The 45144-nt window shown below is 64.8% G+C and carries 44 protein-coding genes (1 of these 44 only partly in view); 27 read left to right on the plus strand and 17 right to left on the minus strand.

The window, feature by feature from the left end:
• Positions 1 to 231, plus strand: partial view of a hypothetical protein gene (locus ABXS05_RS23830; RefSeq protein WP_367625599.1) — the 3' end only. 408 nt of this gene lie to the left of the window's left edge; the window shows 231 of its 639 coding nt (coding positions 409–639); its start codon lies beyond the left edge, outside the window; the stop codon is at positions 229 to 231.
• Between the two features lie 6 nt (positions 232 to 237).
• Here the strand turns inward: ABXS05_RS23830 and ABXS05_RS23835 are convergent, their stop codons facing one another.
• Together ABXS05_RS23835 and ABXS05_RS23840 are read right to left on the minus strand one after the other, a co-directional pair.
• The gene (locus tag ABXS05_RS23835) at positions 238 to 1065 is read right to left on the minus strand and encodes an LOG family protein (protein WP_376717766.1); all 828 of its coding nucleotides are present in this window, start codon (positions 1063 to 1065) and stop codon (positions 238 to 240) included.
• Positions 1066 to 1246: 181 nt separating this feature from the next.
• Positions 1247 to 1588, minus strand: a complete 342-nt coding sequence (locus ABXS05_RS23840) for a metalloregulator ArsR/SmtB family transcription factor (protein WP_367625600.1) — start codon at positions 1586 to 1588, stop codon at positions 1247 to 1249.
• Between the two features lie 345 nt (positions 1589 to 1933).
• Between ABXS05_RS23840 and pheS the strand changes: the two genes are divergently transcribed.
• Positions 1934 to 3016 carry a phenylalanine--tRNA ligase subunit alpha gene (gene pheS / locus ABXS05_RS23845; RefSeq protein WP_311943882.1) on the plus strand — a complete coding sequence of 361 codons (1083 nt, stop codon included), beginning with the start codon at positions 1934 to 1936 and terminating at the stop codon, positions 3014 to 3016.
• A gap of 307 nt (positions 3017 to 3323) precedes the next feature.
• Here the strand turns inward: pheS and ABXS05_RS23850 are convergent, their stop codons facing one another.
• Positions 3324 to 4769 carry an amidase gene (locus tag ABXS05_RS23850; RefSeq protein WP_367625601.1) on the minus strand — a complete coding sequence of 482 codons (1446 nt, stop codon included), beginning with the start codon at positions 4767 to 4769 and terminating at the stop codon, positions 3324 to 3326.
• 292 nt (positions 4770 to 5061) lie between these two features.
• A complete protein-coding gene (locus ABXS05_RS23855; protein ID WP_367625602.1) occupies positions 5062 to 6537 on the minus strand; it encodes an MFS transporter in 1476 nt (491 codons plus the stop codon).
• 477 nt (positions 6538 to 7014) lie between these two features.
• On the opposite strand from ABXS05_RS23855, the gene ABXS05_RS23860 reads away from it, so the two are divergent.
• The 5 genes from ABXS05_RS23860 to ABXS05_RS23880 all read left to right on the plus strand — a co-directional run bounded on the left by ABXS05_RS23860 (position 7015) and on the right by ABXS05_RS23880 (position 10896).
• Positions 7015 to 7707: a glutathione S-transferase family protein gene (locus tag ABXS05_RS23860; protein WP_068297410.1), complete on the plus strand. Its 693-nt coding sequence runs from the start codon at positions 7015 to 7017 to the stop codon at positions 7705 to 7707.
• Between the two features lie 99 nt (positions 7708 to 7806).
• On the plus strand, positions 7807 to 8943 hold the full coding sequence (queG, locus tag ABXS05_RS23865; protein WP_367625603.1) for a tRNA epoxyqueuosine(34) reductase QueG: 1137 nt from the start codon (positions 7807 to 7809) through the stop codon (positions 8941 to 8943).
• Positions 8944 to 9038: 95 nt separating this feature from the next.
• The gene (locus ABXS05_RS23870; RefSeq protein ID WP_311943889.1) at positions 9039 to 9656 is read left to right on the plus strand and encodes a class I SAM-dependent methyltransferase; all 618 of its coding nucleotides are present in this window, start codon (positions 9039 to 9041) and stop codon (positions 9654 to 9656) included.
• A gap of 1 nt (position 9657) precedes the next feature.
• Complete coding sequence (gene pyrF, locus ABXS05_RS23875; RefSeq protein ID WP_367625604.1) at positions 9658 to 10353, plus strand: orotidine-5'-phosphate decarboxylase; 696 nt, start codon at positions 9658 to 9660, stop codon at positions 10351 to 10353.
• A 78-nt stretch (positions 10354 to 10431) separates the two neighbouring features.
• Positions 10432 to 10896, plus strand: a complete 465-nt coding sequence (locus tag ABXS05_RS23880) for a DUF805 domain-containing protein (RefSeq protein ID WP_311943892.1) — start codon at positions 10432 to 10434, stop codon at positions 10894 to 10896.
• Positions 10897 to 11157: 261 nt separating this feature from the next.
• On the opposite strand, the gene efp is transcribed toward ABXS05_RS23880, so the two are convergent.
• The gene (gene efp, locus ABXS05_RS23885) at positions 11158 to 11724 is read right to left on the minus strand and encodes an elongation factor P (RefSeq protein ID WP_367625605.1); all 567 of its coding nucleotides are present in this window, start codon (positions 11722 to 11724) and stop codon (positions 11158 to 11160) included.
• 460 nt (positions 11725 to 12184) lie between these two features.
• Between efp and ABXS05_RS23890 the strand changes: the two genes are divergently transcribed.
• Positions 12185 to 12910, plus strand: a complete 726-nt coding sequence (locus tag ABXS05_RS23890; protein ID WP_367625606.1) for a DUF1223 domain-containing protein — start codon at positions 12185 to 12187, stop codon at positions 12908 to 12910.
• 90 nt (positions 12911 to 13000) lie between these two features.
• A complete protein-coding gene (locus ABXS05_RS23895; RefSeq protein WP_367625607.1) occupies positions 13001 to 13258 on the plus strand; it encodes a hypothetical protein in 258 nt (85 codons plus the stop codon).
• Between the two features lie 232 nt (positions 13259 to 13490).
• Here ABXS05_RS23895 and ABXS05_RS23900 read toward each other — a convergent pair whose 3' ends face one another.
• Positions 13491 to 15191: a saccharopine dehydrogenase family protein gene (locus ABXS05_RS23900; RefSeq protein WP_367625608.1), complete on the minus strand. Its 1701-nt coding sequence runs from the start codon at positions 15189 to 15191 to the stop codon at positions 13491 to 13493.
• 265 nt (positions 15192 to 15456) lie between these two features.
• On the opposite strand from ABXS05_RS23900, the gene trpS reads away from it, so the two are divergent.
• From trpS to recF, 5 genes are all read left to right on the plus strand, one after another.
• Positions 15457 to 16497, plus strand: coding sequence for a tryptophan--tRNA ligase (trpS, locus tag ABXS05_RS23905; protein ID WP_311943901.1), 1041 nt, complete (start codon positions 15457 to 15459; stop codon positions 16495 to 16497).
• A 192-nt stretch (positions 16498 to 16689) separates the two neighbouring features.
• The gene (locus ABXS05_RS23910; protein WP_311943902.1) at positions 16690 to 17310 is read left to right on the plus strand and encodes a glutathione S-transferase family protein; all 621 of its coding nucleotides are present in this window, start codon (positions 16690 to 16692) and stop codon (positions 17308 to 17310) included.
• Between the two features lie 76 nt (positions 17311 to 17386).
• Entirely contained in the window at positions 17387 to 17584 is a 198-nt protein-coding gene (locus ABXS05_RS23915; protein ID WP_367625609.1) for a hypothetical protein, read from the plus strand.
• 196 nt (positions 17585 to 17780) lie between these two features.
• Positions 17781 to 18899 carry a DNA polymerase III subunit beta gene (gene dnaN, locus ABXS05_RS23920; protein WP_311943906.1) on the plus strand — a complete coding sequence of 373 codons (1119 nt, stop codon included), beginning with the start codon at positions 17781 to 17783 and terminating at the stop codon, positions 18897 to 18899.
• 110 nt (positions 18900 to 19009) lie between these two features.
• Positions 19010 to 20134: a DNA replication/repair protein RecF gene (gene recF / locus ABXS05_RS23925; protein WP_367625610.1), complete on the plus strand. Its 1125-nt coding sequence runs from the start codon at positions 19010 to 19012 to the stop codon at positions 20132 to 20134.
• A 265-nt stretch (positions 20135 to 20399) separates the two neighbouring features.
• On the opposite strand, the gene ABXS05_RS23930 is transcribed toward recF, so the two are convergent.
• The gene (locus ABXS05_RS23930) at positions 20400 to 21614 is read right to left on the minus strand and encodes an ROK family transcriptional regulator (protein ID WP_311943909.1); all 1215 of its coding nucleotides are present in this window, start codon (positions 21612 to 21614) and stop codon (positions 20400 to 20402) included.
• 284 nt (positions 21615 to 21898) lie between these two features.
• On the opposite strand from ABXS05_RS23930, the gene ABXS05_RS23935 reads away from it, so the two are divergent.
• The 5 genes from ABXS05_RS23935 to ABXS05_RS23955 all read left to right on the plus strand — a co-directional run bounded on the left by ABXS05_RS23935 (position 21899) and on the right by ABXS05_RS23955 (position 27085).
• Entirely contained in the window at positions 21899 to 23143 is a 1245-nt protein-coding gene (locus ABXS05_RS23935) for an extracellular solute-binding protein (RefSeq protein WP_437178694.1), read from the plus strand.
• Positions 23144 to 23438: 295 nt separating this feature from the next.
• Entirely contained in the window at positions 23439 to 24320 is an 882-nt protein-coding gene (locus tag ABXS05_RS23940; protein WP_376717769.1) for a carbohydrate ABC transporter permease, read from the plus strand.
• Positions 24320 to 25171 carry a carbohydrate ABC transporter permease gene (locus ABXS05_RS23945; protein ID WP_376717770.1) on the plus strand — a complete coding sequence of 284 codons (852 nt, stop codon included), beginning with the start codon at positions 24320 to 24322 and terminating at the stop codon, positions 25169 to 25171. Before ABXS05_RS23940 ends, ABXS05_RS23945 begins: the two co-directional genes overlap by 1 nt.
• A 4-nt stretch (positions 25172 to 25175) precedes the next feature.
• Positions 25176 to 26192 (plus strand): SIS domain-containing protein, encoded by a 1017-nt coding sequence (locus tag ABXS05_RS23950; RefSeq protein ID WP_367625611.1) that lies wholly within the window; start codon positions 25176 to 25178, stop codon positions 26190 to 26192.
• Positions 26189 to 27085, plus strand: a complete 897-nt coding sequence (locus tag ABXS05_RS23955) for a carbohydrate kinase family protein (protein WP_367625612.1) — start codon at positions 26189 to 26191, stop codon at positions 27083 to 27085. The genes ABXS05_RS23950 and ABXS05_RS23955 overlap by 4 nt, the downstream gene beginning before the upstream one ends.
• A 185-nt stretch (positions 27086 to 27270) precedes the next feature.
• Here the strand turns inward: ABXS05_RS23955 and ABXS05_RS23960 are convergent, their stop codons facing one another.
• The 3 genes from ABXS05_RS23960 to ABXS05_RS23970 form a co-directional block, all read right to left on the minus strand.
• Positions 27271 to 28659: an aspartate aminotransferase family protein gene (locus ABXS05_RS23960; RefSeq protein WP_367625613.1), complete on the minus strand. Its 1389-nt coding sequence runs from the start codon at positions 28657 to 28659 to the stop codon at positions 27271 to 27273.
• A 386-nt stretch (positions 28660 to 29045) separates the two neighbouring features.
• Positions 29046 to 29525 (minus strand): OsmC family protein, encoded by a 480-nt coding sequence (locus tag ABXS05_RS23965; protein WP_367625614.1) that lies wholly within the window; start codon positions 29523 to 29525, stop codon positions 29046 to 29048.
• Positions 29526 to 29602: 77 nt separating this feature from the next.
• Positions 29603 to 30502 (minus strand): LysR substrate-binding domain-containing protein, encoded by a 900-nt coding sequence (locus ABXS05_RS23970; protein WP_367625615.1) that lies wholly within the window; start codon positions 30500 to 30502, stop codon positions 29603 to 29605.
• A gap of 102 nt (positions 30503 to 30604) precedes the next feature.
• Here ABXS05_RS23970 and ABXS05_RS23975 point away from each other — a divergent pair, with 102 nt between their 5' ends.
• The gene (locus ABXS05_RS23975) at positions 30605 to 31321 is read left to right on the plus strand and encodes a glutathione S-transferase family protein (protein ID WP_367625616.1); all 717 of its coding nucleotides are present in this window, start codon (positions 30605 to 30607) and stop codon (positions 31319 to 31321) included.
• Positions 31322 to 31432: 111 nt separating this feature from the next.
• Here ABXS05_RS23975 and cobD read toward each other — a convergent pair whose 3' ends face one another.
• Positions 31433 to 32446 carry a threonine-phosphate decarboxylase CobD gene (cobD, locus tag ABXS05_RS23980; protein ID WP_367625617.1) on the minus strand — a complete coding sequence of 338 codons (1014 nt, stop codon included), beginning with the start codon at positions 32444 to 32446 and terminating at the stop codon, positions 31433 to 31435.
• Positions 32447 to 32525: 79 nt separating this feature from the next.
• Between cobD and ABXS05_RS23985 the strand changes: the two genes are divergently transcribed.
• From ABXS05_RS23985 to ABXS05_RS24015, 7 genes are all read left to right on the plus strand, one after another.
• Entirely contained in the window at positions 32526 to 33749 is a 1224-nt protein-coding gene (locus ABXS05_RS23985; RefSeq protein ID WP_367625618.1) for an acyl-CoA dehydrogenase, read from the plus strand.
• A 283-nt stretch (positions 33750 to 34032) separates the two neighbouring features.
• Positions 34033 to 35364, plus strand: a complete 1332-nt coding sequence (locus ABXS05_RS23990) for an 8-oxoguanine deaminase (RefSeq protein ID WP_367625619.1) — start codon at positions 34033 to 34035, stop codon at positions 35362 to 35364.
• Between the two features lie 95 nt (positions 35365 to 35459).
• A complete protein-coding gene (locus tag ABXS05_RS23995) occupies positions 35460 to 36077 on the plus strand; it encodes an REP-associated tyrosine transposase (RefSeq protein WP_367625620.1) in 618 nt (205 codons plus the stop codon).
• A 136-nt stretch (positions 36078 to 36213) separates the two neighbouring features.
• Positions 36214 to 37023 carry a M15 family metallopeptidase gene (locus ABXS05_RS24000; RefSeq protein ID WP_367625621.1) on the plus strand — a complete coding sequence of 270 codons (810 nt, stop codon included), beginning with the start codon at positions 36214 to 36216 and terminating at the stop codon, positions 37021 to 37023.
• Positions 37017 to 37817 carry an alpha/beta fold hydrolase gene (locus ABXS05_RS24005; RefSeq protein ID WP_311944286.1) on the plus strand — a complete coding sequence of 267 codons (801 nt, stop codon included), beginning with the start codon at positions 37017 to 37019 and terminating at the stop codon, positions 37815 to 37817. The genes ABXS05_RS24000 and ABXS05_RS24005 overlap by 7 nt, the downstream gene beginning before the upstream one ends.
• Before the next feature lie 249 nt (positions 37818 to 38066).
• Positions 38067 to 39689 carry a Mur ligase family protein gene (locus ABXS05_RS24010; RefSeq protein WP_367625622.1) on the plus strand — a complete coding sequence of 541 codons (1623 nt, stop codon included), beginning with the start codon at positions 38067 to 38069 and terminating at the stop codon, positions 39687 to 39689.
• The gene (locus tag ABXS05_RS24015) at positions 39686 to 40357 is read left to right on the plus strand and encodes a class I SAM-dependent methyltransferase (protein ID WP_367625623.1); all 672 of its coding nucleotides are present in this window, start codon (positions 39686 to 39688) and stop codon (positions 40355 to 40357) included. The genes ABXS05_RS24010 and ABXS05_RS24015 overlap by 4 nt, the downstream gene beginning before the upstream one ends.
• A 15-nt stretch (positions 40358 to 40372) precedes the next feature.
• Here the strand turns inward: ABXS05_RS24015 and ABXS05_RS24020 are convergent, their stop codons facing one another.
• From ABXS05_RS24020 to ABXS05_RS24045, 6 genes are all read right to left on the minus strand, one after another.
• Positions 40373 to 40672, minus strand: coding sequence for a type II toxin-antitoxin system RelE/ParE family toxin (locus ABXS05_RS24020; protein ID WP_367625624.1), 300 nt, complete (start codon positions 40670 to 40672; stop codon positions 40373 to 40375).
• Positions 40669 to 40956, minus strand: a complete 288-nt coding sequence (locus ABXS05_RS24025) for a type II toxin-antitoxin system ParD family antitoxin (protein WP_311944281.1) — start codon at positions 40954 to 40956, stop codon at positions 40669 to 40671. The genes ABXS05_RS24020 and ABXS05_RS24025 overlap by 4 nt, the downstream gene beginning before the upstream one ends.
• Positions 40957 to 41043: 87 nt before the next feature.
• Positions 41044 to 41907 (minus strand): hypothetical protein, encoded by an 864-nt coding sequence (locus ABXS05_RS24030; RefSeq protein WP_367625625.1) that lies wholly within the window; start codon positions 41905 to 41907, stop codon positions 41044 to 41046.
• A gap of 137 nt (positions 41908 to 42044) precedes the next feature.
• Positions 42045 to 43043 (minus strand): Lnb N-terminal periplasmic domain-containing protein, encoded by a 999-nt coding sequence (locus ABXS05_RS24035; RefSeq protein WP_367625626.1) that lies wholly within the window; start codon positions 43041 to 43043, stop codon positions 42045 to 42047.
• A gap of 10 nt (positions 43044 to 43053) precedes the next feature.
• Positions 43054 to 43908 carry a TrmH family RNA methyltransferase gene (locus ABXS05_RS24040; protein WP_311944278.1) on the minus strand — a complete coding sequence of 285 codons (855 nt, stop codon included), beginning with the start codon at positions 43906 to 43908 and terminating at the stop codon, positions 43054 to 43056.
• A 184-nt stretch (positions 43909 to 44092) separates the two neighbouring features.
• Positions 44093 to 45007, minus strand: coding sequence for a class I SAM-dependent methyltransferase (locus ABXS05_RS24045; RefSeq protein WP_367625627.1), 915 nt, complete (start codon positions 45005 to 45007; stop codon positions 44093 to 44095).
• Between the last annotated feature and the right edge of the window lie 137 nt (positions 45008 to 45144).

The following is a 45144-nucleotide window of genomic DNA, read 5'->3' on the forward strand; positions in this document are numbered from 1 at the left end:
TCGCTCGACAAGGTGATCGGCCGGCTCGTCGACGACACGGGGAAAAGCCGTCGCCTCGACGAGGCCGGCTGGGTGCCGGGACGCGGCTGCGACCAGCAGAAAGTCTTCCTGTTCGAGCGCGCCGATGACGTCACCAAGGCCTATGTGGCCGAGATGGGCAACATCGAAGGCCAAAGGCCGGCGTTCAAGCCGAAGGAGCTGAACTGGTGCGACAAGGCGCAGACGCCTTGAGAGCCGCTATTCCGATGGTGCCGTCAAACCCTTGCGCTCCAGGATCGACCAGCACTCCTCCGCCGTCTCGGCGAAGTCGAACAGGGTCAGGTCCTCGGCCTTGATGAAACCTTCCTCGGCCAGGGCCTCGAAATTGATGATTCTGGTCCAATAGGCCTTGTCCATCAGCACGATCGGGCAGAAGGACATCTTGCCGGTCTGGCGTAGGGTGATGATCTCGAACAATTCGTCGAGCGTGCCGAAACCGCCCGGAAACACCACCAGCGCTGCCGAATGCATGGCGAGGTGCATCTTGCGCATGGCGAAGTAGTGGAAGCGGAAGGTAAGGGACGGCGTGGTGTAGGGATTGGGATATTGCTCATGCGGCAGGGTGATGTTGAAGCCGATGGTGGGCGCGCCGGCTTCGGCGGCGCCACGATTGGCCGCCTCCATGATGCCCGGGCCGCCGCCGGTGGCGATCACGTTGAAGCGCCCACCGCCATCCTCGTTGAGGGCGCCGCCGCGACGCGAGGCGATGTAGCCGAAATCGCGGGCTTCCTTGTACCAGCGGCCGCGATTGCCCGGGGCGTTCTCGCTGACGCGGGCCGATCCGAACACCACGATGGTGGAGCGGATATGGGCCGCCTTCATCCCCTCCTGCGCCTTGGCATATTCGAGCTGGAAGCGCACGCCGCGGGTGGAGTCACCCAGCATGAAGTCGGGATCGAGCGCGGCCAGGCGGTAGGCGGGCGCTTCGGTCCGCTGCAGTTCATCGACCTTCGCGCGCGTCTCGGGGGCCAGGGCCTCGACGGTGGACAGCATGTTGGTGGGCGCGGAATTGTCGGGAGACGGCATGGAAACCTTGCATCAAACATATGACAGTCCGACTCTATTGAGCCGTTGTGCCCGACACTGCAAGACCCCAGGGGTTGCAGGGGAAGTTCTCGGGTGCACGGGCATCTTGCCCGTTCTTGGAGACACGGGGTTTGCCGGCGAAGAAGAACGGGCAAGATGCCCGTGCACCCGGCGACAGGCCCTAGAGCCCGCGCCCTGACAGCATGTTGCGGCGGATGCGTTCGAGCGCGGAGTCGGCACCGTCGGGCTTGGCGGCCGGTTCGAAGGCGGACAGGAATTCCAGAAGCGTGTTGGCGAGCGCGTCGCGCTTGAGGCCGTAGTGCACATTCTGGCCGCGCCGCTCGCGTCGGACCAGCCCGGCATTCTCCAGGATGGAAAGATGCTTGGACACTGAGGGCGCCGACATGGAGTCGGCGAGCGTTTCGACCACCTGTCCGGCGGTCATGTCCGCCCTCGACAGGTCGGCCAAAATTTGCCGCCGCGGAGGCGAGGAAAGCGCTTCGAAGACCTTGTCGATTGTCATTGTTCGTTCGCCGTTTCCATCACTTTGACCTCAAGCCTTTGATAACACGTATTTTTAAATATTTGCAATATTGATTAATTAGCTAATTAACGAATAAGTGAATGACTCATATCGGCGAAGAGAGGGGGTGAAAATGCGCATGGGAAGCGCATCGCAGCCGGTTGCCGGACTCGAAGGGCGCCATTTTGCATGGGCTATCGGCCTGCTTTTATTCCCACTTTTCCCGGTGATGCGAACGCAAAACCGTTATTTGGCGCGTCAAATCGGTTTTGCCCAACCTGTCGAATGCGGTTCCCTTTTCCGCCCGAAATAGGCTAGAAGGCACCTCGATTTGAGGAAGTGACGATGAACGACCTGACCAGCCTGGAAACGACCCTGTTGTCCGAGATTGCCGCTGCCGCCGACGAGGCGGCCCTGGAGGCGGTGCGTGTCTCGGCGCTCGGCAAGAAGGGCTCGATCTCCGAGCGCCTGGCCACCCTTGGCAAGATGGCGCCGGAAGAGCGCCGGGAAGCCGGTGCCGCCATCAATGTGGTGAAGGATCGCGTCACAGCGGCGCTGGCCGAGCGCAGGACCGTGCTGAAGGCGGCGGCGCTGGAGGCGCGCCTGGTAGCCGAGGCCCTCGACGTCACGCTGCCGGTGCGCGAGACCGGCACGGAACTCGGCCGCATCCATCCGATCAGCCAGGTGATCGACGAGATCACCGCCATCTTCGCCGATATGGGTTTCGCCATCGCCGAAGGTCCGGATATCGAAACGGACGAATACAATTTCACTTTGCTCAACTTCCCGCCCGGCCATCCGGCCCGCGAGATGCACGACACCTTCTTCCTGGCGCCCGACGAAAAGGGCGAGCGCAAGGTGCTGCGTACCCATACCAGCCCGGTGCAGATCCGCACCATGCTGAGCCAGAAGCCGCCGATCCGCATCGTCGTGCCCGGGCGCACCTATCGCCATGACAGCGACCAGACCCATACCCCGATGTTCCATCAGGTCGAGGGGCTGGTCATCGACAAGGTGAGCCATGTCGGCCACATGAAGTGGGTGCTGGAGGAATTCTGCCGCGCCTTCTTCGAGGTGCCGTCGGTGAAGATGCGCTTCCGCCCCTCCTTCTTTCCCTTCACCGAGCCGTCGATGGAAGTCGACATCCAGTGCTCGCGCAAGGGTGGCGAGATCCGCTTCGGCGAGGGCGAGGACTGGCTGGAGATCCTGGGCTGCGGCATGGTGCATCCCAACGTGCTGCGCAATTGCGGCCTCGATCCCGACGAATATCAGGGCTTTGCCTGGGGCATGGGCATCGACCGCATCGCCATGCTGAAATATGGCATGCCGGATCTGCGCCCCTTCTTCGACGCCGATGTGCGCTGGCTCTCCCATTTCGGCTTCCGCCCCTTCGACCTGCCGAGCCTGGCCGGCGGCCTGACGGCCTGAGATCGCTGGGCGTCTCAACCAGACGTGAAAAGCCTTCCCTGGTGGTGCCGGGGAGGGCTTTTTCATGATGTGGCCAGCCCTAGTGCTGCCCCTCACCCGTACCCTCTCCCCGTAAGAACGGGGAGAGGGGTCCGCAAGCGTTGCGGCTTATCTTCACGATTCTGAGTCTCGCCCAACGGCTGGGCGAGACGGACCGGCTCGGACTTCGAGCTCCGCGCCGATGCCCCCCTCGCCCCGTTCTTACGGGGAGAGGGTAAGGGTGAGGGGCAGCGCGACGCTTCAGATCACGATTGTCAGACCGCAATTGTCAGATCGCACACACCTGCGGCTTGCGCCCGATCCAGGGGGCGGCTTCCTCCGCCTGCGCGGCGAGCTGCAGGATCGTCGCCTCGTCGCCATGGCGGCCGACGAACTGGATGCCGACGGGCTTGTTGCCCTCGGCCATGCCCAGCGGCACCGACATCGCCGGCAGGCCGGAGATGTTGAAGGCGAACATGAAGGCGGCGTCCGACCAGCGTGCCAGATAGCGCTCGCGATTGCCGTCCTCCATCGACCAGTAGCCGACGGGGCGCGGCGGCTGGGTCAAAGTGGGCGTGATGAAGACGTCGAAGGGGGCCAGTTCCCTGGCGATGCGCTGGGCCGCCTTGCGCACGGCGCCGATGCTGGCCGAATACTGAGTCGCCGACAGGGTCTTGGCATATTGCAGCATCGACCAGTTGAAGGGCTGGAGATCGGCCTCTTCCGGCGGGCGCCCGGCGAATTGGGCGTGCTGGGTGAATTCGGTCGAGGTCTCCACCGCGATAATGTCGTTGTAGCGCCACCAGGCCTCCTCGAGATCGACCTCGAAGCGATATTCCTCCGTGCCGTGGCCGAGGCTCTCCAGCAGCCTGACGGCGTCCTCGACGGCCGCCTTCACCTCGGGGGCATAGGGCTCGCCGAAGGGGGCGGTGAGCGTATAGCCGATCTTCAACCCCTTGGGACGCTTGGCGAGCAGCGATAGCCAGCTCTCGTCAGGGCGCGGCGCCGTATAGGGATCGCCCGGCAGGTTGCCGGCGACGACGTCGAGAAAGGCGGCGGTGTCGCGCACGCTGCGGCTGTTGCACAGGAAGTAGATGCAGCCGAACCACAGATCCGCATCGAAGGGCCCGTAGCTGACCCGGCCGCGCGAAGGCTTCAGGCCGACCACGCCGCAACAGGAGGCCGGTACGCGGATCGAACCGCCGCCATCGGAGGCATCGGCGATCGGCACGATGCGGGCGGCGACGGCCGCCGCCGAGCCGCCGCTCGAGCCACCGGCGGTAACGGCCGGATTCCAGGGATTGACGGTCGGGCCGTAGAGGCGCGGCTCGGTCGAAATGCACCAGCCATATTCGGGCGTGTTGCTGCGCCCGATCGGTGCCAGGCCGGAGGCGCGCATGCGGCCGCCGATTTCGGAATCGGCAGGGCAGACATAGTTCTGGAGATAAGCGAGCCCCGAAGTCAGCGGCGTGCCCTGCCATTGCGTGCCGAGATTCTTGAGCAGGAACGGCACGCCCGCGAACGGGCCGGAGCCCGGTGCCTCCGCGACCTGCCGCGCGACGTCGAAGGTCGGGATGACAACGCTGTTCAGCTTGGGATCGAGACGGCCGACGAGTTCGATCGCCGTCTCGACCAGTTCCGAAGCCTTGACCTGCTTGGCCCGCACCAGCTCTCCGAGCGCCAAGGCATCGGACTGAGCATAGAGCTTGACGAGATCCTCCGTGACGGCAGCCATTTCCTCACCCATTTCTTCGATCGGCCTGCGATGGCCGCCAGTCTGGAAGGAAATGAAGTGGAATTGGATGCCCCTCCTTCCACGATCTCTTGCCTTGCCCGCTGCGCCTTTGCGGTTCCGGGGCCTGCGTCAAATCGCGAAACGCCGCAGTACTACAGCCGCATTTCCCGGATTGGGAGTGTCAGCCTCCGGCTGACATCTTGAAAGCCAAGCCCTTGCGGCTCGGTAAGATGTCGGCCGGAGGCTGACACTCCGCATATCCTGCACTCCGTCGTGCAAACCAACCGTGATGCTAGCGCAGCGCCTGTGGCCCTAGGGCGCCTTCGACGGTGACGGCGACCTTGGTCAGCGGTGCTGCGATGTCTTCCAGGCCCTTGCCTTCGGCATCGACGCCATAGAACAGGGCCACCACGCCGCCGAAGATCATCACTCCCGAGCCGACGACATAACCCCAGAACAGCGGATCGCGCTCGGTGCCCTCGCCGACCAGATAGCCGAAGATCAGCGGCCCCATCGAACCGACGATCTGGGCGACGGCGAAGAAATAGGAGATCGCCTGGCCGCGCACTTCCAGGGGGAAGATCTCGCTGACGGTGAGATAGGCCGAGGAAGCCCCCGCCGAGGCAAAGAAGAAGGAGACGCACCAGAACAGCGTATGGGTGTTCGCCGTCAGGCTGCCCTGCTTGAACAGATAGGCCGAGACCAGTAGCACCGCCCCCGCCAGCACATAGGTGCCGAAGATCATCTTGCGCCGGCCGACGGTGTCGAACAGCGGCCCGAGCAGCAGAGGCCCGATCAGATTGCCGATGGCGAAGGGGAAGAAATAGAGCGCCGTCTGCGACTCGTTGAGATGATAGAAATTCTTCAGCACCAAGGCGTAGGTGAAGAAAATCGCGTTGTAGAGGAAGGACTGCGTCACCATCATGGTGATGCCGAGGAAGGTGCGCGAGGGATATTCGCGGAAGAACACGTCGATCAGCTTGGCGAAAGGCACCGATTCCTCGGGCTTGATATACATCGCCTTGCTCTCGTCGACCGGCGGCAGCGTCACGCCCTGGGCGCGCACGCTGGCCTCGATGCCCTCGACGATGGTCTCGGCTTCCTTGTCCTGGCCATGGGTGACCATCCAGCGCGGGCTTTCGGGGATGTGCCGGCGCAGGAAGATGATGACGAGACCGAGCACTGGCCCGATGAAGAAGGCGATGCGCCAGCCGACATTCTCGGCAAACAAGGTGTGGTCGAGCAGAAAGAAGCTGCCGACGGCGCCCAGCATGGCGCCGGCCCAATAGGTGCCGTTGACGGCGATGTCGACCCGGCCGCGATATTTGGCCGGGATGAGCTCGTCGATGGCCGAATTGATCGCGGTATATTCTCCGCCGATGCCGAGACCCGCCACGAAGCGCCAGAGATAGAGGAACCAGGGCGTCCAGGCCAAGCCCGCCACGCCGGAGCCGACCAGATAGATCGCCAGGGTGATGATGAACAGTTTCTTGCGGCCCCAGCGGTCGGTCAGCCGCCCGAAAAACAAGGCGCCGACCACCTGGCCGATCAGGTAGATCGTGCCGGCGAAGCCGACTTCGGCGCTGGTCATGCCCAGGCTCTTCTGGAAACCGGAGGCTGAAACGAGCTGGATCTCGATGCCGTCGAGGATCCAGCTGATGCCCAGGCCCACCACGACCATCCAGTGGAAACGAGCCCAGGGCAGTCGGTCCATGCGAGCCGGAATGAGGCTGCGGATGGCTTTGCCGTCGGTCATGTCTACCGGCATGATCATGCTCCTTGCAGCGTGATGTTCGTCCCACACTATTGTTTGTTAATTTTTTGTAACAATTCGACCCTGAATGGCCTCGTGTCAATGCTTCCAATGATACCTCTGAGCAATGACATAACAGACGGATAGGTTGATGACTGCGGAATGGGCCGCTCGCAGATTGCGAGATCTGCCGCCTTCCATCGTCGCCGTATTCCTGGTCTCCAATTTATTTCGCCATATGGTGCAATGACGAATGCGCCCGATGGAAGTTGGTTTGAAAGGCGGTCTCGCGTCAGGCCGAGGGTCACGAAGTGCCGGGCCCTCGCGGCGTCAATTTTTCGTTAACCTCCGCCGCCCATTTTCCGCCGCCAACCGCAGAGCCTGTGTTCTATTCGCGCAAGGCGGTTGCCGGGCGGTTGTACGGGGGGGTATACCGGTTATCCGCTTCGCCCCATCCGGGCCTCCATCCGCGGTTTCCAGATTCACGGTTCAATGGCCAAGCTTTTTCATCATCCTGTCGACCCGCAATCGCGCTTCATCCGCCTCGTGCTCAGCGAAATGGACGTGGCGACCGATCTGGTCGAGGAAAAGCCCTGGGAGCGGCGCGAGGCCTTCCTGCACATGAATCCGGCCGGCGTGCTTCCCGTGATGATCGACGCCACCGGCCTGATCGTGCCCGGCGCCTCGCCGATCTGCGAATATCTCGACGAAGCCTATGGCGATGCCCTCGGCGAGCAGCGCCTGCTGCCGCGCGACGCCAGGGCGCGCGTGGAGACCCGCCGCCTGATCGAATGGTTCAGCATCAAATTCTATGCCGAGGTCAGTGAATATCTGATCACGGAGAAGATCCTGAAGCGTTTCCTGCCGATCGGCGAGGGCGGTTCCTCGCCGGATACGGCCGCGATCCGTGCGGCCAAATCGAATGTGCGCTATCATCTGCGCTATGTCGGATATCTGGTGCGGCGGCGGAACTGGCTGGCGGGAGACAGGCTCTCCTACGCCGATTTCGTGGCCGCGGCGCATCTGTCGATCGTCGACTATCTCGGCGACGTGCCCTGGGACGAGGACCAGGCCGCCAAGGAATGGTATGCGCGCCTCAAGTCGCGTCCCTCTTTCCGCCCGCTCCTGGCCGAGACGCTGCGGGGCACGCCGCCTTCGGCAACCTATGCGGATCTCGATTTCTAGTTTCCGGGACCGCCGGCATCCTTGCCGGCCTCTGCTTCTGCGGCGAGTGCGACGTTTCCAGGAGCCGGCTGGAAGCCGGCGGTCCCGGGCAGGTTCGCCGTGACGCCTCTCAAGACACAACTCCTCCAGCGCGCCGAAGCGGAAGGCTTCGATGTCGTCCGCGTGACCACGCCCGACGCCATCCCTGAAGCGCCTGCGCGCCTGCGCCGCTTCCTGGAGGAGGGCTTCCATGGCGAGATGGGCTGGATGCAGGAGCGCGCCGACCAGCGCGGCACCCCAGCCACGCTCTGGCCGGAGGTGCGCAGCATCATCATGCTCGGCGTCAATTACGGCCCCGACCGGGATCCGATGGCAGGGCTTGCCGATCGGTCCGGCGGCCTGATCTCGGTCTATGCCCAGGGCGACGACTATCACGACGTCATCAAGAAGCGGCTGAAAAGCCTGGGGCGCTGGTGGGGCGAGGTGACGGGCGCGCCGCTCAAGGTCTTCATCGATACCGCACCGGTGATGGAAAAGCCCCTGGCAGCGGCGGCGGGCCTGGGCTGGCAGGGCAAGCACACCAATCTGGTCAGCCGGGATTTCGGTTCCTGGTTGTTTCTGGGCTCGATCTTCAGCGCCACCGAGATCGAGGCCGATGCGCCGGAGCGGGACCGTTGCGGTTCCTGCCGGGCCTGCCTCGATGCCTGTCCGACCGCCGCCTTTCCTGCGCCCTACCGGCTCGATGCCCGGCGCTGCATCTCCTATCTCACCATCGAGAACAAGGGCCCCATCCCGGCCGAGTTCAGGGAGGCGATCGGCAACCGGATCTATGGCTGCGACGATTGCCTGGCGGCCTGCCCGTGGAACAAGTTCGCGGTGACGGCCCGCGAACACAAGCTCAAGGCGCGCGAGGACTTGCGAGCCCCGCGCCTGGCGGACCTGGCGCGCCTGGACGATCCGGCCTTTCGGGCGCTGTTCGCCAAGAACCCGGTGAAGCGCATCGGGCGGGACCGCTTCATCCGCAACGTGCTCATCGCCATCGGCAATTCCGGCGATCCGGGCCTGATCGAGGTGGTCGAGGGGCTCCTCGGCGATGAAGCGGCCCTGGTGCGCGCCATGGCGGTCTGGGCGCTCGCCAGACTCGCCCCGGCCCGCCTGGCAGCCCAGGCCTGGCGACGGGACGACGAAACCGATGCCGATGTGAAGGCCGAATGGTGGGCGGCGGGTCATGCGGCGCCGATGCATCAAGGCGCCTAATATTGACGGTGATATTAAGAACGGACGCAGGGACCGCTTGACGGCGGCGGCGTTCGCCAATAGCGATGCGAACGGGGCAAGCAAGGAGCAGGCCGATGGTCCACAAGGGCGGCGCGCGACGGGACAATTGCAAGCCATCCAGACGTTTCGGTGAGGCCGCCCAGTTTTTCCGCAGCTGGACCGAAAAGCCCCTGCAGATGGGGTCGATCACCCCCTCCAGCCCCTTCCTGTCCAAGGCGATGGCCAATTGCGTCGATCCCGCCTCGGAAGGCCCGGTGGTGGAAATCGGGCCCGGCACAGGTCCGATCACCCAGGCCTTGGTGGAGCGCGGCGTCGCCGAGGACCGCCTGGTCCTGGTCGAATACAGCCCGCAATTTTGCGATCTCCTGTCGCAGCGTTTTCCCAAGGCAACGGTGGTGCAGGGCGATGCCTATGCTCTCGCCAAGACACTGGAGGGTCGGCTTGCCGACAAGGCGGCCGCCGTGGTCTGTGGCCTGCCGCTGCTGACCAAGCCCGAGCGGCAGCGCCTCGACCTCCTGGCCCAGGCCTTCACGCTGATGCAGCCCGACGCCGCTTTCATCCAGTTCACCTATTCGCTGGCCTCGCCGATTCCCACCAAGAACGCCTTCTTCACCTGGCAGGCGTCGCCGAGGATCTGGCGCAACGTGCCGCCCGCCCGCGTCTGGACCTATCGCCAACTCCTGAGGAACTGATTTGAATACGAAAGACCGCCTGATCTGTGGCCTGGATGTCGACAGCGTCGCCAAGGCCGAAGCCCTGGTAACCGAGCTCGGCGACAGCGTGACCTTCTACAAGATCGGCTATCAGCTCGTCTTCAATGGCGGTCTGCCCTTCGCCCAGGACCTGGCGCGTTCGGGAAAGAAGATCTTCCTCGACATGAAGCTGCACGACATCGGCAACACCGTGACCAAGGCGGTCGAGGCCATTGCCGGAATGGGCATGACTTTCCTCACCATCCACGCCTTTCCGCAGACCATGCGGGCTGCCGTGGAAGGTGCCCGCGGCTCGGACCTGAAGATCCTCGCCGTCACTGTCCTGACCTCCTATGACGATGCCGACCTGGCCGAAGCCGGCTATGGCAAGGGTGTCGGTGAACTCGTAGCCCAGCGGGTGACCCAGGCCATGGCGATCGGCGTGCCCGGCCTGGTGATGTCGCCGGAAGAGGTTGCCTCGACCCGCAACCGGGTCGGCGACAGCATGCTGCTGGTGACCCCGGGCGTACGCCCCGCCGGCAGCGACAGCGGCGACCAGAAGCGGGTGATGACGCCCGGCGACGCCATCCGCGCCGGGGCCGACCATCTGGTGGTGGCCCGGCCCATCGTGGCGGCCCCCGATCCCAAGGCGGCGGCCGAGGCGATCCAGGCGGAGATCGCGGCGGCGGTGACTTGAGGCGAACCGAGGTCGATTTCGCTCCGACGCCTGGTCTGTGATAGCAACGACAGAGTCCGCGACAGCCAGAGCCCCGTCATGCCGCAGATCCTGCTCCAGCTCTTTCGTGAAAAAGGTCGCTTGCGCCGTCTGCCTTATTGGCTGGGCGTCGGCTTGGTGGTGGGTTGTTTCGCGCTGGGCATTCTTATCTTCGAAACGATGCAAGTGGGAGCGGGGCTCCGGCGCTCTGGCCTCATGCTCTTTTTCGCCGCTCTGCTGGCTTGGCTCGGCGGCCGACGGCTCTCCGACATCGGTGCCTCGCCATGGGTCGCCAGAGTCGTGATTTTCGTCTCGGGGGCGACGCCCTCCCTGATGTTCTATCTGGTCATGAACGATAGGGTGCCCCTCAACGGCGCCATCCTCGTGACAGGTGCAGTGATTATGTTCGCCTCAGCCTGCCTCATCATCCTCGGTTTCATCCCCGGCAAACGCGGCGCCAATCGCTACGGGCCGGCGCCTGACGAAAGGATGGCGCTGACGCAAGCCGTCGAGACGTTCGAATAGGGGCCGAGCCATTCGTCCGCGACAAGTCATTGAAACTTGACATGTCATTCCCGGCGCCGCCACCGGCGGCGGGAAGGGAATCCAGGGCCAAGGTCTGCGTCGTTCAGCCCCTGGTCCCCTTCTCTCGCTTTGCTCGCTGGGGATGACGGGCGCATTGCCAGATCGGTCAAAGCTCACTGTGGCTGGTATCACGCATGAAAAAGGCGCAGGCCTCGCGGGCTGCGCCTTCTTGCATCTCGCTGAGAAGCCGGCGTTCCCGGATCAGTCCTTGGCGCGTTCGACGTAGGAACCGTCTTCCGTCATGATCACCACGCGGGTGCCGGCGCTGATGTGCGGCGGCACGGTGGTGCGCACGCCGTTGGAGAGTGTGGCGGGCTTGTAGGAGGAGGAAGCGGTCTGACCCTTGGTCACCGGCTCGGTCTCCGTCACTTCCAGCACGACGCGGGCGGGCAGTTCGATCGCCACGGGCACGCCGTTATAGAGGCTGATCTGGCATTCCATGTTCTCGGCCAGATAGACCGACTGGTCGCCGATCACGTCGGCGGGCACCGAGACCTGTTCATAGCTGTCCATGTTCATGAAGGCGTAGCCATGCGTGTCTTCATAGAGATAGGTGTGTGACTTGGTCTCGATGAAGGCGCGCTCCACCTGCTCGGTGGTGCGGTAGCGCTGCACGGTCTTCACGCCGTCCGACAGGCGGCGCATGTCGATCTGCGTGGTGGGCGTGCCCTTGCCCGGGAAGAAACTTTCCGCCTTGAGCACGACATAGAGCTGATTGTCGATCTCGACGACGTTGCCTTTGCGGATCTGGCTGGCGATGACCTTCACGATGATGTCCTGAAACTTTTCAAGTGAGCTAAAGCGTTTTGCGATGCGGTGGAATGTCCCAAATCGCAAGGACGCGTCGAACCAAGGCGCTAGAGGAAAGGTGCGTTTTCACCAAAACGCGCTTTGCTCTAGGAACGATTGTGGGCGCCTCTTACACCGCCCCGCCGCTGAACGAAAGCGTGAAGCGCCGGGAATCGGTGAAACAGCAGCGAATTCCTGCCTCATCGCGCTCTTTCTCGGAATTTCTCGATTGCACGCGACGTCATCACGAGGCCGTGAGCGTGTAACGAACGACGATCCTTCGACGAATATTCCAAGAGTGTTTTGCGATTTGGCAGAGTCACCTCGAATCGCAAAGACGCGTCGAACCAAAGAGCTAGAGCAAATAAGCGTTCAGTCATGAACGCGCTTTGCTCTAGGAAGCGGCCCTCGCTCGGGTCGAATACTGATGAGGCCATTGATGAGGAGATCGACCAGGAGGCCGCGCACCGGCTTGTGGCGGCTGGCTCCGCTGGGATTGGGGTTGGTCCTGCTGCCGCTCGGTAGTGTTGCGCCGGCCGAGGCGGGGCGGCTCACCGTGGTGGAGCTCTTCACCAGCCAGGGCTGCTCGTCCTGCCCGCCGGCCAATGCCAATCTGGCCGCGATCAGCCGGCGCCCCGGCGTGCTGGCCCTGAGCTTCGGTGTCACCTATTGGGACCGGCTTGGCTGGAAGGACGTCTTCGCGCGCCCTGACTACACGCAGCGCCAGGTCGCCTATGAGAAGCCTCTCGGACAGAGCGGTCCCTTCACGCCGCAGATGGTGGTGAATGGCCGGGCGTCCCTGATCGGCAACGAGCTTGCCGAGCTGGATGCGGCGATCGCGGGCGCGGCTGTGTTGCGAGCAGGTCCGAGCCTGGCCGTCTCGGGCGGCCATGTCGTCATCGGCAGCCAGGCCTCGCCTCCGGCCAGCCTCGACATCTGGCTGGTGCGCTATGACCCGAGGCAGGTCGAGGTGCCGGTACGCGCCGGCGAGAATGCTGGCCGCACCCTGGCTCACAAGAATGTCGTGCACGATCTGGTCCGGCTCGGACTTTGGAAGGGCGAGGCACTCGATCTGCCGATCGCGCGGGCGCCCGCCGGCCAGCACACGGCGATCCTGCTGCAGGCGCCGGATGGCGGCGCCATCCAGGCTGCTGCAACCGACTGAGGAACCTCGAACCGTCACAGCTCTTCGACCCGCCGGACGGCTCGTCCGGCTTCCCCTGCGCCGAGGCGCAATCACAGAAAGGAACGGATCATGGATCGTATTGCCAAACTCGCCTCCGCGGGCTTGCTGGGCCTGGGGCTTGCTTTCGCCACCGCCCCCTTGGCGCAGGCCCAGGATGCGATGCCGCAGACGAACACGATGCAATCGCAAACGATGAAACCGAATGCGATGCAGGGCGAGGCCATGAAGGGTGATGCCATGAAGGGCGACACCATGAAGAAGCCGATGAAGAAAATGGCCAAAAAGAAGATGATGAAGAAGCACCACAAGGCCATGAAGGCGATGTGATCCCAGCGCCACCCTCTTCACCCTCCCCTGGAGGGGGAGGGTCGAAGCGAAGCTTCGGGGTGGGGTGGCGTCTGTGCAAAGAATCTAGCGTCTTTATCGTCAGGCACTGCGTAGTTTCTCCCCACCCCGGGCTTTCAGGCCGACCCTCCCCCTCCAGGGGAGGGTGAAGAAGCTGCCGGGTAAGTATGACCATCGATCGATTGTTCGATCGGAAACCGCGCTTTGCCTCCCCTCAGCTCTGGGGCTCCGCCACCAGCCAGCCCTTGTAGCGCACGATCAGGCCGAACAGGGGATGGGCGATCTCGACATGGAAGTTGAAGCGCCCGTCCTCGGCGCTCTCGAAACTGTCGCCGGAGGGGGCGAGGAAACGCGGCAGTCTCAGGCCGAGGAAGCGCCAGTTGCGTACGACGAGCTTGAGCCTGCCGTCTTCGGCGAGGAGGGCCAGCCCGAAGCTGAAAGGTCCGAAGCGCTCGTCGACCAAGCCGGCATTGCGGCCGCGGCCGGCGGTCTGGACCGAACGGAAGCGGCGCCCGGCAAAGTCCCGCGTCCAGACTTCCCGCTTGTTCTGGATTTCGAACGATACGCGCACCGGAATATCCGCACCGGCCTGGGGGAAGCCGACGAGAGCGCCCACCAGCCGCGACAACAACCCCTTGCCGCGCTCGACGCTGGCACGGCCGGTGACCGCATGGCTGGTTTCGTGCCGATGCAACGCCTGGATGGCCGGTGGCAGGCTCGCATAGGCCGAGCCCAGAATGCCCGGGTAAAGCGGCAGGCTCGCCTCGGCCGTGACCTCACGCGTGCCATGGGCGAAGGGCCGGCCGTCAAAGACGTGATCATAGTCGGCCAAGGCGAGCGCTCCCGTTGCGGGACGGGCGCCCGGTTCCGGCCTGATGCCTTCGAGGCGCTGGCGGATCAGGGCTTCGATCGCCATCGCCGGAATATAGGGTCCATCGTCGCCCTCAGCGTTCAGATGCCAGCTGCGGACCAGCCTTTCCCCGCGATGCCCTGCGCCCTCGACCTCGACGATCATGCCACCGCGATGGGCGCCCCAGCGCAGGATGCGGTTCACCCTGTGAAACAGGCCGGCGAGGGGCGCGAGGGAGGGCAGCATTTTCCAGCGCACCAGCAGGCTCAGCCCGATCAGGCAGCGATGCAGGATCTCCGGGCGCGGCCCGGCGCCGACCCAGACCGAGCGCACGCTTGGCCACAGGTCGGAGAGCAGCAGGAGGTCGGGTACCTCCACCAGGGAGAACAGCGTGTTCGGCAGCGGCAACTTTCCAGGCGGGGCGATGGTGAAGCGGCGGGTTTCGGTGAGGGGATGCACCAGCAGGGTCTGGCCCTGCCGCCGGGCCGGCACGGCCTGGCCGGCATAGCCCGCGATGGCCTTGAGCACATTCTCGCCGACGACCGCATGCGGCGAGGGGGCGATACCGGCGCGGATGATGTCGATGCACGAGAAGGCACCGGCGAGATGCCTGACGATTGCTGCGGTCAGGACAGGAAAGCTGCTTACGCCCGACAGGATGGCGACGCCGCGCTGCCGGGCCGCCGCATCGAGGCTGGCGATGCCGCGCACGAAGGCGGCCCCGTCCGAGAAATCGAAATAGTCGGCCCCATGGGCGATCGTGGCCTCGACCAGGCGATAGGGCTGTTTGCCGTAGCCCTGGAAGGGGCCGCTGGCATCGACGACGATGTCGGGCTTCAGGGCCTGCAATTGCGGCTCGAGCGGCCGGTCGCGATCGAACTCAGCCGGAAACAGGCGGGCCCGCACCGGACGGCTGGCGCAGAAGAATTCCGCCTTGGCGAGAGAGCGGCCCGCGATGATGAGGGTGAGGCGGGGTTCGTCGGCCAGCAATTCCGCCAGCCGCCCGCCAAAGATGCCGTAGCCGCCGACGATCAGCACGCGCAGGGAGGATGGGGATGCGGTCACGGGCTACTCCAGCCCCGCATGCGTACAGGGAGCGGCTGGAACCGGCAAGATGGAGCCTCGCACCGGTGCCGGAGCGGATGGCCGCACTTGCGTCTTGCGCCGTCGCCCGCCATAAGCGCTAGCCTGAGCACGATTTTCCGGCGAGACCCGCGGGCGGGCTTTGCCGGAAAATCGTGCACATTTTCGATATCTTTCAGCTTGTTCTTGATCGCGCCCGTGGCTCGATCAAGAACAAGCTGCTCGGACAATATGGAATCCTCTCGCCATGACGAAGTTCGTGGAGCGCGTCTTTTCGGGCGTTCAGCCGACCGGCAACCTGCATCTGGGCAATTATCTCGGCGCGATCCAGCGCTTCGTCGAGATGCAGAAGAGCCATCAATGCATCTATTGCGTGGTGGATCAGCACGCCATCACGCTGTGGCAGGATCCCAAGAGCCTGGCGAGTGCCATCCGCGAGGTCACCGCCGCCTTCCTGGCCGCGGGCATCGACCCGAAGGCCCATATCGTCTTCAACCAGAGCCAGGTGGCCGAGCATGCCGAGCTCGCCTGGGTGTTCAACTGCGTGGCGCGCATGGGCTGGCTCAACCGCATGACCCAGTTCAAGGAGAAGGCCGGCAAGGACAAGGAGGCGGCCTCGGTGGGCCTGTTCGCCTATCCCACGCTGATGGCCGCCGACATCCTGGTCTATCGCGCCACCCATGTGCCGGTCGGCGAGGACCAGAAGCAGCATCTGGAACTCGCCCGCGACATCGCGGCGAAGTTCAACAATGATTTCGGCGATTCCATTGCTGCCAACGGTTTCAATGGCGGCTTCTTCCCGCTGCCCGAACCCCTGATCCAGGGCGCGGCCACCCGCGTGATGAGCCTGCGCGACGGTTCCAAGAAGATGTCGAAATCGGATCCCTCCGACCTGTCGCGCATCAACATGACCGACGATGCCGATACGATCGCCGCCAAGATCCGCAAGGCCCGCACCGATCCCGAGCCGCTGCCTGGTGAGGAGGAGGGGCTGAAGGGACGCCCCGAGGCCGACAACCTGGTCTCGATCTTCGCGGCCCTGTCGGGGCGGACGGTGGCGGAGGTTCTCGCCGAGTTCGGCGGCGGCCAGTTCTCCACCTTCAAGACGGCGCTCGCCGATCTCACCGTCGCCAAGATCTCGCCGATCACCGCCGAGATGAAGCGCCTGATGGCCGATCCCGGCCATATCGACGCAGTGCTGGCCGAGGGCTCGGACCGGGCCCGGGCGATCGCCGCCCCGATCATGGCCTCGGTGAAGGATATCGTCGGCTTCATCCGGGCGAAGTGAGGCGGCGTCAGGGAAGGACCGAACCTCGTTCGGAAATAACTCAGGCGCTTGCTTTGTCATGCCCGGGCTTGACCCGGGCATCCAGGGGGCCCGTCTTTGATGTAGGGCGGGAAGAGCTGGATTGCCGGGTCAGCCCGGCAATGACAAAGGTCGGGCGGGGTGAACCTCAATGTGCTGTGGGAAGGAACCGACATGCTGAAGATCTGGGGCCGCACCAATTCCTCCAATGTGAAGAAGGTGCTGTGGTGCGTCGAGGAACTCGGGCTCACCTATGAGCGCATCGATGCGGGCGGTGCTTTCGGGGTGGTCAACGACCCTGCCTACCGCGCTCTCAATCCCAACGGGTTGGTGCCTTGTATCGAGGATGACGGCTTCGTGCTGTGGGAATCCAATGCCATCGTGCGGTATCTGGCCGAAGGCGATGCCGAGCGCCGGCTGGTGCCGGCAACGCGCCAGGCCAAGGCTTCGGCCGAACGCTGGATGGACTGGACGACCTCCACCATCGCCGGTCCCTTCCGTGATGTGTTCTGGAACGTCGTGCGTCGTACCGCCCAGGACCGGGTGGAGACCGAGCTCTCCCGGGGCCTCGACAGCTGCAGCAGGCTGCTGGCCATCGCCGACAAGGCGCTGGCCGGCCAGCCCTATCTGTCGGGCGACAAATTCGGCATCGGCGACATACCGCTCGGCTGCCTCGCCTATGGCTGGTTCAATATGCCGATCGAGCGGCCGGACCTGCCCCATCTGGCCGCCTGGTACGAGCGCCTGACCGAGCGCCCGGCCTATCGCAAGGCTGTGATGATCCCGCTGACCTGACGAGCGGGAACCTCCGGGCCGACATCCGCGTTACCGAGCCGACCATGGTTGTCATGGTCGCTCGGGGAATGTGTGCATGCTGTCTGGTGTGATCTCGCTGCTGATCGGTATCGTCGTCATCGGTCTCGTCTGCTGGCTGTTGATGTATGTGATCGACCGCCTGCCCATGGACGGACGCTTCAAGCAGATCCTGCGTATTCTGATCATCCTCATCGCGGTGCTCGCCATCCTGCAACGCGTCGTGGTGCTGATGGAGCCCGTGCCGACATTGTAAGGAACGGCTCCGCCTTGAAGGCGGCTTGCCTGCGCGACGCATCGTGACAGGCACACATCCGACATGTTCGGGAAAACCCTGAAAAAGCTGCGGGATGGCTTGCCTTTCGCCCGAGCAAATTGCATGGTCTTCGCCCTTTTTCCACCGTTTGCGGCAGCTCGGTCCGCTTGCGGGTCGCTATGCCAGGACGCACTCCATGAAGGTTACGCTCGAACGGACTGCCCTTCTCAAATCGCTGGGCCACGTCCACCGCGTCGTCGAGCGGCGCAACACCATTCCGATCCTGTCCAACGTGCTGATCGAGGCTCAGGGCGCCAGCCTGCTCCTGAAAGCGACCGACCTCGATCTGGAGGTGGTGGAGTCCTCTCCTGCCGACGTCACCATGGACGGCGCCACCACGGTGCCGGCACATACCCTCTACGACATCGTCCGCAAGCTGCCCGACGGGGCTCAGGTCTCGCTGGAAGGCGGCGGCGAGGCGACCCAGCTGATCGTGCGTTCCGGCCGCTCGCGCTTCACCTTGCAGACGCTGCCGCCTTCCGATTTTCCGGACCTGGCGGCGGGCGAGTTTCCGCATAATTTCCAGCTCAAGGCCGCCGATCTGCGCAAGCTGATCGAGAAGACCCAGTTCGCGATCTCCACCGAGGAGACGCGCTATTATCTCAACGGCATCTATCTGCACACGCTGGATGTCGAGGGCGAGACCCGCATCCGCGCCGTGGCGACCGACGGCCATCGCCTCGCCCGCGTCGAACTGCCGGCGCCCGAGGGTTCCAACGGCATGCCCGGCGTGATCCTGCCGCGCAAGGCGGTGGGCGAGATCCAGAAGCTGATGGAGGATGCCGAGGCCATCGTCTCGGTCGAGCTGTCCCAGGCCAAGGTCCGCTTCACCATCGGCCCGGTGGTGCTGACCTCCAAGCTGATCGACGGCACCTTCCCCGATTACGCCCGCGTCATTCCGACCGGCAACGACAAGGCGCTGATCGTCGAGCGCGCCGACTTCACCGCCGCCGTCGACCGCGTCTCGACCATCTCCTCCGAGCGCGGCCGCGCCGTGAAGCTGTCGCTGGCCGACAGGCGCCTCGTCCTCACCGTCACCAATCCCGATTCCGGCACGGCGACCGAGGAGATCGAGGTCGATTATGATTCCACGCCGCTCGATATCGGCTTCAACTCGCGCTATCTCCTCGACATCGCCGCGCAGCTCGACGGCGATACCGCCTTGTTGAAATTCGCCGATCCGGGCTCGCCGACCCTGGTGCAGGACCGCGAAGGTGCGGCCGCGCTCTACGTCCTGATGCCGATGCGGGTGTAAGCTCGGAGCGCGGACATCTTGTCCGCATCCTGGAAACGATGCGTTCGATTGAGAGGAAGAGCGGACATCGCGACATGTCTGCATGTCGCTGTGATGTCCGCGCTCCAAAAATGATCTCGCCCCGCATCACCCGCCTGATCCTCACCTCGTTCCGGTCCTATCCGCGGCTCGATCTCGCCGTGGATGCCGGCATGGTGGTGCTGACCGGGCAGAACGGCGCCGGCAAGACCAATGTGCTCGAGGCCATCTCGCTGTTCACCCAGGGCAAGGGCCTGCGCCGGGCGGATCTGGAGGATATGGCCAGCGAGGACGGGCCCGGCAGCTTCGCCGTCGCCGCCGAAGTCGAGGGGGCGCTTGGCCTCGCGCATCTCGGCACCGGGCTGGAAGGCCCCGACAGCGGGCCGCGCAAATATCGTGTCGACCGCCAGCCGGTTTCCTCGGCCACGAGCTTTGCCGACCATCTGCGCCTCGTCTGGCTGACGCCCTCGATGGACGGGCTGTTCTCCGGCTCGGCCGGCGAGCGGCGCCGCTTTCTCGACCGGCTGGTGCTGGCCGTCGATGCCGGCCATGGCACCCGGGTCAATGCGCTCGAACGCGCGCTACGCTCGCGCAACCGGCTGCTGGAGGATCCGCGCGCCGACCAGCGCTGGCTCGATGCTGCCGAGCATGAGGTCGCCGATCTCGCCATCGCGGTGGCGGCGTCGCGCGCCGATACGGTGCGTCGTCTCGCCGGCCTGATCGAGGAGGAGATTGATCCCGCCTCTCCCTTCCCTCATGCGCGCATCGCCCTCGACGGCGCCATCGAGAATGCCGTGCTGGACGAACCGGCGCTGGCCGTGGAGGAGCGCTATCGCCAGACCCTGCGTGAAGGCCGCGCCCGGGACAGGGCGGCCGGCCGCACGCTCGACGGGCCGCATCTGACCGATCTCCTCGTGGTGCACGGCCCCAAGGGCATCGCGGCCGAGCGCGCCTCCACCGGCGAGCAGAAAGCCCTGCTGCTCGGCCTGGTGCTGGCGCATGCAAGGCTGGTCGCCCGTCTCGCCGGCATGACGCCGATCGTCCTGCTCGACGAGGTCGCCGCCCATCTCGACCCGATGCGGCGGGCGGCCCTCTATGATCGGCTCGAAAGTTTCGGTGCCCAGGTCTGGCTGACCGGCGCCGATCCCTCCGCCTTCGAGGCGATCGCCGGCAGGGCCGCGGTCTATCGCGTCACGCCGGGCCGGGTCGAGGGCTGAGGTTTCGGGCGAGGGGGATCAGAGGGGAAATCCGGCTGGTGGGGTAGCCCCTCACCTCCATCCTCTCCCCGTAAGAACGGGGCGAGGGGGCGCAATCGTTGCGATTGGTCGTCGGAGCTTTCATCTCGCCCTACCGTTGAGCGAGATGAAAGATTTCCGACATAAAACTTGAGGTCAAAGTCTCCTCGCCCCGTTCTTACGGGGAGAGGTAAGGTGAGGGGCAGCACTACCTCGGAAAACTCAGGTGCATCCGTGATCCCCAAGCTCAATGCTTCAGCAGCACGTCGAAGCGGGGATTGATTTCGTCGAAGATCGGCAGCGAGGCGGCGCCGAGCACCACGGTATGATGCCCCACCGAGCCGGCCATCAGGCGGGGCAGGCTGCGGCCGCTGCGCGAGCCCACCGACATCGGCAGCGGCATGGCCTTTTCGATCAGGCTGGCCAGCACGCCGGCCGGCGCCAGCCCGCCGAGCAGGATGGTCTCCGGGTCCAGGGTCGATTCCAGGATGTTGACGGCGCCGGCAAGATAGGGTGCGGCCTCCGTCACCCAGCGCTCGACGGGGGCGGATAGCGCGCCGTCCAGTTCGGAAAGAGCAGGGGCGCCGGGCTGATCGGCGAGGAATTCCTGAGCCGCGCTCAAAGAGAGATAACGTTCCAGGCAGCCGCGATTGCCGCAGGGGCAGGGCTTGCCGTTCGGCGCCACGATCATGTGGCCGATCTCGCCGGCATTGAGCGAGGCCCCGCGCCAGGGCTGCCCGCCGAGGAAGACGCCGGCGCCGAGCCCCTCGTCCAGGAACAGGAAGACGAAGCTGTCGATCGCGCGGGCGACGCCATGCAGGCGTTCGCCGATCGCCGCCGCCATGGCGTCGTTTTCGATCTGCACGGGCTGTTCGAGGGCTTCGGCGATATGCTGCCTGGCATCGGGATCGTCCCATCCGGGCAGGGTTGTCGGACCGGCGGTGGTGATGGCGCCGACCCCGAAGCGCACCGGCAGGGCGACCCCGGCGCCGAGCAGGCGCGAGGCGGGAACGCCGGCTTCCTCGATCAGTTCGTCGGCGAGCTGCCGCAAGGCGGGCGCCGCACTGCGGGGCGAGGGGCGCTGGGCGGGGATCTCCCGGATCGCAACCGGCTTGCCGGTGAGGTCGACCAGGGCCGCGATGATGGCGCTGTGGTCGACATGGAAGCCGAGCGACCAGGCCCCCTCGGGATTGATGGCATAGGGAATGGAGGGCTGGCCCCGCCCTTCGCGCTTGGGCTCGCCAGCCAGGACAAAGCCGGCCTGCTCCAACTCCTCGACGATGTTGGAGATCGTCTGGTTGGTCAGGGCGGTTTCGCGGGCGATCTCGGCCCGCGAGACCGGCCCGAGCCGGCGTATGGTGTCGAGCACGACGCGCCGGTTATGGGAGCGGGTGAATTCGAGATTGGTCCCCGCAACGCTCCGGCTCGGTTGGGGTGTCCTGTCCGCCTCGCGTCTCGCCATGCCCGCCCACTCCCTAGATCAAAACGCGTTCGGATGGGAACGCAATTTTTGCTCTAACTCTTTGGTTCGACGCGCCTTTGCGATTCCAGCGGATCCGTCAAATCGCAAAACGCTTTCCGATTTCACTCGCGACTATGGCAGCATGTTTACATTCAAACAAATTGAGTTAATAATTTTTCCGGGTCGCAGAAAAGGATCGGGAGCCATCGAGAACTCTCCGCGCCCCTGAACCATGCAAGGCGGCTAAGGGCTGCCGATCGAATTGCAAGCGGGAGATGATTGCAATGTCTGGAATTCACAAATCGGTGCTGGCCGGGCTGGCGATGACGGCCCTGGCGGGATTGTCGCCGGCAGCGGCTGAGACTCTCAATGCCCTGTTCATGGCGCAGGCCGCCTATAGCGACGCCGACGTCAAGGCGATGACGGCGGCCTTCGAGAAGGAAAATCCCGGCGTTACCGTCAATGCCGAATTCGTGCCCTATGAAGCCCTCTACGACAAGATCGTGGCTTCCAAGGCCGCCGGTGGTGCCGGCTATGACGTGGTGCTCTACGACGTGATCTGGCCGGCCGCTTTCGCGCAGAACGGTGTCCTGGTCGATGTCACCGACCGGTTGAAGGATCTCGATCGCTCCAAGGTGTTCGATGGGGCCTGGGCCACGGTGAACTATGACGGCAAGACCTATGGCATGCCGTGGATCCTCGACACCAAATATCTGTTCTACAACACCGAGATCCTGCAGAAGGCCGGCATCACCGAGCCGCCCAAGACCTGGGATGAACTGGCCAAGGACGCCAAGATCATCAAGGACAAGGGCCTGGTGCAATATCCCATCGTCTGGAGCTGGTCGCAGGCCGAGGCGGTGATCTGCGATTACGTGACCCTGACCGCGGCCTATGGCGGCAAGTTCTTCGACGGGGACAAGCCGGTCTTCGACAAGGGCGGTTCGCTCGATGCCGTAACCTATATGGCCGACAGCCTCAAGAACGGCCTCTCCAACCCCAATTCCAAGGAATATCTGGAAGAGGACGTGCGGAAAGTGTTCTCGGCGGGGGATGCGGCCTTCGCGCTCAACTGGACCTATATGTATGCCAAGGCCAATGATCCGGCCGAAAGCAAGGTGGTCGGCAAGGTCGGGGTGGTGCCGGCGCCCGGCGTCGAAGGCAAGAGCACGGCTTCGGGCGTGAACGGCTCGATGGCGCTCGGCATCACGGCCGGCTCGACCAAGCAGGATCTTGCCTGGAAATATATCGCCTATCTCACCTCCAAGCCGGTGCAGGACCAGTATGCCAAGCTCAGCCTGCCGATCTGGAAGGCATCCTACACTGATCCCGCCGTCACCAAGGGCCAGGAGAGCCTGGTCAAGGCCGCCGACGTCTCCATCGGCCTGATGACGCCGCGACCGACGGTCGCCTCCTACCAGGAACTCTCGACCATCCTGCAGGCGCAGATCCAGAACGCACTCGCCGGCAAGGCTTCGCCCGCCGACGCGCTGGCGGCCGCGGTCAAGGATGCCGCGCGCATCCGGTGAGAGCTGGTGGGCCGGTCTTCAGACCGGCCTTCGCAGATTTGGGGGTTGAGCGAGATGATAGGCGCGTTTGAAGGTGGGACGTCTGTGCCTCCTCGCCCCGTTCTTACGGGGAGAGGATAGAGGTGAGGGGCTACACAAGCCTTTCCTTTTGCCTCCTGCGCTGCCCCTCATCCTTACCTCTAGTCAACTCAAGCGAGTTGACGACACCCCGTAAGAACGGGGCGAAGGGGCGGCTGATGTCGCGTTCTCCGTTCCTTCGCTACCAATTGTTCCACTGGAAGGAATCTGCCTGATGATGAGCGGCCGCGTCGGCATGCCCTCACCATGGCTTCTGCTCGGCCCGATGCTGGTCATCGTGTTTGCGGCAGTCGGCTATCCCATCCTGATGACCCTGTGGCTGGCCTTCACCGATACCCGCCTGATGGCGGGACCGGGAGCGGCGCATTTCATCGGGCTGGAAAACTTCGCCTTTGCCTTCAGCGATTCCGAATTCCTCGCCGCGGCAGGGCGGACGATCTATTTCACCGTCGTCTCGATCAGTGCCGAGGCGCTGCTCGGCATCGCGGTCGCCCTGCTGCTCAACGAGAAGTTCCGTGGCCGCACCTTCTGCCGGGCCCTGCTGGTGCTGCCCTGGGCCGTGCCCACCATCGTCAACGCCTTGATGTGGCGCCTGATCTACCAGCCCGATTTCGGCGTGCTCAATGCGGTGTTGACCCAGAGCGGGCTGATGGAAAGCTATCGCAGCTGGCTCGGCAGCGAAGGCAGCGCCATGAATGCGGTGATCGTCGCCGATGTCTGGAAGAACTATCCGCTGGTGGCGCTGATCGTGCTGGCCGCCCTGCAGTCGGCGCCCTTGGAACTCTACGGCGCCGCCACGCTCGACGGCGCCAATGCCTGGCAGCGCTTCAAGGCCGTCACCTGGCCGGTGATCGCGCCGCCCTTGCTGGTGGCGCTGGTGCTGCGCTCGATCGAGGCGCTGAAAGTCTTCGACATTTTCTATGTGATGACCCGGGGCGGGCCGGCGAGCTCGACCAAGACCATGAGCTTCTTCGTCTATGAGGAATCCTTCCGCTTCATGCGGGTGGGATCAGGCGCCTCCTACGCCCTCATCGTGGTGCTGATCTGCATGGTCTTCGTCGGCTTCTATGTCCGGCTGATGCGTCGGCAGGAGGCCTGATCATGCAAAGGAGCTCCATCGCAACTTTCCTCCTGTATTGCGGCGTCGCCCTGTTCCTGGTGGTGACGCTGGCGCCGGTGGCCTGGCTCGGCGTGATGAGCATCTCGCTGCCATCCGACCTCACCACCAAGCCCCTGTCGCTCATCCCGCACCAGGTCGACTTCAGCCGCTATGCCCGCCTGCTCACCTTCGAGGCCAACAGCCCGGGCGAGGCCTTCCTGATGGCGCTGCGCAACAGCCTGTTGAGCTCGCTCGGTGCGACGGCCCTGTCGCTGCTGGTGGCGGTGCCGGCGGGCTGGGCCTTTTCGCGCTACCGCAATCGCGGCGTCTCGGTGGTGCTCTACTCCATCCTCGCCACCTATATGACACCCGCCGTGGCGCTGATCCTGCCGCTCTATTTCCTGCTCTCGATGCTCGGGCTGCTCAACAATGTCCTGGGCCTGATCATCGTCTATTGCTCCATCCTGACGCCCTTCACCGCCTGGTTCATCAAATCCTCTTTCGACGCGGTGCCCGGCGAACTCGAAAGCGCGGCGGCGATCGACGGCGCCTCGACGCTGCAGACCCTGTGGTGGGTGACGCTGCCCTATGCCCGGGCCGGCGTCGCCACCGCGGCCCTGTTCGCCATCCTGCTGGCCTGGGACGAGTTCTTCTACGCCTTGCTCTTCACATCCAACCAGAACGCCAAGACCCTCACCGTCACCATCGCCGATTTCGCTGCCGGCCGCGCCACGGATTTCGGCCTGGTCTCGGCCGCGGGCCTGCTGACGGCGCTGCCGCCGGTCCTGATCGCCTTCATCCTGCAAAAATCACTGGTTGCCGGGCTCACCGCCGGCAGCGTCAAAGGTTGATATCATGAGCACAATCGTGCCGGGCACGGGCCTGGCGATGATCGAGGCCGAAATGGCCCGCCAACACGCCGATGCGCTGGCCTCCTTCCACGGCGCCGGGCCGATGGCGGCGCGGCTGGCGGACAGCATCCGCCGCACCGGGCGGCTGACGCTCGCCGCCATGGGTGGTTCGCACTGGGTCAACCGCGCGGCGGCCGTGCTCTATCGCCGGCTCGGCATCGAGGTCGAGACCGAGGTGGTCTCCGAACTCCTGATCACGCCGCAGCCCGACCGCGAGCGCACTGTGCTGCTGGTGTCCCAATCCGGCAATTCGGGCGAGATCGTCGCCTTTCTCGAGCGGCCCGCCGGCCGGCAGGAGCGCTTCGGCCTCACCCTCGACGCCGATAGCGCGCTCGGTCGCTGCGTGCCCGCCCTCGTCGGTGTCGGCGGCTCGGAAAAGGCCTTCGCCGCCACGCGCAGTCTCCTCGTCAGCCATGCGCTGCATCTGGCGGTGCTTGCGGCGCTGGGCCTGCCGCCGGAACGGGCGCTCGCCATGCTCGATGCCCCCGTCCGGCCCGACATCGGGGGGGCGCTATCAGCTCTCGCCGCCTGTACCTCCCTGATCCTCAGCGGCCGGGCGGAGCTGCAGGGCGTGGCCGAATCCGGGGCGCTCTGCGTGATGGAACTCGCCCGCCTGCCGGCCCTGGCTCTGGAGGGCGGCCAGCTGCGGCATGGCCCGATGGAGATGCTGTCGCCGGCGAGCGGTATCGTGCTGCTGCGCGCCGCCGGCCCTTCGGCCAGCCTCGCCCCCGGGCTTGCGGCGGCCTGCCGCGCGGCCGGATCGCCGGTGGTGGTGTTCGATCTCTCCGGCGAGGCCGACATCGCCGATGCCGTCACCGTCCGCCTGCCGCGCGAGGAGGGCATGGCGGCCATTTTCGCCGTGCTGCCGGCGCTGCAGGCCTTCCTGGTGACCTTCGCGGCCGGCCGGGTCGATCATGTCGGCGAGCCCCTGCGCTCGACCAAGGTGACGACGGAGCTATGAGGGAACCGCTGTTTCTGATCGGCAACGTCAATGTCGATCTCGTAATGGGCCCGCAGGCGCCCTGGCCGCAACCGGGCACGGAAGTGATCGTGCCCGAAAGCGAATTTCGGGTCGGTGGCGCCGCCGGCAACACGGCGCTGGCGCTCGATGCCCTCGGCATCGACTATCGGCTGATCACCAGCCGCGGCAACGACATGCTCGGCCGCTGGCTGGCCGAGCCGTTCGGGGCGCGGGCCGAGGGCTGGACGGTGGCCGAGGGGGCGACCACGGTTTCGGTCGGCATCGGACATCCCGACGGGGACCGCACCTTTTTTACCACCACCGGCCATCTGCATGCCTTCGGGCTCAAGGACGTGCTGGCGCAGCTCGACGAGGCAGGGCAGGGCTGCGTGGCCCTGCTGGCCGGTCCTTTCGTGATACCGGCCCTGCTTGCGGATTATGACGAGCTGATCGCCATCCTGCGCCGCCGGAACTATCGGGTGGCCCTCGATACGGGCTGGCCGGATGGCGGCTGGACGGATGGGGTGCGCGCGCGGGTGAACGCCTGGATCGGCCATTGCGAGCATGTCCTGATCAACGACATCGAGGCCAAGGGGCTCACGGGCGCCGATACGGTTGAATCAGCCGCCGGGAAGATCCTCCCGCTGATGCTCGCCGGTGCCAGCCTGGTGATCAAATGCGGCCCCAGGGGCGCCCTGGCCTGGCGCGGAAACGAGCATGTCGCCGTCGCGGCGCCGAAGGTCGACGTCGTCGACACCATCGGGGCCGGCGACACCTTCTCGGCCGGCTATTTCGCCAGCCTGGTCGAGAGCGAGGATCTGGAAAAGGCAGTGGCGAATGGCGTTGCGGTCGCCTCTCTGGCGGTCTCGACGCGGCCGCGGCGTTATCGGTGAGGACAGTGTTGCCACCCCTCATCCCCCTGCCGGGACCTTCTCCCGCACGGGGAGAAGGGGTTTTAGTGGGTTAGATCGAGCTTAACTGCCCGGTGCCGAGTACCGCATCCCAAGTCCAATAAGTCCCCTTCTCCCCTTGCGGGAGAAGGTGGAGGCAGCCGGATGAGGGGTGTTATCGCGCGCCCTCAGACATACCCCCGGCGCTTCACCTCGGCCCAGCTGTCGTCGAGCGTCTTCTTGGCGGCGGCGATCAGGGCGTCGACTTCCTCATGGCTGATCACCAGCGGCGGGGCGATGATCAGCGTGTCGCGGGTGGCGCGCATGACGAGGCCGTGCTGGAAGGAGAAGTCGCGGGCGATCAGGCCGACCGTGCCCGTCTCCACCGGCCAGGAAGCGCGGGTCTTCTTGTTCGGCGTCAGTTCCAGGGCGCCGATCAGGCCGACCATGCGGGCTTCGCCCACCATGGGATGGTCGCCCAGCGCCAGCCACTGCTTCTGCATATAGGGGCCGATATCGCTCTTCACGCGCTCGACGATCTTCTCTTCGCGCAGGATCTTGATGTTGGCGATCGCCGCCGCCGCGCAGGCCGGATGGCCCGAATAGGTGTAGCCGTGGTTGAAGTCGCCGGCATTGGCGATCACTTCGGCCACCTTTTCCGTCACCATCACGCCGCCGATCGGCAGGTAGCCGGAGGAGATGCCCTTGGCCATGGCCATGATGTCGGGCTGGACGCCGAAATATTCGCAGCCGAACCATTCGCCGGTGCGCCCGAAGCCGCAGATCACCTCGTCCGAGACCAGCAGGATGTCGCGCTCGCGGCAGATGCGCTGGATTTCCGGCCAATAGGTGGCGGGCGGGATCACCACGGCGCCGGCGCCCTGGATCGGCTCGGCGATGAAGGCGGCGATGGTGTCGGCGCCGAGCTCGTCGATGGTGCGCTCGAGTTCACGCGCCGCCCACAGGCCGAATTCCTCCGGGCTGCGGTCGCCGCCCTCGGCATACCAATAGGGCTGGGCGATATGGACGATGCCGGGGATCGGCAGGCCGCCCTGGGCGTGCATCGGCGTCATGCCGCCGAGCGAGGCGCCGCCGATGGTCGAGCCGTGATAGCCGTTCTTGCGGGCGATGATGGTCGATTTGCCGGGCTTGTCCTGGGCGGCCCAGTAATGGCGCACCATGCGGATGATGGTGTCGTTGGATTCCGAGCCCGAACCGGTGAAGAACACCCGGCTGAACTGCGGCGGCGTCACTTCGGCCAGCAGGCGAGACAGCTCGATCGCCGGCAGATGGGTGGTCTTGAAGAAGGTGTTGTAGAAGGGCAGCTCGCGCATCTGCTGCGCCACGACGTCGACGATTTCCTCACGACCATAGCCGATATTGACGTTCCACAGACCCGACATGCCGTCGATGATCTGGTTGCCATCCGAATCCCACAGGTGCACGCCCTTGGCCTTGACGATGACGCGCGCGCCCTCGGCGTTCAGGCCCTTGGTGTCGGTGAAGGGATGCAAATGATGCGCGGCATCGATCGCACGCAGTTCCGCTGTGGTGAGATTGGTCTGGTGCAAGGTCATGATGCGTGCTTTCCCGAAAAATGTGATCCCAATTTTGTGATCACAAATTACGGAAGTCAAGGGGGAAGCGTTGTTATAGGGATTGCGGAGGCGGACGGGACGTCCATAGGCGCTAGGATAAGGACTGGGGCGAGATGATCGACCTGGAGATGAGGCTTAGCGTTTGTGCCCCCTCGCCCCGTTTACGGGGAGAGGGTAAGGGTGAGGGGCTAAGCACTGGTTGGTTTTGTGGGTTCCGCGCTGCCCCTCATCCGTACCTTCTCCCCGTAAGAACGGGGCGAAGGGATGGCCGGTGTCGCGCCAGTTGCCTTGACCTGGTGTCTATGGACGTTTCGTCCGCTCTATCGTCCCACCAACGCGTCCCCAAATAACCGATCGAAAAGCCTCTACGCCCCTGCCAGGACGATCTCCGCCTCATGGTCTACCGGGAAATTGACCGAGCGGGCGATGAAGCACATCTCATGCGCCTTCTCGTGCAGATCATGCGCCTTCTGCAGGTCTGAGCCCGCTGCGACCACGATGTGCGGACGCAGGGTGACCTTCTCGAACTGGCCGGCACCGCCGGCCACTTCGACCATCACGCCCTCGGCCTCGTCCTCATAGGAGAGCACGTTCACGCCCATCTGCGAGCACAGGCCGAGATACCAGAGCTTGTGGCAGGCCGAGAGCGAGGCGACCAAGAGGTCCTCGGGGTTCCAGCGGGTGGCATCGCCGCGAAAGCTCGGATCGGACGACCCCTCGATGACAGGCTTGCCTTCGGCCAGGATCTGGTGGGCACGGCTATAGCCGCGATAGGTCGAGGTCCCCTCGCCCTCATTGCCGGTCCACACGATTGTGACCTTGTAGCGATGTTCGCGCCCAGCCATGCCTTCCTCCTCGTGTCGTTGCGTGGCGGGAGGATGCCCTGTTGACGGGCTGTGTCGCAAGGACGGGGAGCGGAATGTCAATCGCCTGCACCGGCAGGCCGCAGCGAACCGGCCAGGAAGTCGACCACGGCGCGCACCGCGGGCAATTGCCCGCGCCGGTGGGTCGTCAGCACCGTGGTGGTCACCTCGCCCGCCTGCCATTGCGGCAGTACGGGCACGACCAGGCCGCCGGCGACGGCTGCCGCGCTGATCGAGCGGGGCAGGGCCGTGATGCCGAGGCCGGTCTTGGCCGCTGCCAGCAGGGCGGTTGATTCGTCAGCGAAAAAACGAGCGCGCGGAATGACCTCGACCACGCGCTCGCCCGCCGTCAGCTTCCATGTCGGTGTCCTGGGCTGGGTGAGGAGGCCGTCATGGCCGGCAAGGTCTTCCGGCGCGGCCGGCATTCCCGCGGCGGCGAGATAGCCGGGCGCGGCGACCAGGCCGATCGTCTCGCGATGAATGGGGCGGGCCATCAGATCGGAATCGGCGAGCGGCCCGAAATGGCTCCGGAGCGCGATGTCGAAGCCTTCCTGGATGAGGTCGACGAAACGGTCGGTGACGTGGAGTTGGATCTGCAGCTTGGGTAGCGCCGCGGCAAGCCTGGGCAGCTGGCCGGCGAGGTGGAATTGTGCGGTGGGTACCGAGGCGGTGATGCGGACGATGCCGCTCGGCTCGGCCCGCCGGGCCAGCACGGCGCTTTCGGCCGCCTCGACCTCGATCATCGCCGCCCGCGCATGTTCGAACACCTCGCGGCCGGCGTCCGTCAGCACGAAGCTGCGGGAGGTACGGTTCAGGAGGCGGGCGCCGAGCCGCGCCTCCAACTCGGCCACGCGCTTGCTCACCGTCGATTTGGGGATGCCGAGCTGCCGGGCCGCAGCGGCAAAGCCGGCATGCTCGACAGCCTGGGCAAAGAGGATGAAGTCATTGAGGTTCGACATTCAAAGTCTCCAAATATGGACTTTAGATCCATAAATGGCAGTCTACAGCTCCAAAGTCCATGCCGGCATATTGTCATCATCAACCCACCAGGAGATATGACAATGGAACCGATCCTTTTCGCCGGCCATCCCGCCGGCAGTTCCCTCGGCCTCGTCGCCGCCTTCGAATGGCTCGGCAAGCCCTATCGCCTCACTCGTGTTCACATGCCCGACGACATGCTCACCGAGGCCTATGCCAGGGTGAACGGCCGCCAGGAAACGCCGGTGCTGATCCGAGAGGACGGCAGCGTGCTGACCGAGACGATGGCGATCGCCCGCTGGCTCGAACTGCGCGACGACGAGCGCCGCATCAGCTTCGAGCCCGGCAGTGCCGAGGCACATCGCATGCACCAGTTCATCGGCTTCCTGAACACCGGCTTCACCGGTGCCTTCACCCCGCTCTGGGTCGCTTTGGAAATGCAGGATGGCCGCGAGGACTACAAGCAGGCGTTGCGCCGTTTCGGCCGCGACCTTGTCGCCCGCCGCCATCATCAGCTCGAGGCGATGATCGGCTCCTCGCCCTACCTCGTCGGCGACAGGCCGAGCCTTGCCGATGCGGTCTTCGTCGGCGTCGCCCGTTGGGCCGAGTTCCACCAGGCGCTCGACCTCACGCCCTTCCCGAAGATCCAGGCGCTCAAGGCCAGGCTCGAGGCCGATCCGGCGGTGCGCTTCGCCCATGCCATCGAGGACGGCGTCCTTGCCAGCGGCAGCGGTGCCCTGCACGGCCTGTTGCCGCTGGAGGAGGTGTTGGACGGGGTAGCAGCGCCACTGGCGGCATAATCTTCCTGGGACCGCCGGCTTCCAGCCGGCTCTTAGACCAGTCGGCTCCTGGAAACATCGCGCCGACCGGAAGGAAGAGCCGGCTGGAAGCCGGCGGTCCCAGGGAACACTTCACATCGCGCGGGTGCCGTTCTTGTGGTAGCGGGCGAGCACGGCACGCAGGCGCGCTTCGGCGTCCGCATGGGGCGGCAGGCCGAAGCGCAGCCAGCGCGGATTGGCGGAGAAACGGCGCACCCAGATGCCGGCCTGGCCGAGTTGGCGGAACAGGGCCGGAGCATGCGCGGTCTGCAGCAGGCGATAGAGATCGGTGCCGCCGATCACCGCGCCGGCCTTGGTCAGATCCTCGTCGAGATTCTGGCGCGCCGTGCGCAGCGAGGTGCGCGTGCCGTTCTGCCAGAGGATGTCGGCGAGTGCGGCGCGGCCGATGGCGATGGCCTCGCCCGAAACCGCCCAGGCTCCCATCGCCTGGCGCAGCTTGCCGGTCAGCGAAGGCTCGGCCAGCACGAAGCCGAGCCGGATGCCGGCCAGGCCGAAGAATTTGCCGAAGGAGCGCAGCATGACCAGGCCCTGCGTGCCGGCCATGGGGGCCAGGCTCACCTGCGGCATCACATCCGCGAAGGCCTCGTCGACGATGAGGGCGCCGCCTCGGGCATATTTCTCGGCAGCGAGCGCCAGCAATTCCTCACGGCCGAAGAAATTGCCGTCGGGATTGTTCGGATTGACCAGGACGGCGATCTCGGAGCCGGCCAGTTCCTCGAAGCGGCGGGCCTCCCGTACGTGATGGCCGCCCAGCGCCCAGCTGCGGGCATGTTCGGCGTAGGTCGGGCTCAGCACGCTCACCGTGCCGGCGGCGAATAGATGCGGCAGCCACTGGATGGCGGCCTGCGTGCCCGGCGTCGCAACGACGCAGGCATCGAAGGGCACACCGTAGCATTGCGCCGCCACCGCCTCCAATTCGCGGGCCTCGTCGGGGGAGGGCAGCGCGGCCCAGGATTCAGCCGGAATCGCCGGGATCGGATAGGGCCAGGGATTGATGCCGGTGGAAAGATCGATCCAGGGCCCGGAAGCCTGCGGGAAGAGGCGACGTGCCTCGCCGAGATTGCCGCCATGCTCCACTGCGCTCATTCGCCTGCCACTCTTGTCTTGACGCCTGAAACCGGCGCGACCAATGTCGCGCCAAATTTATTCATTGGAGGGTATGGCCATGGTGGACGCTGCGATCAAGCTTCATGACGCCGGCGAAGCGATCAAAAAGGCTGGCGAAGCCTTCGACTGGTCGGATCCGCTCGATCTCGAATCACTATTGACGGAAGAAGAGCGGCTGGTCCGCGACACCGCCCGCGACTACGCGCAGGACAGGCTGATGCCGCGCGTGCTCAAGGCCTATCGCGACGAGGATTTCGATCGCGCCATCATGTCGGAGATGGGCGAGCTCGGCCTGCTCGGCGCCACGATTCCGGAAGCCTATGGCGGCGCCGGCCTCGGCCATGTCGCCTATGGCCTCGTCGCCCGCGAAGTGGAGCGGGTTGATTCGGGCTATCGCTCGGCCATGTCGGTGCAGTCGTCGCTGGTGATGCACCCGATCCATGCCTATGGCAGCGAGGAGCAGCGCAAGAAGTACCTGCCCAAGCTTGCCAGCGGCGAACTCGTCGGCTGTTTCGGCCTCACCGAGCCGGATGCCGGCTCCGATCCGGGCTCGATGAAGACCCGCGCGGTGAAAGTGGTCGGCGGCTTTGAGCTCAACGGCACCAAGATGTGGATCACCAATTCGCCGATCGCCGACATCGCCGTGGTCTGGGCCAAGCTGGACGACGTGATCCGCGGTTTCATCGTCGAGCGGGGTACCAAGGGTTTCTCCACGCCCAAGATCGAGGGCAAGCTTTCGCTGCGCGCTTCGATCACCGGCGAGATCGTGCTCGACGGCGCCGTGGTGCCGGAAGAAAACCTGCTGCCCAACGCCAAGGGCCTGTCCGGGCCGTTCGGCTGCCTCAACAAGGCGCGCTACGGCATTGCCTGGGGCGCCATGGGCGCCGCCGAATTCTGCTGGCACCGTGCCCGCCAGTACACGCTGGATCGCAAGCAGTTCGGCCGGCCGCTGGCGGCGACGCAGCTCGTGCAGAAGAAGCTCGCCGACATGCAGACCGAGATCGCGCTCGGCCTGCTCGGCGCGCTGCAACTCGGGCGCCTGCTCGATGCCCATACCGCCGCGCCGCCGGCGATCAGCCTGATGAAGCGCAACAATTGCGGCAAGGCGCTCGACATCGCCCGCGTCGCCCGCGACATGCATGGCGGCAACGGCATCGCCGACGAGTTCCACGTGCTGCGCGTGGCGCAGAACCTGGAGACGGTGAACACCTATGAGGGCACGCATGACGTGCACGCCCTCATCCTCGGCCGCGCCCAGACCGGCATCCAGGCCTTCTTCTGAGGATGAGCGTTCGGCGTTCTTGATATAGCGAAAAGAGCGCAATCCTTGTCATGCCCGGGCTTGTCCCGGGCATCCAGCATGCCGCGGGTGCTGGATTGCCGGGACAAGCCCGGCAATGACAAAGGTCGAGCCAGCTCGCCTGTTGATCTGCTACCCCTGTGGTGGCGATCGAAAGGTCGCACCCCGGTTTCCTGCGATACATCTTCCAATTTAATACAGCTTGGCCTCGGCTGCCGGGCGCGCTCTTATGCGCGCAACCAAGATCAGCATCCGAGGAAAAATCATGCGCCTGTGGCTGAAGGACCCGCTCGCCATTCTCGCCGAGGGCGCCGAGCGCGGCATTGTCGTCGAAGGCAGCCAGATCGTCGAGCTGGTGCCGGCCGGGCGCGAACCCGGTGCGCCCGTCGACAAGGTCTTCGATGCCTCGCGTCATGTCGTGCTGCCCGGCCTGGTCAACACCCACCACCATTTCTACCAGACGCTCACCCGGGCCCATCCAGACGCCTGCGACCAGCCGTTGTTTCCCTGGCTGAAGACGCTTTATCCGATCTGGTCGCGCCTCGATCCCGACAGCTTCCGCCTGTCGGTGCGCCTGGCGCTGGTCGAGCTCCTGATGTCCGGCTGCACCACGGCGGCCGACCATCACTATGTCTTCCCGAAAGGGCTGGAGAACGCCGTCGACATCGAGGTCGAGGAGGCCCGCAAGCTCGGCATCCGCATGACGGTGTCGCGCGGCTCGATGAACCTGTCGCAGAAGGATGGCGGCCTGCCACCCGATTCGGTGGTGCAGGACGAGGACACCATCCTGGCCGATTGCGAACGGGTGGCGGGCGCCTATCACGACACCAGGCCGGGCGCGATGACGCAAATCGCCTTCTCGCCCTGTTCGCCCTTCTCGGTGACCAAGGAGCTGATGCGCAAGACGGCCGACCTCGCCGAGCGCTTCGACTGCCGCCTGCATACCCATCTGGCCGAAACCCATGACGAGGACGATTTCTGCCTCGCCACCTACAAGTGCCGGCCGATCGAACTGCTGGACGAAGTGGGCTGGATGAGCCCGCGCACCTGGCTCGCCCACGGCATCCATTTCAGCGCCGACGACTGCACCACACTCGGTCGCCACGGAGTCGGCGTCTGCCATTGCCCGACCTCCAACGCTGTGCTCGCCTCCGGCTTCTGCCATACCGGCCTGCTCGAAAAGGCCGGTGCGCCAGTCGGCCTGGGTGTCGACGGCTCGGCTTCGAATGATTCCTCCAATCTGATGGAAGGCGTGCGCCACGCCTTGATGATCAACCGCCTCTCGCATGGCGCGGAGGCGGTATCCTGGCGCGATTGCCTGCGCTGGGCCAGCGAAGGCTCGGCCCGGTGCCTGGGCCGCGACGACATCGGCGCTGTCAGGGCGGGCCTGGAGGCGGATCTGGCGCTCTACACGCTCGACGAATTGCGCTTCTCCGGCGCTCATCATCCCATCGCCGCTTTGGTCCATTGCGGTGCCCATCGCGCCGACCGCGTGATGGTGGCGGGCCAGTGGCGGGTCGAGGACGGCCTGCCGGTGGGTGTGGACCTCGGCGCGCTGCGCGAGGCCCACGGCAGGGTGGCGGCGAAGTTTCTTTAGGTCTCCGGGTGCACGGGCATCTTGCCCGTTCTTTCCTGTCCTGCCAGCTTGACGGTGCAAGAATGGGCACGAAGCCCATGGACCCGGAGTGAAGCATGGAGGCGGAGCAAAACCGATCTCCTCTGAAACCGCGAGGCGAGTGGCATTCGCGCGGATTTCTCCCGCATTGGGAAGCTGGTGAAACCCCGCAGGCGCTCTTCTTCCGTCTGGCGGATTCCATGCCTCACCATATCCGCGAACGATGGGCGGAGGAATTGCAAACCCGGCCCGAAGCGATTCCGCCGGGCGAACGCAGAAGGCGCCTGGAAACCGTTCTGGATGCCGGCTTCGGCGAAGCCTTTCTGTGCCATGCCGCCATCGGCCCCATCATTGAGACCGCCCTGCTTCATTACGATGGCGATCGTTACAGGTTGCATGCCTGGTGCGTGATGCCGAACCATGTCCATGCTCTGATCACGCCGCTCAGCGGCCATGCGCTTTCGGTCATCGTGCACGGCTGGAAGTCCTACACCGCCAAGCAGATCAACAGGATCTTGGAGCGCACGGGCAAGGTGTGGTTTGAGGAATATTTCGATCGTAGGATCCGCAACGAGAAGCATTTCGAGGATTCCCGCCACTATATCGAGCAGAATCCGGTGAAGGCGGCACTTTGCGCGGAGCCGGCGCAATGGCGCTATTCGAGCGCTTCTTTTTCTGAACGCGCTCGGTGCTGAACGAGTGTCCTGCGCGCTCTGGTTTGGGGCTGCCGATCCTCGACCTGGGAAATCATAAGGGTTCAACTTTCTCCTTGAACCATTGAGCCTGTGGGATAGGAAGGGACGGGCAAGATGCCCGTGCACCCGGATTGCCATGCCCGATCTCCACGCTCCCCTGCGCCTCCGTCCCGACCCGAACGGCACGCCCGTCGAGTACCGGTGGATCCCCTTCGACCGTGCCGATCCGCGCTGGCACGAGCCCCTGGTCGACATGGCGACCGAGGGGTTGCTCACCGAAGCCTGGTATGCCCGCACCGATGGCGGCAATGCGCCCTATTTCATGCCGATCGCCGGCGCGGTGAAGACGGTGGCGGCCCGCGCCAGCGTTACGCGCCTGGTGCGCGAGGCCGATGCCGCCGTCTCCGGCCTGGGGCTGCGGCTCAAGGTGCTCGATGCCTACAGGCCGATCGAGACCCAGGCCGGCCTGTGGACCTTCTTCGAAAAGCAGGTGGCGGCCGAGCGTCCCGAGCTTTCCGCGGCCGAGCAGGAGGTGATCGTCCGCACCTTCGTCTCCGACCCGCGCCGCTTCAATCGCGAGGACGAGACCACCTGGCCGATCCATTCGACGGGCGGATCCGTCGACGTCGTGCTGGTGGATGCGGCCAGTGGCGCCGTGCTCGATCATGGCGCGGCCTTCGACGAAGCCCATGAGCGCTCCTATACCGACCATTATGAGCGCCTGCTGCAGCACGGCGAAATCGCTGCCGACGATGCGCGCCTGGTCAATCGCCGCATTCTGGTCAATGCGATGGTTAACGTGGGCTTTACCAACTACGCGTACGAATTCTGGCACTTCGATTGGGGAACGCAGGCCCACATCCTGACCCTGCAGGATGAAGGCCAGGCCGGCGCTCCCCAAGCTGCGTGGTATGGAACCACGGACCTGCCGGAAGGACTATGCTGATCCAATCGACTTTCTCCGCCAAGGGCGCTCCCCATGCCATCGTCTCGCTGGGCAAGCCGCTCGAAGCCGGGGCTCCGCATGTCATCTGGGCCCATGGCTGGGGCCAGGATCATCGGGCCTTCCAGGCCCTGGCGGTCTCCCTGGAACGGGCTGCCCATCACACGCTGATCGACTTTCCCGGCTTCGGCCAGAGCCCGGTGCCGCCTGAGACAGGCCATGGCGGCATCTGGGATACGGCTGACTACGCCGATGCCGTCGCCGAATGGCTTGGAACCCTGCCGCGCGGCAAACGCATCTGGGTGGGGCACTCCTTCGGCGGGCGCGTCGGCCTCCGGCTGGCGGCCCGTCATCCCGATGTCCTCGATGGTATGGTGCTGGTGGGCTCGCATGGCCTCAAGCCCATCCGCAGCCTGATGGCCCGGCTGAAGATCTTCTTGCGCGTGCGTACCTTCAAGGCCCTCAAGCTCCTCGAAAAGCTCGGCGTCGATGTGTCGGCCCGCAAGGCCAAGTATGGCTCGGCCGATTATCGCAATGCCGGCGGCATGCGCCCTGTTTTCGTCAAGGTGATCGGCGAGGACCAGAGCGAAGCCATCAAGGCCATCCGCATTCCCGTTCGCATCATCTGCGGCGCACTTGACGATCAGGCTCCGCCGGAGATGAGCGAACGCATGGGCCGGCTCATCCCGGGCGCCACCGTCAGCATCCTGCCGGGCCTCGACCATTACACCGTTCTGTCCGATGGCGGCCCCCAGATCGCCCATACGGTTGCCAAGCTGCTGGAAGGGCAGGGGTGAAGATGGTCGACGGACTGCCCTATTTTCGGCGCGAGACAAGAAACGCGCAAATAGCCTTCTCCACGCAGTGGGGAAGGTGGCCCGACGAAGTCGGGTCGGATGGGGTGCGGCCCGCCTTGGCGCCCTATCCTGATAGACCTTCCTGGCGGGCCACACCCCATCCGTCATTTCTGCGAAATGCCACCTTCCCCACTGCGTGGAGAAGGCTGTTTGTGCCCCTTTTTGATAGCTCGATCGCAGGGTGTCCTGATGCTTGAAACACTGGCCCCCGTGCTGAACTCGCCCTACCTCGCCGCCGCTTTGGTCCTTATCGGTTTCGTTCCCTTCGCCTGGAAGCGCTTCCTGACCTATCTGCATATCTTCCAGCAGGAGGAATATGACGGCCGGCGCTTCCTGCACTGGCTCTTCTACAACGTGGTTGTCGATACCAAGGCGAGCCTTGCCATCGTCCTCCTCTCGGTGATGGCCAAGCTCTACCCCTCGCCGGTGCTGGTGCTCGCGCTGTTCATCGCCGTGATCCTGCTGGTGGTGGCACGGCGGGAGCGCGATCCGCGCCAGACGGGCAAGAAGAAGCTGGCGATGACGCAGCGCGCCACCCGCATCCTGCGCGTCGCCTTCGCCCTGGTCCTGGTGATCGGCCTCGTCGGGGTCGGCTTCGGCGTGGCACCGGTCTGGGTCGTGCTGCTGATCCAGCTGATCCCCTTCGCCCTGGTCGCGGCAGTGATGATCCTGCAGCCCGGCGAGAACCGCATCCAGCAGGGCTTCTGGAACGAGGCGCATGAGAAACTCAAGCGCCTGTCGCCGGTTATCGTCGGCGTCACCGGCTCCTACGGCAAAACCTCGACCAAGCACATCCTCGGCCATCTGCTCGAAAGTGCCGGCTCGGCGCTGATCACGCCCGGCTCGGTCAACACGCCGATGGGCATTGCCCGCATCGTGCGCGAACGCCTGGAGCCCTATCACCGCCATTTCGTGGTGGAGATGGGCGCCTACGGACCAGGCTCGATCGAGCGCCTCTGCCGCCTCGCCCCGCCCGACATCGCGGTGGTGACGGCTGTCGGTGCGGCCCATTACGAGCGCTTCAAGTCGCTCGATACCGTGGCCAAGACCAAGTTTGAATTGCCGACGGCGGCGATCGCGCGGGGCGGCAAGGCGATCATCAACGATGCCGTGCTCGCCTTCAAGGATGCCCGCGACTTCACCGATGCGCACCGCTCCTCGATGGTGCTGGTCGGCAATGGCGAGGGCAGCGAGGCTCGCATCAACGCCGTCACCCAGGAAAAGGACGGGCTCAAGGTCTCGCTGACCTATCTCGGCAAGGACTACCAGCTCTCCGCCCCGCTCTACGGCCTGCATCACGGCAGCAACATGGCGATCGCCTTCGTCACGGCGCTCGCCATGGACATCGACGCCGAGACGGCCGAAATCGCCATGCGCTCGACGCCGCAGATCAGCCATCGCCTCGAGGTGAAACGCCAGGCCGACGGCACGGTCATCGTCGACGATGCCTATAATTCCAATCCGGCGGGCTTCGCCTCGGCCCTGGAGATCCTGCCCTTGCTGGTCTCGGGGGAAGGGCGGCGCATCCTGGTGACGCCGGGCATGGTCGAGCTTGGTGCCGCCCATGCCGAGGAGCATCGCAAGATCGGCACCAAGGCCGGTGACACCGTCGACATCCTGCTGGCCGTGGCGCCCGATCGCATCCGCGACCTCATCGATGCCTACAAGGCGGCGAAACCCGACGGCCAGGTGGTGGAATGCGCCAGCTTTGCCGCGGCGCAGGCCTGGATGGGCGCCAATCTCAAGGCCGGCGACGTGGTGCTGCTCGAAAATGACCTGCCCGACCTCTATGAGCGCCAGTTGCGGCTGTGATCGGCAATCGTAAAGATACGATTGGAGACCGCAGAGCCTTCATCGCCGCCAATACGCGCCCGCTGCCGGTGCCGCATGCGCCGGAAATCAGCCTTTATCTCGCCGACGAGGTCACGCCGCTCTGGTTGAAGACCGAGGAGGAACTCGGGGCGATGGGGCTGCCGCCACCCTTCTGGGCTTTCGCCTGGGCCGGCGGCCAGGCCCTGGCGCGCTATATCCTCGACCATCCAGACCATGTGGCCGGCCGCCGCGTGCTCGACTTCGCCTCTGGCTCCGGCCTGGTGGCTGTAGCAGCGATGAAGGCGGGAGCGGCGCAGGCCCTTGCCGCCGACATCGACGCGTTCGCCGTCGAGGCCATCCGGCTCAATGCCGAACTCAACGGCGTGGCGGTCGAGCCTTGCGGCGAGAATGTGCTCGGGCGCTTCGATCCGCCCGTCGATGTCGTTCTAGCGGGTGACATCTTCTACGACCGCGAGATTTCGGCCGAGGTCCTGACCTGGCTCAAGGGCTGGCGCGAACGCGGGGCCACCATCCTGGTGGGCGATCCCGGCCGGACCTACCTGCCCAGGGACGAACTCAGCCTGCTGGCGACCTATCAGGTGCCGGTTTCGCGTGACCTGGAGGACCTGGAGATCAAGAAGACCAGCGTATGGACGCTGAAAGCGTGAGCCGCCTGGACGTGGCTAGTCATCGGGAAACAATATCCTTTCGTAGTCCCGAGCTCCGTGGAGTACGTGCAAGATTTCCACATTGCTGACAGTGAGACGATAGAAAATCAGATAGTTGCCGTAAGGGCGGCGGCGAATACCCGCCTTTTCCTTGTTTGGTATGAGCGGATAAGCCTTCGGCATCGTGCCGAGCTGCAAGCATCGCTCATAAAGTTCGCCCAAGAAGCTGTCAGCTCGGGTCGGATTGTCATCGGCAATGGTTCGCCCGATCGCCAGCATGTCGTTCCAGGCCTGTTCGGTAACGACGACCTTCATTTGGTGGAATTGGCAGCGGGAAGATTCAACTTCTTGCGCAATTTCCGGAAGGCCTCATCCAGCGGCATGGTTCGCCCCGCTTCGGCATCTGCGATACCGCGCGCCAGGGCAGTGTCCAGAGCCTTCAGCTTCTCCTCATGATCCCGCTGCTTAAGGTAGCTCTCGCGGATCAGTGAGCGGACATATTCGCTGCTGGAGGCGAACGCCCCTCGGCGTACTTCTTCGCGGACGAACTGTTCAAGCTCGTCCGTCAATGTCAGCGTCATCTGTCCAGCCGGTTTCATCGGGGATCCTCGCTTGAAGGAAGTTGCAGTGTATCACACTGCTTTTCACTTCATCAACGCCAGCGAGAAAGGCTGAAATACGCGCGATCATCGCAGCTTTGCCAGCATCACCGGGGTCTTGTCGTCAGTCCCGGGCGCGCCTTTCAGGAAGGCGAGGGCATCTGTGATGCCTTTGAGGGAAGGCCTGTCCTTTTCCACGGGCGATAGAGGCGCGACCAGCTTTGTCCAATTCCGGATCGCGTCCAGATGGTCGAACCGGATACGCTCGCCGAGATTGGCCACGGATGGATAATCCTTGACGTATCTGGGATCCCGAGGCTTGCCGCTGCATTTGAAACCATCGGCGCGCATGCCGTCGGCATCGCATTTTTCCTCATATTCGTCGGGCAGGCCGATCATATGCACGAATTCGTGGATCGCGGGGCGCTGCCTGTAGGATTTGTTGTCCGCCTGCCGGGTGATGGGACCGAGGTCGTTGCTGAAAAGCGTCGTCCGGCCGACGATGTTGCCATGAGCATGCTCGACATTGCTGGTATAGAATTGGCCCTTGGGGACTTTGACGACGTCTATCGTCCAGTGATCCCCCGGCTCCCAGCTATACAATCCCGATCCGAAATGGAATTCGAGGCCGACGATGCGGCCAGTCGATGTCGTGGTCAGGGATTTCATATTGAATTTGTTCTGAATGTCGGCTTGCCACCGCGTCGCGAAACCGACCATTTCCTGCTGGCTGGTCCAGGTCTCGCTCTTGCCGGCAACAAAGCGAAAATACAGCTTCATGAAGCAGATCGTACGCGGGCCACCCAGCGTCTCGACAAAATAGATGTCGTAGAGGGGGCCTTTGACACCGACGGCCCACATCTGGGCATAGGTAGCGAGGCTGGCAGGAAGGGCGGTATTCGAAACGGCCTTGACCTGGTCGGCGAGGATCCCGGGCACCACTGTCGGCATGCGGCTCTTTCCATTCGGCTATCGGCCCTTTCGAGCCGGCAGGCAACGTTAGGTAACCCAACATACTATGCCTGATGGTCGTGCCGATATTCTCTCCGGTGCCCCGGGTCATCGCCCGCCCGAGGCTCAAGGTGCCGTCAAGGCCCGGGGACGCCGACCCGGATGAGGGCGGAAAAATCGGGGCTGTCGCCGGCGGCCTTGGCGCGCGTCTCGATCTGGCCGCGCTGGCGCAGCTCGCTGAGCGGCACTTGATGGCTCAGGGCGCCGATGTCGTAGAGATAGTCGGGCAGATAGCCGCTGACCAGCACGCGCCAGTCGACAGGCAGGTCGGGATCGAGTTTCTGGGCGAGGTGGAAGGGTACCGTGGTGCAATTGGTGGTCGCCGTGTTGTAAAAGCGCGGCCTGGCGGCGAGATCGTTGGCTTCCGAGAGGAGATAGAGGAACAGCTCCTTGGCCTGAGGCGGGCTGGTGCGCAGCCGGAAGAGCTGAACATCCTCGCCCCTGACATTGGAACGCACGCGAATGACGTCGCGCTCGTCGGCGGCGATCACCACGAGTTCGTTCTGCTTGAAGAAGCCGGATATCGCCGAATACACCTCGTTTTTCTGGCGTCTCACCTCCACGGAAAAGGCGAGGTGGCGCCCGTCGGCGAAGCCGAAGCTCAGTATGGTATGGGCGATGGCCGGGCCGGACCAATAGGAGGCGAACAGGTCTACGCTGGTGATGGTGTCGAGATCGTAGCTGCGGTCGTCCCAGTGCTCGGTAAAATCGTTGTCGGAGCGCCAGTCGAAATCGCGCACATTGTGGAGCCGGGCGGTGGAGCCCTCCACCGTGGCGGTAAACTGGCGCGCCACGTCATCAGCCCAATCACCCTTGCCGGTCGGCTGGATGGTGGACCACCAGATCAGCAGACCGGCAAAGGCGGCGACGAAGGGCAGGGTCAGACGCCAGCGCGCCGCGATCACGGCGGCCAGGGCGAGGAAGGCAAGAACGATCCATAGAGCGGGGAGGGCATAGCGGCCAAATTCCCCGAGTGGCAGGCGATACCACAGAGCCAGCGTGCCCCAGAGTGCGGCGAGCATGGCCGCCAGCACCAGCAGGAGGCGACCGGCGATGCTGAGCAGCCTGGTGATCATCGGGGCTTTCTCATCCCAGCTTCAGCTGCCCGCGCGCGATCTCGAACAGCATCACGCCGGTCGCCACCGCCAGATTGAGCGAATCGGCCTGGCCGCGCATCGGAATCTTGACGAGATGGCTGCAGGCCGCCGCCAGGTCGTCGGGCAGGCCCTGCTGCTCATTGCCCATCAGGAGGAGGCAGGGGCTGCCGGCATAGGTAACCTCGCGATAGTCATGTGTGCCGGACAGATGGGTGCCGATGACGAGGCCGTCGAAGCCCTTGCGCCAGGCGAGGAAGGCCTGCGGCGTTGCCGTCGCCAAGCGGACATTGAAGATCGAGCCCATGGTGGCCCTGACGGCCTCGATGCCGAAGGGATCGGTGGTGTCGCCGATCAGCACGATACCCTCGGCGCCGACCGCATCGGCGGTACGGATGATGGTGCCGAGATTGCCGGGATCGCGCACCCGGTCGAGCCCGATCCATATCTGATCGCGCGCGATCTTGACGCTGTCGACTTTTTCCAGGCGCTGCTCGAAGACGCCGATCACCGTCTGCGGATTGTCGCGGCGCGACAGCTTTTCCAGGATCTCGCCGGTAACCTCCAATACCTCTCCGCCGGCCTGACGGGTGGCGCGTACGGCGCGGGCCAGCATCGGCTTGTCCTCGCCAGAGCGGTGCACCAGGATGCGGATCGGCCAGCCGGCCTCGATGGCGTCGGCCACCAGCTTCAACCCTTCGGCGATGAACAGGCCGGCCTCCTGGCGGACCTTGCGCATCTCGAGCGCACGGATGTCCTTGATCAGGGGATTGGTCAGGCTGGTCACGACGCGGGAGACGGGCGCGACCGGCGCTGCGGGGCGCGGGCGTTGAAAGCGGGGCTTCATGCCAGCGTCCTTTCGAAGGGGGCCCTCATCCCCGGCCGGGCCACTCGCGAGCGCAGCGAGAGAGGGAGAGGGGAAGGGGATCCAGGGGCCGTGCACATTCCTTTTGGCCCCTGGATCCCCTTCCCTCGGCCTGCGGCCTCGCCGGGGATGACAGTCCGCTGCGAATTGGTAGGAGCTTTCGGCCTCATGCGGCGCTCCAGCGCGAATAGAGCGAGGTCGAAAGCAGGCGCCCCGAACCCTCCTCGGACACCACGAGTTCGCCGGAGGTGATGTCGCCGCCGAGTTCGCCGAACACCTCGCGGGTGAGTTCGTGCACGGCCACGAAGGAAGCGCGGATGGCATAGGCGGTGACGATCACGAAGGCCGGCTTGTCGGTGAGCACGGCCCGGCAGAGGTCCAGCATCTTGGGCAGGTCGCGGAAGAGGTCCCACACCTCGCCGCCGGGGCCGCGGCCATATTTGGGCGGATCGAGCAGCACGATGTCGTATTGCGAGCCGCGGCGCTGCTCGCGTGCGGTGAACTTCATGGCGTCGTCGACGATCCAGCGGATCGGGGCATCGGCGAGGCCCGCCAGGGCCTGGTTCTCGCGCGCGAAGCCGATCGACTTCTTGGAGGCGTCGACATGGGTGACCTGGGCGCCGTGCTTGGCCGCGAGCAGGGAGGCGACCCCGGTATAGCCGAACAGATTGAGCACCCGGGCGGGCCGCTTCAGGGCCTGAAGCGCCTCGATCATGTAGTCCCAATGCGGCGCCTGTTCGGGAAAGAAGCCGAGATGGCGGAAGGGCGTGAAGCGGCCGTGGAAGGCGACGCCGCGATAGGAGACGGGGAAGGTCTCGACCGGCCTGCCGGCGAATTTCCAGCGCCCGTCCGAGCCCTCGTCCTCGGCATTCATGCCCAGGAAGACGGCATCGGCCTTGTCCCAGGCCTCGGGCTTCAGGCGCAGGCCCATGGCCTGCGGCTCGGGACGGTCGACGAGGAGCTTGCCGAAGCGTTCGAGCTTGCGGCCTTCGCCGCAATCGACCAGGCGATAATCGGCGAAGCCGGGTGTCACCAGCAATTGCGGCAGGGTCTGGGTAACGGAATGTCGTAGGTCGGGCATGCGCGGACCAAACAGGAGTTTTTCGCGCGCGGCAAGTGCGTTCTTGCCGGGCCATGGGACCTAGCACTACTTTGGCAGATTCAAGGAGACGCTCCGCTGAAGCGGATGCGGCAGTTGGGACATCGATGGAAGGATTT

The sequence above is a fragment of the Labrys neptuniae genome (assembly GCF_040797145.1).
Classification (GTDB): Bacteria; Pseudomonadota; Alphaproteobacteria; order Rhizobiales; family Labraceae; genus Labrys; species Labrys neptuniae.

Excerpts from the sequence above, each read along its gene's own strand:
- ABXS05_RS23935 (WP_437178694.1), top strand. The coding sequence starts at position 21,899 with ATGTCTGGAATTCACAAATCGGTGCTGGCCGGGCTGGCGATGACGGCC.
- ABXS05_RS23930 (WP_311943909.1), bottom strand. The coding sequence starts at position 21,614 with ATGGCGAGACGCGAGGCGGACAGGACACCCCAACCGAGCCGGAGCGTT.
- ABXS05_RS23985 (WP_367625618.1), top strand. The coding sequence starts at position 32,526 with ATGGTGGACGCTGCGATCAAGCTTCATGACGCCGGCGAAGCGATCAAA.
- ABXS05_RS24040 (WP_311944278.1), bottom strand. The coding sequence starts at position 43,908 with ATGAAGCCCCGCTTTCAACGCCCGCGCCCCGCAGCGCCGGTCGCGCCC.
- ABXS05_RS23890 (WP_367625606.1), top strand. The coding sequence starts at position 12,185 with ATGAGGAGATCGACCAGGAGGCCGCGCACCGGCTTGTGGCGGCTGGCT.
- ABXS05_RS23975 (WP_367625616.1), top strand. The coding sequence starts at position 30,605 with ATGGAACCGATCCTTTTCGCCGGCCATCCCGCCGGCAGTTCCCTCGGC.
- ABXS05_RS23855 (WP_367625602.1), bottom strand. The coding sequence starts at position 6,537 with ATGCCGGTAGACATGACCGACGGCAAAGCCATCCGCAGCCTCATTCCG.
- ABXS05_RS23840 (WP_367625600.1), bottom strand. The coding sequence starts at position 1,588 with ATGACAATCGACAAGGTCTTCGAAGCGCTTTCCTCGCCTCCGCGGCGG.
- ABXS05_RS24045 (WP_367625627.1), bottom strand. The coding sequence starts at position 45,007 with ATGCCCGACCTACGACATTCCGTTACCCAGACCCTGCCGCAATTGCTG.
- ABXS05_RS23965 (WP_367625614.1), bottom strand. The coding sequence starts at position 29,525 with ATGGCTGGGCGCGAACATCGCTACAAGGTCACAATCGTGTGGACCGGC.
- ABXS05_RS24010 (WP_367625622.1), top strand. The coding sequence starts at position 38,067 with ATGCTTGAAACACTGGCCCCCGTGCTGAACTCGCCCTACCTCGCCGCC.
- ABXS05_RS23835 (WP_376717766.1), bottom strand. The coding sequence starts at position 1,065 with ATGCCGTCTCCCGACAATTCCGCGCCCACCAACATGCTGTCCACCGTC.
- cobD (WP_367625617.1), bottom strand. The coding sequence starts at position 32,446 with ATGAGCGCAGTGGAGCATGGCGGCAATCTCGGCGAGGCACGTCGCCTC.
- ABXS05_RS24030 (WP_367625625.1), bottom strand. The coding sequence starts at position 41,907 with ATGCCGACAGTGGTGCCCGGGATCCTCGCCGACCAGGTCAAGGCCGTT.
- ABXS05_RS24000 (WP_367625621.1), top strand. The coding sequence starts at position 36,214 with ATGCCCGATCTCCACGCTCCCCTGCGCCTCCGTCCCGACCCGAACGGC.
- ABXS05_RS23880 (WP_311943892.1), top strand. The coding sequence starts at position 10,432 with ATGCCGCAGATCCTGCTCCAGCTCTTTCGTGAAAAAGGTCGCTTGCGC.
- ABXS05_RS24025 (WP_311944281.1), bottom strand. The coding sequence starts at position 40,956 with ATGAAACCGGCTGGACAGATGACGCTGACATTGACGGACGAGCTTGAA.
- pheS (WP_311943882.1), top strand. The coding sequence starts at position 1,934 with ATGAACGACCTGACCAGCCTGGAAACGACCCTGTTGTCCGAGATTGCC.
- ABXS05_RS24020 (WP_367625624.1), bottom strand. The coding sequence starts at position 40,672 with ATGAAGGTCGTCGTTACCGAACAGGCCTGGAACGACATGCTGGCGATC.
- ABXS05_RS23970 (WP_367625615.1), bottom strand. The coding sequence starts at position 30,502 with ATGTCGAACCTCAATGACTTCATCCTCTTTGCCCAGGCTGTCGAGCAT.
- dnaN (WP_311943906.1), top strand. The coding sequence starts at position 17,781 with ATGAAGGTTACGCTCGAACGGACTGCCCTTCTCAAATCGCTGGGCCAC.
- ABXS05_RS23910 (WP_311943902.1), top strand. The coding sequence starts at position 16,690 with ATGCTGAAGATCTGGGGCCGCACCAATTCCTCCAATGTGAAGAAGGTG.
- ABXS05_RS23960 (WP_367625613.1), bottom strand. The coding sequence starts at position 28,659 with ATGACCTTGCACCAGACCAATCTCACCACAGCGGAACTGCGTGCGATC.
- ABXS05_RS23870 (WP_311943889.1), top strand. The coding sequence starts at position 9,039 with ATGGTCCACAAGGGCGGCGCGCGACGGGACAATTGCAAGCCATCCAGA.
- ABXS05_RS23850 (WP_367625601.1), bottom strand. The coding sequence starts at position 4,769 with ATGGCTGCCGTCACGGAGGATCTCGTCAAGCTCTATGCTCAGTCCGAT.
- ABXS05_RS23950 (WP_367625611.1), top strand. The coding sequence starts at position 25,176 with ATGAGCACAATCGTGCCGGGCACGGGCCTGGCGATGATCGAGGCCGAA.
- ABXS05_RS24035 (WP_367625626.1), bottom strand. The coding sequence starts at position 43,043 with ATGATCACCAGGCTGCTCAGCATCGCCGGTCGCCTCCTGCTGGTGCTG.
- ABXS05_RS23955 (WP_367625612.1), top strand. The coding sequence starts at position 26,189 with ATGAGGGAACCGCTGTTTCTGATCGGCAACGTCAATGTCGATCTCGTA.
- trpS (WP_311943901.1), top strand. The coding sequence starts at position 15,457 with ATGACGAAGTTCGTGGAGCGCGTCTTTTCGGGCGTTCAGCCGACCGGC.
- ABXS05_RS23990 (WP_367625619.1), top strand. The coding sequence starts at position 34,033 with ATGCGCCTGTGGCTGAAGGACCCGCTCGCCATTCTCGCCGAGGGCGCC.
- recF (WP_367625610.1), top strand. The coding sequence starts at position 19,010 with ATGATCTCGCCCCGCATCACCCGCCTGATCCTCACCTCGTTCCGGTCC.
- ABXS05_RS23895 (WP_367625607.1), top strand. The coding sequence starts at position 13,001 with ATGGATCGTATTGCCAAACTCGCCTCCGCGGGCTTGCTGGGCCTGGGG.
- ABXS05_RS23915 (WP_367625609.1), top strand. The coding sequence starts at position 17,387 with ATGCTGTCTGGTGTGATCTCGCTGCTGATCGGTATCGTCGTCATCGGT.
- ABXS05_RS23860 (WP_068297410.1), top strand. The coding sequence starts at position 7,015 with ATGGCCAAGCTTTTTCATCATCCTGTCGACCCGCAATCGCGCTTCATC.
- ABXS05_RS23995 (WP_367625620.1), top strand. The coding sequence starts at position 35,460 with ATGGAGGCGGAGCAAAACCGATCTCCTCTGAAACCGCGAGGCGAGTGG.
- ABXS05_RS24005 (WP_311944286.1), top strand. The coding sequence starts at position 37,017 with ATGCTGATCCAATCGACTTTCTCCGCCAAGGGCGCTCCCCATGCCATC.
- ABXS05_RS23940 (WP_376717769.1), top strand. The coding sequence starts at position 23,439 with ATGAGCGGCCGCGTCGGCATGCCCTCACCATGGCTTCTGCTCGGCCCG.